Source organism: Spirosoma gilvum, from assembly GCF_054776815.1.
On sequence record NZ_BAAHBH010000024.1, the window covers coordinates 1 to 49,353 of the forward strand.

26 protein-coding genes and 1 pseudogene are annotated in these 49,353 nt (G+C 49.2%); 7 read left to right on the plus strand and 20 right to left on the minus strand.

Features of this window, described 5'->3' with window-relative positions; all coding sequences use genetic code 11:
• Nucleotides 1-404 precede the first annotated feature (404 nt).
• The 12 genes from ACYVFD_RS34900 to ACYVFD_RS34955 form a co-directional block, all read right to left on the minus strand.
• Nucleotides 405-2,828 (minus strand): ABC transporter permease, encoded by a 2,424-nt coding sequence (locus ACYVFD_RS34900; protein WP_461095253.1) that lies wholly within the window; start codon nucleotides 2,826-2,828, stop codon nucleotides 405-407.
• 541 nt (nucleotides 2,829-3,369) lie between these two features.
• Nucleotides 3,370-5,349, minus strand: a complete 1,980-nt coding sequence (locus ACYVFD_RS34905) for a hybrid sensor histidine kinase/response regulator transcription factor (RefSeq protein WP_461095254.1) — start codon at nucleotides 5,347-5,349, stop codon at nucleotides 3,370-3,372.
• Nucleotides 5,350-5,388: 39 nt separating this feature from the next.
• Nucleotides 5,389-5,757 carry a response regulator gene (locus ACYVFD_RS34910; RefSeq protein ID WP_461095255.1) on the minus strand — a complete coding sequence of 123 codons (369 nt, stop codon included), beginning with the start codon at nucleotides 5,755-5,757 and terminating at the stop codon, nucleotides 5,389-5,391.
• 4 nt (nucleotides 5,758-5,761) lie between these two features.
• On the minus strand, nucleotides 5,762-7,792 hold the full coding sequence (locus ACYVFD_RS34915) for a tetratricopeptide repeat-containing sensor histidine kinase (RefSeq protein ID WP_461095256.1): 2,031 nt from the start codon (nucleotides 7,790-7,792) through the stop codon (nucleotides 5,762-5,764).
• A 1-nt stretch (nucleotide 7,793) separates the two neighbouring features.
• A complete protein-coding gene (locus tag ACYVFD_RS34920) occupies nucleotides 7,794-9,758 on the minus strand; it encodes a tetratricopeptide repeat-containing sensor histidine kinase (RefSeq protein ID WP_461095257.1) in 1,965 nt (654 codons plus the stop codon).
• 16 nt (nucleotides 9,759-9,774) lie between these two features.
• The gene (locus ACYVFD_RS34925; RefSeq protein ID WP_461095258.1) at nucleotides 9,775-10,758 is read right to left on the minus strand and encodes a dioxygenase family protein; all 984 of its coding nucleotides are present in this window, start codon (nucleotides 10,756-10,758) and stop codon (nucleotides 9,775-9,777) included.
• Nucleotides 10,759-10,874: 116 nt separating this feature from the next.
• Nucleotides 10,875-12,896, minus strand: coding sequence for a tetratricopeptide repeat-containing sensor histidine kinase (locus ACYVFD_RS34930; protein ID WP_461095259.1), 2,022 nt, complete (start codon nucleotides 12,894-12,896; stop codon nucleotides 10,875-10,877).
• Nucleotides 12,893-14,842 carry a tetratricopeptide repeat-containing sensor histidine kinase gene (locus ACYVFD_RS34935; protein WP_461095260.1) on the minus strand — a complete coding sequence of 650 codons (1,950 nt, stop codon included), beginning with the start codon at nucleotides 14,840-14,842 and terminating at the stop codon, nucleotides 12,893-12,895. Before ACYVFD_RS34935 ends, ACYVFD_RS34930 begins: the two co-directional genes overlap by 4 nt.
• Nucleotides 14,839-16,899: a tetratricopeptide repeat-containing sensor histidine kinase gene (locus ACYVFD_RS34940; protein ID WP_461095261.1), complete on the minus strand. Its 2,061-nt coding sequence runs from the start codon at nucleotides 16,897-16,899 to the stop codon at nucleotides 14,839-14,841. The genes ACYVFD_RS34935 and ACYVFD_RS34940 overlap by 4 nt, the downstream gene beginning before the upstream one ends.
• Nucleotides 16,896-18,905 (minus strand): tetratricopeptide repeat protein, encoded by a 2,010-nt coding sequence (locus tag ACYVFD_RS34945; protein WP_461095262.1) that lies wholly within the window; start codon nucleotides 18,903-18,905, stop codon nucleotides 16,896-16,898. The genes ACYVFD_RS34940 and ACYVFD_RS34945 overlap by 4 nt, the downstream gene beginning before the upstream one ends.
• Nucleotides 18,902-21,196, minus strand: coding sequence for a sensor histidine kinase (locus tag ACYVFD_RS34950; RefSeq protein WP_461095263.1), 2,295 nt, complete (start codon nucleotides 21,194-21,196; stop codon nucleotides 18,902-18,904). The genes ACYVFD_RS34945 and ACYVFD_RS34950 overlap by 4 nt, the downstream gene beginning before the upstream one ends.
• Nucleotides 21,197-21,369: 173 nt before the next feature.
• A complete protein-coding gene (locus tag ACYVFD_RS34955; protein WP_461095264.1) occupies nucleotides 21,370-23,781 on the minus strand; it encodes an outer membrane beta-barrel protein in 2,412 nt (803 codons plus the stop codon).
• 674 nt (nucleotides 23,782-24,455) lie between these two features.
• Here ACYVFD_RS34955 and ACYVFD_RS34960 point away from each other — a divergent pair.
• From ACYVFD_RS34960 to ACYVFD_RS34975, 4 genes and pseudogenes are all read left to right on the plus strand, one after another.
• Complete coding sequence (locus ACYVFD_RS34960) at nucleotides 24,456-25,487, plus strand: FG-GAP repeat protein (RefSeq protein WP_461095265.1); 1,032 nt, start codon at nucleotides 24,456-24,458, stop codon at nucleotides 25,485-25,487.
• 15 nt (nucleotides 25,488-25,502) lie between these two features.
• Nucleotides 25,503-26,792 (plus strand): annotated as a pseudogene (locus ACYVFD_RS34965) (FG-GAP repeat protein); the annotation flags it as partial.
• Nucleotides 26,793-27,178: 386 nt separating this feature from the next.
• Nucleotides 27,179-31,336, plus strand: a complete 4,158-nt coding sequence (locus ACYVFD_RS34970; protein ID WP_461095266.1) for a hybrid sensor histidine kinase/response regulator transcription factor — start codon at nucleotides 27,179-27,181, stop codon at nucleotides 31,334-31,336.
• 174 nt (nucleotides 31,337-31,510) lie between these two features.
• Nucleotides 31,511-36,799, plus strand: coding sequence for a beta strand repeat-containing protein (locus ACYVFD_RS34975; RefSeq protein WP_461095267.1), 5,289 nt, complete (start codon nucleotides 31,511-31,513; stop codon nucleotides 36,797-36,799).
• Nucleotides 36,800-36,990: 191 nt separating this feature from the next.
• On the opposite strand, the gene ACYVFD_RS34980 is transcribed toward ACYVFD_RS34975, so the two are convergent.
• Complete coding sequence (locus ACYVFD_RS34980) at nucleotides 36,991-37,746, minus strand: LytR/AlgR family response regulator transcription factor (RefSeq protein WP_461095268.1); 756 nt, start codon at nucleotides 37,744-37,746, stop codon at nucleotides 36,991-36,993.
• A 160-nt stretch (nucleotides 37,747-37,906) separates the two neighbouring features.
• Between ACYVFD_RS34980 and ACYVFD_RS34985 the strand changes: the two genes are divergently transcribed.
• The 3 genes from ACYVFD_RS34985 to ACYVFD_RS34995 all read left to right on the plus strand — a co-directional run bounded on the left by ACYVFD_RS34985 (nucleotide 37,907) and on the right by ACYVFD_RS34995 (nucleotide 41,748).
• The gene (locus ACYVFD_RS34985; RefSeq protein ID WP_461095269.1) at nucleotides 37,907-38,551 is read left to right on the plus strand and encodes a hypothetical protein; all 645 of its coding nucleotides are present in this window, start codon (nucleotides 37,907-37,909) and stop codon (nucleotides 38,549-38,551) included.
• 145 nt (nucleotides 38,552-38,696) lie between these two features.
• Nucleotides 38,697-40,391: a gamma-glutamyltransferase gene (gene ggt, locus ACYVFD_RS34990; RefSeq protein ID WP_461095270.1), complete on the plus strand. Its 1,695-nt coding sequence runs from the start codon at nucleotides 38,697-38,699 to the stop codon at nucleotides 40,389-40,391.
• Between the two features lie 106 nt (nucleotides 40,392-40,497).
• Nucleotides 40,498-41,748, plus strand: coding sequence for a DUF819 family protein (locus ACYVFD_RS34995; protein ID WP_461095271.1), 1,251 nt, complete (start codon nucleotides 40,498-40,500; stop codon nucleotides 41,746-41,748).
• On the opposite strand, the gene ACYVFD_RS35000 is transcribed toward ACYVFD_RS34995, so the two are convergent.
• The 7 genes from ACYVFD_RS35000 to ACYVFD_RS35030 form a co-directional block, all read right to left on the minus strand.
• Complete coding sequence (locus tag ACYVFD_RS35000) at nucleotides 41,745-42,860, minus strand: hypothetical protein (protein ID WP_461095272.1); 1,116 nt, start codon at nucleotides 42,858-42,860, stop codon at nucleotides 41,745-41,747. The two genes, ACYVFD_RS34995 and ACYVFD_RS35000, sit on opposite strands and share 4 nt — an antisense overlap.
• Before the next feature lie 82 nt (nucleotides 42,861-42,942).
• On the minus strand, nucleotides 42,943-44,499 hold the full coding sequence (locus ACYVFD_RS35005) for a DHA2 family efflux MFS transporter permease subunit (RefSeq protein WP_461095273.1): 1,557 nt from the start codon (nucleotides 44,497-44,499) through the stop codon (nucleotides 42,943-42,945).
• 119 nt (nucleotides 44,500-44,618) lie between these two features.
• Complete coding sequence (locus tag ACYVFD_RS35010) at nucleotides 44,619-45,728, minus strand: HlyD family secretion protein (RefSeq protein ID WP_461095274.1); 1,110 nt, start codon at nucleotides 45,726-45,728, stop codon at nucleotides 44,619-44,621.
• A 122-nt stretch (nucleotides 45,729-45,850) separates the two neighbouring features.
• A complete protein-coding gene (locus ACYVFD_RS35015; RefSeq protein WP_461095275.1) occupies nucleotides 45,851-47,179 on the minus strand; it encodes a TolC family protein in 1,329 nt (442 codons plus the stop codon).
• Nucleotides 47,176-47,616 carry a MarR family winged helix-turn-helix transcriptional regulator gene (locus ACYVFD_RS35020; protein WP_461095276.1) on the minus strand — a complete coding sequence of 147 codons (441 nt, stop codon included), beginning with the start codon at nucleotides 47,614-47,616 and terminating at the stop codon, nucleotides 47,176-47,178. The genes ACYVFD_RS35015 and ACYVFD_RS35020 overlap by 4 nt, the downstream gene beginning before the upstream one ends.
• A gap of 318 nt (nucleotides 47,617-47,934) precedes the next feature.
• Nucleotides 47,935-48,375, minus strand: a complete 441-nt coding sequence (locus tag ACYVFD_RS35025) for a YybH family protein (protein ID WP_461095277.1) — start codon at nucleotides 48,373-48,375, stop codon at nucleotides 47,935-47,937.
• Between the two features lie 138 nt (nucleotides 48,376-48,513).
• Nucleotides 48,514-49,155 carry a restriction endonuclease gene (locus ACYVFD_RS35030; RefSeq protein ID WP_461095278.1) on the minus strand — a complete coding sequence of 214 codons (642 nt, stop codon included), beginning with the start codon at nucleotides 49,153-49,155 and terminating at the stop codon, nucleotides 48,514-48,516.
• Nucleotides 49,156-49,353 lie beyond the last annotated feature (198 nt).

A 49,353-nucleotide genomic window follows, 5' to 3' on the forward strand; every position in this document is an offset into this window, starting at 1 on the left:
CATAAGCCCCAGTGGGTTGTTGTTCGAGGAGGGCAACGGCGAGTAAGACCAATTCTTCAAACTCGCCCAGGTAGGTTCGACTCATGACAAGCAGGTTAAAAAGGCATATTTCTTTAGTACTTGTTGAACAAATAGAGTGCCAATTCTGTAACTAACTAATTATTAGCAGAATAGACTGGTGAGCATTACTTATATGTCCGAAACCGTACAAAAGCTGTCCGGTAATAAGTAAGCATGGAGTGTTTATATGACCTCCGATTTACACCCGGAAACACCCCCGCAAAAACGCCCTTATTTGAGACGTAAGGCATTCATTTATCTGCTGTATAAATAGGGCGTTTATCCGAAGAATGACTAAACGTATTAGCCAGCTAAACGAGGGACAACGTAAGAAACCCGAAAACTTATTCGCTCCGTAAGTTCTTAACGGGGTTCATCAACGCGGCTTTGACACTTTGAAAACTGACCGTTAGCAAGGCAATGCCAGTGGCTAACCCACCAGCCACTAAAAATGTCCACCACTTGATATCCGTTTTATAAGCGAAGTCCTGTAGCCACCAAGTCATCGCGTACCAGCCAAGCGGGGACGCTAGTAGAATAGCCAGACCAACTGGCTTAAGAAAAGCCTTCGATAACAGCATGACAACGCTTCCAACGCTGGCTCCCAGCACTTTTCGAATACCAATTTCCTTGATGCGATGTTTAGCGGTGAACATGGCCAAACCCAGAAGACCTAAACAGGCAATGCTAATCGCTAACAGCGCAAACCAACCTAGTAGAGTCGCTACCCGTTCATCTGATTCGTATTGTTGCTGAAAATGATCATCCAGAAAAAAGAACTCAAACGCATTGCCAGGAAAGGCTTCCTGATAGGTTTTTTGCAGCATCGCTATGGATTGCCGCACATGATTACTACCTAGCGCAATCGTCAGAAAGGCACTATTCCAGGGAATATGCTGAAAAACAATTGGGCGATTTGCCATTTTCAGCGATTGTTGATGGAAGTCATTCACGACGCCAATAATCTTTTTAGGTAGTACGTCGCCAATCTCCTGATTGATGGCCTGTTCGGCGGTTGCGAAGCCAAAAGCCTTTAACGCACTTTGGTTTATGATAACCGCGTCGTTATCCAGCACTAACTCTTTCGTAAAGTTTCGCCCTGCTAACAACCTGATGTTGTACGTTGGAATATAATCTTCGTCAACAGCCAGCATACTACACAATTTATAGTCGGCGGCAGGCTGATGGAACCGTTGTAATTCATATGCCCAGGAAATTTCCTGCCCCGGTACTTCGGATGAGGTCGTCACCTGCAGAATAGCTGTCTGCCCAACTAATCGATCCTTAAAAAAACGAATGTCATTAGTAAAGCTATCGGTTCGTAATACTTTGGGCGCTTTAATAATCAGCTTCTGGTCGATGTTCATCCCTAAATCCTGCTGCTGCATGAAATCCAGTTGCTGATCAATAACCAGAGTGGCAATGATCAGGAAAATCGAAGCGGTAAACTGAAACACGACTAAGGCTTTGCGGAACGATTCACCACCCGCTTGTTTCGGCAAATACCCTTTTAAAATAGCAATTGGCTTAAATGAGGAAAGGATAAAAGCGGGATAGAATCCGGAAAGGAAGAATCCCAGACAAACAATCGCCAAGGATACGATCCAAAAAAGGGGCTTCTGAAGCATGGTAGAGCCATTAGCAGCCTGACTCCAGTCAATAAAGATGATCCGTGCCAGTAAAAAAAGGCCGATGCCAATGATTACAGCCAGGAGATTGGTACCTACCGATTCAACAAAAAACTGTTGAATCAACTGTCGTTTTTCAGACCCCAGTGCTTTGCGGAGTCCTACCTCTTTGGCTCGTTCAATACCTCTCGCCGTGGATAGGTTGATATAATTCAGCCAGCCAATGGCCAGAATCAGCAAAGCAATGAGGATAAGTCCATAAACGAGTTCAATTTTTCCGTTTGCTTCAACTTCTGAAGCCGTTTGGGAATGAAGGTGAATAGCACGAAGGGGTTGTAAAACGAACCTTTGTTTGAGTTTGAATCTCTTGAGTTGCTTACCAATGTGCTTTTCGATAACACTGGATAGTCGGCCTTCTACTGCGGTTGGTGAGATACCCGGTTTCAGCAGCAGATACGTAATAAAATTGGTCCAGTACCAGCCTCCCGTGGCAAACTGTTGGTTTTTGAGCAGATTTTGAATGGAAAAAACAAAATCGAAATGGATATGACTATTCGTGGGAATATCAGCGAAAACGCCATCGACTACATAATCACCTCCCTGCCATTCTGTACTTAACCGAATCGTTTTGCCAATTGGATTTTGCCGACCAAAATACCGCAGTGCCATCCTTTCTGAAATCACAACGGATTCAGGTCGACGTAACACTCGATTGGCAGCTCCTTTCAGCAGTGGGAATGAGAATATAGTGAATAAAGAAGAATCGGCATAAAATGCTTTCTTCTGGTGATAGCTAACTAGTTCGCCGGTTGGTTTGCGGTAACTGATCATACCATCTGCCCGGTGTAACCGAACGAAATTCTCGACCTCAGGAAATCTTTCTTTTATGGCCGGCGCTTCGGCGTAGTAACTGGTTATACTACTATTGGTCAGAACGCCCTGTTTGTAATCGTCCAGTTGGATACGATAGATGTTAGCTCCACGGGTATGGAATTGATCATAGCTAAACTCCGCGAAAACATACTGAGAAATTATGAGAAAAGCCGCTATACTACTGGCTAATCCAGCAATCATGATGAACGAAATCGCTTTATACTTCAGCAGATTCCGCCAAGCAATTGTGATATAATTCCGTAACATAGCCAGCGTGAATTAATGGTCTGATAATGAGTTTGAGCTTTATCTGAATTGGTATGGGTTAAATATATAACTTATTTATTAGTTATAAAACTAAATAATTAGTTAATTTAATAAGGCTAGTATTTTGAACTACTTAAACCCAGATCATTTTGGATGGTATTATTACTGCGCCTGGCAATTGAAGGCTTTGAAAAACATATTGCACGTGTAGTTTAACATTCTCAGCAAACGCTCCTGTCTGAGAAGGTCAACCGTTCACGCGTCTGCTTCAAAGTTGGGGTGATTCGAGGGTGCCTATTCAACTGTGGCACGGCTGATATAAGCGTCTGATTATCAACCATGGGATTAGCCGTGTCACAGTTCTCCGAGTAGTCTCGGCGATTCAAGACGCATTAGTATGGGCGCCCAACCAGAATCTGTTAAAATCGTTAGGGTCAGCCTAATGGTTATGTCTCCGGCCCAAGTTTGGGAAAACTATTCTTCAAGCCGGTTTCCCCGCCCAACGAGGGGATCGATCAATTAAACGAAACTTCCAAAACACTTACTTTAAACTCCCACTATGCGCATAATCAGTAGGGGTATGCCCGTACACTTCTTTGAAGGCCGTGGCAAAGTTGGTTGGATGCTCAAAACCCACCAGGTAAGCCGTTTCAGAGACACCATGGCCTGCTTTTAGCAATTCTTTCGAACGGCTTAGCCTATACGTCCGGATCAGCCGGGCGGGGCTTACCCCTACCAGCGTACCCAGCTTGCGCGTCAGCGTACGTACACTCATAGCCACCTCTTCGGCCAGCGACTCCGCCCGGAAGGTCGATTCGTCCAGGTGCGCTTCGATAATCTCATAGAGCTTCTTTAGAAAAGTATCCTGCCCGGTCAGCCGTTCCGCCGACTTCACTTCCAGAGGAGCCGCCTTTTCGTTGGGATTATTCAACTGCCGCTGATAATAGTCCTGCAACTTCTGCTGTCGTCGCAGCAGGTTACGCAGCCGCAACTGCAATTCGGTCAAGTCGAAGGGCTTGGTCAGGTAGTCGTCGGCCCCTTCCCGCAAGCCTTCCTGGCGGTGTTGGACGGCGGACCGAGCGGTCAGCAGAATCACAGCGATATGGTCGGTTGCGATGTTAGTTTTCAGGGCATGGGTAAGCTGGTAGCCGTCCATTTCGGGCATCATCACATCCGATACCACAATATCGGGCAACTCGCGCAGGGCTATCTCCAGTCCCTGTTGGCCATTCGAGGCCGTCAGCACCCGGTATTGACTCGTCAGCGATTCGGCAATGAACGTTACCAGCTCAACATTGTCTTCTACCAACAAAATCAGGGGTTGGGTTAGATTTTCGTGCTCGTAGGAGACTACCGAAACAGCCTCCCAGGGCGGAAGGCTGGGTTGCGGTTGAATGGCCAGCTTAGTCCGATTGATACTTATTACCTTCTGAATGGGCAGTTCGACCGTGAAGGTTGTACCTTTACCGGGCTGGCTTTCAACAGATAACTGCCCTCCCAGCCGTCGTGTGAGTTCATAGGCCAGGGCCAGACCAATACCCGACCCTTCGTAAGCTCGGGTCATAGAGGCATCTACCTGGTAAAATCGATCAAAAATACGACTCTGGTGTTCGGTCGGTATGCCAATGCCTGTGTCGGCGACCGTCAGTAGTAACTGTTGCTGACCAACCATGCAGGCCACGTCTACTTTCCCGTTGGCGGGTGTAAACTTGATAGCGTTGGAGACCAGATTAGTCAGAATTTTCTGCCATTTATCGGCATCGAAGAGGATTTCCTGCTGGCGAACGTTACAGCTAAAATTCAGCTGAAGTTGTTTCTGGTCGGCCATGGCACCGAAGGAGTTGACCACTTCTTCCAGAAACGTGATAATGTCTCCCTGCGACTCATTCACCGGCAACTGGTCAGCTTCCAGTTTGGCCAGGTCAAGGAGCTGATTAATCAGCGTGAGCAGTTGGTAGGCGTTGCGCCGAACGGTGAGCAGGCTCCGGCGGGTCGACTCATCGAAGCGGGGGTTCTGCAACAAATGATCCACCGGGGCCAGAATCAATGAGAGCGGAGTTCGAAATTCATGGGTAATGTTGTCGAAAAAACGGGCTTTGAGTTCGGCTACAGCCTTGGCATGAATTGAGTCGCGCAATTGTCGCACATACTGGGCGGTTTTATCGATAGTCAGTTCCAGGTCCTGAAAGTCGACGGGTTTCATTACGAAATCGAAGGCGCCCCGGTTCATGGCTGTCCGGACATTGGTCAGGTCACCATAAGCCGACACCATCACAGCCCGGCTATTGGGGGCCAGTTCGGGAAGTTGGCTAAGTAGGGTAAGCCCATTGATATCAGGCATGTTTATATCTAACAGGAGCACGTCTATCTCCGGTTCATTGCTTAGCATGGCCAGGGCTTGCTGACCACTCAGCGCAAAGCGGAATGTATAATCGCCAGCCTGGATTTTTCGACGAAAACGCTGTTGCATCAGAGGTTGTAAACTGACTTCGTCATCAACGACCAGGATGGTAGTACTCATGAGATAAGGGAGTAGGAATGGGGTAATAAGTAGGCCAGGTTAGGCGTATTCAGTCAATTTCTGTTTCAGAAAGGCAAAATCAAGGGGTTTGGTCAGGAAATCGTCGGCACCAAACTGGGCGGCCAGCTGCCGGTTTTGGCTATCGCCATAAGCGGTAATCATAACAACGGCGGGTGGACGGTGGGGATGAATAAGTCGGATTCGACGCAGGAGTTCCAGCCCGCTCATGCCAGGCATGTTAATGTCGGACAGGATCAGAATAAGTTCAGAATCGGCCAGCTTCATCAGTGCTTCTTCGCCAGAATGGGCAAATGTTAATTGAATGAGCCCCTGGTTGATTTCGCGCCGGAAGCGTTGTTCAAAAAGGGGTTGAATCTGTAATTCATCGTCTACAACTAAGATATTCATGATTTTACTGAGTTATTGGTAAGGTAATACTAATTTCCGTAAACAGTCCATATTGACTTTCCACCCGCATCTCACCCCTATGTCCCTTTGTTACAATGTCATAGCTTAGGCTCAGCCCCAGGCCCGTACCCTCACCCGTGGGCTTGGTGGTGAAAAAGGGTTGGAAGATCTTCGATTGAAGGCTTTCAGGAATACCCGACCCGTTGTCCCGCACCCGAAGCTCTACTGACCGACGGCCCACCTCACATGCCACTTGCCGGGTGCTGACCCAAACCGTAGGCTGGTAGGCTTCGTCTTCACCCCAAGCTCCCTGCACCAGGCTCCCTGCCCGTTGGCTCACGGCATAGAAGGCGTTATTGTAGAGGTTCAGCAGCACCCGGCCTATATCCTGAGGAACGACTTCTACCAGTGGCAGGTCAGCGGCAAAGTCAGTGATTAGTTCGCAATGGAATTGGTTGTCTTTGGCTCGAATGCCGTGGTAGGCCAGCCGGAGGTATTCGTCAGCTAAGGCATTGAGATTGGTGGGTTGGCGTTCGCCACTGCTGGTGCGGGAGTGTTCGAGCATGGCCCTAACGATGTTTGAAGCTCGTTGGCCGTTGTGAGCGATGTGGTGCATGTTGGCCCGCAAATCGGTAGTAAGTTCTTTGGTAAGTTGAGTATTACCTTCCTCAACGCTCTGGTCAAGCTCTTCAGCGAGTTCGACGCTGACCTCGGCGAAGTTGTTGACAAAGTTCAAGGGGTTCTGAATTTCGTGGGCAATACCAGCCGTCAACTCTCCCAGAGAGGCCATTTTCTCCTTTTGGATGAGCTGGGTTTGAGTCGTTTTGAGCTCACTTAGTGTCCGTTGAATTTCTCCGTTCTTGTGTTGAAGCAGTTCATTCGCTTTGTGCTTTTGCTGATTATTACGGTATAAGATCAATGCAATGAGTAAGGCCCCTGTCAGACTAGCCAGTAGGGCGTAAAAGCGAACCCGGTTTTGGTAGTCTTTCTGCTCATTCACTAATGCCTGCTGACGTTGTTGTTCAGCTATGGTGGTTAATTGGAGTTGTTGAATTTTTTCAGGTCCGAATAAACTATTCGTTGCTGCCTGCCCTATCTCCAGATAATGCACAACACTATCTAACCGCCCTTGCTCTTTAAATAACTTAGCTAATAAGTTTGCCGCCGATGGGGTAATTGATTTGATTGCCTGCTGACTATTGATGAGTGCCAGCCGAGCGTAGTATAAGGTGGAGTCACTTTGATGAAGCGCATAAAATAACCGAGCCATCAAAATTTGAGTCTGGGCGCGCGTACGTAGATTGTTATCCAGTTCTGCCGTCCGTAGTGCCTGATGATAATAGGTTAGGGCGTCACGTTGGTGGCTAAGCAGTACCTCAAGTTGACCAAAATTTCTCAATACGCCTGCTTTTACAACAGCTAACGAGAATTGGTGTGATGACATCGATTGCTTAGGCTGCTGTTCGATTAATTGATACGCTTGCTGATTGGCATAGCGGGCTGAGTCCAATTGATTGACAGCAATATAATCCCTTGTCATATTGGTCCAAGTCCGGGCTACCCCTAATGTATCGCGAACCAATTCGTAGGCTATTTTTGCCTGTCTAAAATAGACGAGGGCTCTTTTGGCTTCACTCAATTGGAAATAAATTGACCCTATATTGCTCAAAATCAAGGCTTCCTCGGCTTGAAGCTTATGATGTTGAGCGAGCTCAAGCGCCTTAAATTCATTAGTTAAAGCCTGCGGAAAATCGCCCTGCATGAATTGACAATAACCAATCGCACTTAATGCCTGGGCTTCCCCTTTGAGAAAACTAATTTTTTGCGCTATCGTAAGGGCCTGTCGGGCCAACTGTATACTCCTACCTGGTGAGTGGATGACATAGGCATACGATAGCTCCGTTAGCGCCTTGACTCGGATTGTATCCGGCTGTGCATGGATTAGTATGCGATTGAGGCTATCAATCTGAGCGTTCTGCCCCAATGCCCAGGAACAGCATAAAACACCCATTAGCAGCGTGATACACTTTTTCATGTCAGTTTGATAAGGGCAGCGTGATAATAAATTCGGTAAACTCCTCTTCCACTGACGCCACCGCCAACGTTCCTCCATGCCCCTTGGTCACAATGTCATAACTCAAACTCAAGCCCAACCCTGTCCCCTCACCCGTGGGTTTAGTCGTGAAAAAAGGCTGGAAGATCTTCTCTTTGATGGTGTCAGGAATACCCACGCCATTGTCACGCACCCGAAGCTCTACCGCCCGACGACCCACCTCGCCTGCCACTTGTCGAGTGCTGACCCAGATCATGGGCTGATAGGCTTCGTCATCGTCTGTCATTACCAACTGTCCTTGAGCTTTCCGGCTCAAGGCGTAGAAGGCGTTATTGTAGAGGTTCAGCAGCACCCGGCTCAGGTCAGAAGCCACCACCTCTACCAGCGGCAAGTCAGCAGCAAAGTGGGTCTCAAGGTGGCAGGTAAAGCTGTTATCCTTCGTCCGCATGCCCTGATAAGCCAGCCGCAGGTATTCCTCAGCCAGAGCGTTGAGGCTGGTGGATTGCCGTTCGCCAGTACTACTTCGAGAATGCTCTAACATACCCCGAACAATGTTGCTGGCCCGTTGGCCGTTCTGAGTGATACGTTGCAGATTTTGAGCCAGGTCGTCGGCAAGGGCCAGTACATCATTAGTACGCCCAGCCTGAACTTCTTCTTTCAATTCCTCGACCAACTCCACGGATACGTCGGAGAAGTTGTTGACGAAGTTGAGCGGGTTCTGGATTTCGTGGGCGATACCCGCCGTCAGCTCACCCAGGCTGGCCATCTTCTCGCGTTGAATCAATTGTTGTTGGGTGGAGCGGAGGTTGGAAAGCGTTTGGGCTAATACCTGGTTAGCCTGTTGTTTTTGGCGGTTATTTCGGTAGAGGGTCAAAGCAACGCCCAAAAACACAACTAAGCCAGTCAATAACATGTATTGCTTCAACCGATTTTGGTAGGCTTCAGCCTGCCGTTGGCGCTCCTGTTCCACCAGAATTACTTTTTGTAAGGACTGAACGGTGGTAGCGCCAAACAAATCGTTATTGGTAGCCGTGGCAATTTTCAGGTAATGCAGCGCTTTAGCCGGGTCTTTCGGTTCATACAACTTCGCTAGTCGCTGAGAAGCCCCTAAAATCTCCCGTTTAAAGCCTAATGTTTGAGCGGCTGTTAGTGCCTGTTGGGCGTAATCAATGGCCGAATCGGGTTGGTGTAGCTGCTCAAAAAAGTTAGCCATGTTGTTATAGATGGCCGAGAGCCGTCGTAGGTTTGACGATTGTCGGAATATCCCAATGGCTTTTTTTTCATAGGCAAGCCCCGTCTGATGGTTCCCCAGATCAAACTGGAGGCTTCCCCATTCCAGAAAAAGAAATCCTTTATCCCCATCCGAACCGGTTGCCATGATTCGTGGAAAAACATGTTGCATAACAATCAGGGCGGTATCCAATCGTTTATTCAGTCGACAGGCCACGGAAATATTGAGCAGCGTTGACATCTCCTGCTTCCGATTGCCGACAGACGCAAAAAGGCTATTGGCTTTTCGGACATAAGTAATGCCTTTGGCATAGTCTTTCATGTCCAGATAGATTGTCCCGATCGTAAAAAAGCAGGCTGCCATTTCGCCCACTGCCCGTTGTTCTTCTGCTTTTTTCAGTGCGCTCATCTGCATGGCCAGCGCCTTAGGAAAATCACCCTGAATGCGTACTACCCGGCCTAAACGCTGTAACGATTTTGCTTCTCCATACGGAAACCGAATCCGTTGGGCCAACACTAATGCCTGACTCCCATACGAAAAGGCCGAATCAAGGTTAGAGTCGGTATTCAGTTCACACAGTTGGGCCAACAGCAACACCCGGCTAGTGTCTACATGCGTGTTCGCCAGCCGTTGCCGTAAACTATCAATCACCTGTTTTTGGCCGTAAACTGCCGGATAATGAAGACACAGCAGCAAGGCAATCAGCGCGGATTTCATTAGTGGCGTGTTCTGCTTAAGCCCGTGTTCCTGTCATCTCCTCGCCCTTTCGGCTGCGAAACGTGAGGCCACTGACCTTACCCATCGCGTCGCGGGTGAAAAACAATTCCCGGTCGTAGAATGCAGCCGCATCGAAGTGGTCTTTGGCTTTCCAGAAGAGTTCGGCTTTGGGCGCGTTCGTTGTGGTCAGATACAGTAATCCTCCTTCGCTGCTAACCGACACCGTGACTTTCTCGTACGGGCCGCCCAGGTAGTTTTTCAGCACCGATTCATACCCTTTGCCTTTCACATTCAATTCGTAGTTGCCCACATACTCGGCCAGTACTTTTTCGGGTACTGAGTTGGCTTGCACAGCCTCCAGGCCGATGGTAAACGTAATGGTTGGTGTGGTGGCAGTCCGGTCCAGTTTTCCGATTAGTTTCATCTGTTCCTCGTGCGTAAACGAGTTCAGAATACCGTCGGTCAGGTTGCGTTCTTCACCCTCAAAATAAAGCTGCGTGATGAGTTCGTGGTAACCCCGCTTCGACACTTTGTAGTGAATATGCCGGGTTCGGCGACCGTACAGACCGGGTATAATGGTTTTGAACTGATACTCGCCCTGGGCGTTGGTGATGGCCTGCCCCCAGCCCTGGAAGTTGGGGTCTGATTTGCCTTCGTCGTCGAACTCATGGCGGTACTTTCCGTGGTGGTTTGCCTGCCAGATTTCGACAATAGCTCCGGAAATGGGGTGGCAATTGGCGTCGAGTACTTTACCCTGAACGAGAATCACCTCACCCGTTGCTTTGCCCGGTTGTCCGGCCAGTTGCGTCAGGTCGATATCGTGATCGGCTTGCGTGCGAAATTTCATTGTTGGAAAAGGCCCGAGTTCCTGTCGGGGAGTAAGGCCGCAGGCGTCTTTGTCCGTTTCGATACCGGTAAAGGCCGTACCAACAGTTCCAGCGGCTAGTCCGAGGCTTAATTTGAGCCAGTTTCGGCGGTTGGGATTTGACGTAGTTTTCATGAGAGGTCTAGAAATAATTTTTCACTCAAACGTAAAGGTTAGCAGCAACAAGAACGTTTGATTTCTGGCCATTTTTGTTTGATTTTCAGCCTGATAAATGGATTATAGTCCACTCACTACCAAACAGATTGGGCTTTAATCGGTAACTCAATGACAAACTCGCTACCCTCGCCCGCTTCACTTTCCACCCTAAGCGTTCCTCCATGGCCCTTGGTGACAATATCATAGCTCAGTGACAAGCCCAGCCCCGTGCCCTCACCCGTAGGCTTGGTGGTGAAAAAAGGCTGGAAGATCTTCTCCCTGATGATGTCGGGAATGCCAGTACCGTTGTCCCGAACCCGGATTTGCACGTGCCCGTTAGCGTGAGCGGTGCTGACCCAGACCACAGGCTGGTAGGTTTCCTCCTCATCCCAGGCTCCCTGCACCAGGCTACCTGCCTGTTGGCTCACAGCGTAGAAGGCATTGTTGAATAGATTCAGCAACACCCGGCCTATATCCTGAGGAACGACTTCTACCAGTGGCAGGTCAGCGGCAAAGTCGGTGATAAGCTCACAATGGAATTGGTTGTCTTTAGCTCGGATGCCGTGGTAAGCCAGTCGCAGGTATTCCTCAGCCAGAGCGTTGAGGCTGGTGGGTTGGCGTTCGCCACTACTGGTGCGGCTGTGTTCGAGCATGGCCCGCACGATGTTAGAAGCCCGTTGGCCGTTGTGGGCGATGGTCTTCATGTTGGCTCGCAAATCTCGCAACAAGTCGGCTTCCACCCCTTCGTCTCTTTTGTCCGGTGCACCGGTCCGCCCCTGCTTCCATTCTTCCGCTAACTCCTCGGCCAACTCGACGGAGACTTCGGCGAAGTTATTGACGAAGTTGAGCGGGTTCTGAATCTCATGGGCGATGCCTGCCGTTAGCTCACCCAGGCTGGCCATTTTCTCTTTCTGGATGAGCTGGGTTTGGGTGGTGCGAAGCGTCTCCAGCGTTTGTTCAACTTTGGTTTTCTGCTCATTCAGCAGTTGATTGGCCCGGTACTTCTGGCGGTTGTTGCGGTAAAGGATGAAAGCAATGATAAGTAAGCCGACTACCCCCGCCAATAACGAATATAGGCGGAGTTGGTTTTGATAATCGACTTTAGCCTGTTCAACTTCACGTTGCCGGACCTGCTCCTGCGCAATCATTTCCTGAATTGCCTGGATGTTGCCTGCACCAAATAAACTCTCTTTAGCAGCTGCTGCCAATTTATAGTAGCGAAGCGATTCGCGAGCATCAGTAGGCTCGTATAACTCTGATAATAAAGCTGCTGCATCCAGAATACCACGTCCATAGGTAATACGTTGAGCATTAACCAGCGATATTTTGGCGAAATAGAGGCAGGAATCTCGTTGATGTAGCTCCCGATACACCGATGCACTCAGGAAATTCACAATAGCTAACGTTCGATATTCACCTAGAGGCTGAGCCAACTGACGAGCCATTTCCCAATACGTCAGGGCTTTCCTAAAGTTCTTTTGTTTAAAATAGATTATGCCAATGTTTCGGTAAATCAATGGATTAATTCTGAGTTTAGCTTGCTCACTAAGTGTGAGTGCCCGTTGAGCGTGGTACATCGCCGAGTCCAGGTTATTAGTTTCAGCCAGATTTAGAGCAAGGTTCATGTGCGATGATCTGATCCGGGAGTCAATGCCATACTTATAGCTAACCGCCAGCGATTTCTTAACATAGCTTATCGCCATAGGGTAATTCTGTAAACTGTAGTAAACCGTACCGATATGGGAGAAAATGTATTCTTTCTCGGCGTTTAATGAATTAGTATTAGCCATATCAAGAGCTTTGTAGGTCATTGCTAAGGCTTTGGGCAGATTGCCTAAATCTACCTCAACCCGCCCCAGATAACTCGTTGCCCGTATTTGGCCTTTAGGATAATTGATCTGGTTTGCCAACTTTAGAGCCCGCTCACCAAATAGCTTTGCGGAGTCAGGACTACGCGTCCGTATCGCTTCACACAATTGAGTCATCAACAATACCCGGCCTGTATCCTGCCGGGCAGAGGCTAATTGGCGCTTAAGTCTGTCGATTTGAAGTTCTTGAGCGGTAGCCGCATACAGTGGTAGCACCCATAACAGGAGTAATTGTATCAGGCGGTTCATAACGGTTCGGTAAAAGGTAAAGTGATAATAAATTCTGTATACGTATTCTCCTCACTCTCCACCATCAGTGTTCCTCCATGCCCCTTGGTGACAATGTCATAGCTCAAGCTCAACCCCAGCCCCGTACCCTCACCCGTGGGCTTGGTGGTGAAAAAGGGCTGGAAGATCTTTGCCCGAATATCTTCCGGTATCCCCGTACCGTTGTCCCGAACCCGAATCTCAATAGTAGTAGCACCACTAAGTCCCGCACTGACCCAAACCGTGGGCTGGTAATCGGCCGAGGCCGTTTTCCGCTTCTGGCCCACGGCGTAAAATGCATTGTTGAACAAGTTCAGCAGCACCCGGCTCAGATCGGAAGGCAAGACCGAAATCAGCGGCAGGTTTGGGGTAAAGTGGGCTTCTAAGCGGCAATTGAAGCTATTATCTTTAGATCTAACGCCCTGATAGACTAGCCGCAGGTACTCGTCACAGAGGTCGTTGAGATCGGTGGGTTGGCGCTCGCCAGTACTGGTCCGGCTGTGTTCCAACATACCCCTGACGATGTTACTAGCGCGTTGGCCATTCTGGGTAATGCGTTGGAGGTTCTGGCTTAGATCGTCGGCAATAATGCCAACCTCCTGATAGTCTCCCTTGGCTAAGGCTTCTTTCTGTTCTGCCACCAGTTCGACCGACACGTCCGAAAAATTATTGACAAAGTTGAGCGGGTTCTGAATTTCGTGGGCAATGCCCGCCGTCAACTCACCCAGGGAGGCCATTTTCTCTCGTTGGATAAGTTGGGTCTGGGTGGTGCGCAGTTCGCTGAGTGTTTGTTGAAGGACTCGGTTTGCACGATGCTTTTGACGGCTGTAACGGTAGAGGATAGACGCGATCAGGACGACAACTGCCAATCCCGCCAAGAGGGAGTAGCGCTGCACCTGGTTTTGATAAGCCACCTGCCGGGCTTCAAATTGCCGCTGACGCTCCTGTTCTTCTAATACTACCCGTTGTAGGGACTGCACTTTGGCTGCTCCAAACATAGACTCATTGGTAGCCATGGCAATGCTGAGATAGTACAGAGCCTTGGCGGAATCCCTGCTTTTATACAGGCTGTATAAAAGCCTCGAAGAATATAAGATAGCCCGTTTAAACCCTAACGCCTGGGCAGAAGCCAGCGACTTTTGGGCATAATAAATCGCGGAATCAGGCTGATTTTTTTTAATAAAAATATCCGCCATGCCATTCAGCACAGCGCATAGCCTACGTTTATTACCTGAAATACTGTAGAGCTTAATAGCCTTACGTTCATTCGTTAAGGCTTCCAGATAGTTACCTAACTCATAGTCAATGAAGCCTTTTTCTGAAAAAATAAAGGCTTTATCTATTCGAAAATTCGTTGAATTCACTCGGCCATAAATAGGCTCAAAGACCATTAAGGCAGAATCTATCTGTTTATTTTGCCGATAAGCTACTCCAAGATTCAACACTGATCTAATTTCCTCAGGCTCATCCCGCAGTTCATTGAAGCTCCTTTGAGCCTGTTTCAGGAAATGGATAGCTTTAATAAAATCCTGTAAGTCAATGTAGATAATACCTCTTAAAAACAAGCCTGTTGCTTTACCACGAGGTGACTGTAGTGAATCTGCCAGATGAGATGCCTGCGTAGTATATTCCAAGGCAGTTGGCAAGTCACCTTGATTCCGCAAAACCCGACCAATTAATATCAACGCGTTCATTTCGCCGGATGCGAAATTTATTCGCCTGGCCAAATTCAGAGCTTGCTGCCCGTACCGAAGTGCTTCGGTAAAGGATGAATTTTGGTTCAAATCGCCTAACTGCACCCATACCTTTACGCGAGAGGTATCCGGAATAGAATGGGTTAAGCGTTGCTTGAGACTATCGATTTCGGGAGTTTGAGCATTCGTAGTTGAAGCAACAAACAGCATTAGAACAAATAGCGTATAGTTCATAGTCTGACAGGTGAAGTAAGAGGTAGACTAACGACAAATTCTGTAAACGTACTCTCTTGACTCTCCACCCTCATCTCCCCGCCATGCCCTTTAGTGACTATGTCATAGCTTATGCTCAGCCCCAGTCCCGTACCCTCACCCGTGGGCTTGGTGGTGAAAAATGGCTGGAAAATCTTCTCTTTTATCGAAGCTGGAATACCCATACCATTGTCGCGCACCCGGATTTGCACATGCCCCTTAACCTGAGTGGTGCTGACCCAAACCATGGGCTCATAGATCTCTTCCTTGCCTTTTATTACCAGCTGCCCTTTGGCTTTCTGGCTCACGGCATAAAAGGCGTTGTTGTACAGGTTCAAAAGTACCCGGCTCAGGTCGCCAGCCACCACCGAAACCAGCGGCAGGGCAGGATCAAAATGGGTTTCCAGGGTCACGTTTAAGGTACTGTCTTTGGCTCTCACCCCCTGATAGGCCAGCCGCAGGTATTCGTCACAGAGGGCGTTGAGATCGGTGAGTTGGCGCTCGCCGGTGCTGCTGCGGCTATGTTCGAGCATGGCCCTGACGATGTTAGAAGCTCGCTGGCCGTTGTGGGCGATAGTCTTCATGTTGGCCCGCAGGTCGGTGGCTAGTTCCAGCGCAGTAGCCTGATCATCGGTTTGTACACTGTGCTCCAGTTCCTCGGCCAGTTCGACGGATACCTCAGCGAAGTTGTTGACGAAGTTGAGGGGGTTCTGAATCTCGTGGGCGATGCCCGCGGTTAATTCGCCCAGGGAGGCCATTTTTTCTTTCTGAATGAGTTGGGTTTGTGTGGTGCGCAGGTCGGCGAGAGTTTGTTCCAAGCCTGTATTGGCTTCCTCAAGTTGTGCTCGCTGTCGGCTGATTTCGGTCTTTTGCTGGTACAGAAGCCTGTTTATTTTTTGCTGCTGCCGGTTATTGCGCAAGAGAATAAAAGCGATAAGAAGAACAACCAAAAGACCAGCTATCAACGCATATTGACGAATTTGGGCCTGGTACATTTTTTGGGCTTCATCCAGTTCACGTTGGCGTTTTTCTTCGTTGGCCACAATTATCTGCATCGCTTGAATGCTACCCGCCCCAAACAGTTTTTCCTTAGCCTTCAGCATCAGTTCCTGATAAGCAAACGCCTGTCTGTAGTTCTGCTGTTGCTGGTAGGCAGCAGCCAGCAGCCCGCTGGCATTGAAGACATGAATGTAAAAAGGACCGGCCTGTGCCTGAGCTAGTGCTTTCTGGGCATACATAATAACCGATTCGGGCTGATTTGCGTGAGTGTATAAGCTGGCAATCCGAAAAAAGCTAAAAGCACCATTTCGATGATCGTTAATCTGAAGTGCCGACTGAACACTTTGCTGATAATAGGCTAAGGCTTTGGCTGAATGCCCTGTTTTTTCCTCCAGAAAACCCAGGTTTCTCAGGATACCAGAAAGTGACCTGTCTAACTTTAACCTAATTATATTTCCATAAGCTACCTGTAGGAACTTCTTGGCCGAATCCAACTGGTTGGCGTATAAATAGGCAGCAGCAAGATTCTGTTGCTGGATAGTCATGAAGGGCTCATTATGGATCGCTTCGGCGATCTTAAGACTTTCCCAGTTATACTGTATCGCTTTAGGGTAATCTCTTAAGTCTGTATAAACATTGGCGATTCGCTGGATGCATAGAGCCTCTTCCAGCCGGTAATGATATTGCCGAGTTATGCTGAGACCTTTAAGGGTTAACGCCAGGGCTTTAGGCAAATCGCCCGTTTCTCGGAAGACATATCCTTCTTCGGCCAGGGCCAGGGCTTCGCCCCGACGAAAGCCAAGCTGACGCGCTAATACAAGTGCCTGCCGGGCATAAGGCCTGGCAGAGTCGGGTCGAGTCCAGCGTAATTGTGCACACAACTCCACCAACACTAGTACTCGGCTGGTGTCCTGCTGAGGGTTAGCCAAACGTTGCCGGAGGCTGTCAACCGAGTACGTTAGTCCATACTGCGCATACTGGGCAGTAGCCACAGCGGTAGAAAAGGCCAAGAATAAAAACAAAAGGGGTAATCGCTTCATAAACCATTAATGATGGGAAAGATGACAACAAACTCGGTGTAGGCATTTTCCAAACTATTCACTCGCATCTCTCCCCCATGCCCCTTGGTCACAATATCATAGCTCAGGCTGAGGCCCAGTCCTGTACCCTCCCCCGTGGGTTTGGTCGTGAAAAAAGGCTGAAAGATCTTACTTTGGATGCTCTCAGGAATACCGGGGCCATTGTCCCGAACTCGGATTTCTGCGCCACCCGCCACCAGCCGAGTGCCCACCCAAACCGTGGGCTGGAACATCTCCTCGCCGTGAGTTGTCACTAATTGGCGTTTCTGTTTCTGGCCAACCGCATAGAAGGCGTTATTATACAGATTCAACAATACCCGACCCATGTCTTGTGGAACGACTTCTACTGGCAGTAAGTCGGTGGTAAAATCAGTGATGAGCTCACAGGTAAACTCATTATCCTTAGCCCGAATACCATGATAAGCCAGCCGCAGGTACTCGTCGCATAAGGCGTTAAGGTCGGTGGGTTGCCGTTCGCCACTGCTGGTGCGGGAGTGTTCGAGCATGGCCCTGACGATGTTGCTGGCCCGTTGACCGTTGTGGACGATGGTCTGCATGTTGGCCCGCAAGTCATGCAGCAGTTCGGCTTCCACGTCCTCGTTCCTTTTGTCCGGTGCGCCGGTCCGACCCTTCTTCCATTCTTCCGCTAACTCATCGGCCAACTCGACGGAGACCTCGGCGAAGTTATTAACGAAGTTGAGGGGGTTCTGAATCTCGTGGGCGATGCCAGCGGTCAGTTCACCCAGGCTGGCCATTTTCTCCTTTTGAATCAGTTGGGTTTGAGTGGCTTTCAGCGTTTCCAGCGTTTGTTCGACTTTAGTCTTCTGCTCATTCAACAGTTGATTGGCTTTGTGCTTCTGACGGTTGTTGCGGTAGAGGATGAAAGCGATCAGTAATACGACTCCAAGAATAGCCGATAGTGTAAGCTGCCTGAGTGTAGACCGATTGGCCTCCCGTTCGAGTTCAATGGTTTGAAGACGTTGCTGCTCGTTAACCAGAATGCGCTGGAGGCCAATAACCCTATCAGCACCATAAAGTTCTTCATTGAGTGCTTTGGCAATTCTGTAATATGTTAAGGCTTCTTGGCTGTTACGTGCATCTAAAAGTTCAGCTAATAAACTGCTGTTCTTCAGGGCCACTTGTTTCGCACCCACCTGTTGCGCATTTTGTAGTGCTGCTCTGGCATATAAAATAGCGGAATCAGGCTGGTTCAGTTTCCTGAAAAATCGAGCTAATTCGCTGTAAGACGAAGCTAAAAGCCTGTAGTCTTTTTCGAGATTGTTAATGGTAATACTTCGGTGAAGACTGTTGATAGCTTGCTGGTAATTCCCCTGATCAAATTGTATACCCCCTATCCCGATATGAATAAAGTGCGTATATAGAGGTCCTACTCTCTCTGGTCGCCTATAAGCTTTCTGCACATAGTACCAGGCCGAATCTAATTGGTGCTCATATTGGTAGACCCTTGCCAGGTTCACTTCAAGTGTTTGTGCGAATTTTCCTTTCTCTGCTTCATTAGTGATCTTTAGAGCCTGTTTAAAATAATTAATAGCCTTTTTGTTATCGCCCAGGTCTAGATAAACGTTGCCAATGTCATTTAAACTTCTGACGATTCCACGGGCATAAGTTAACTCCTGGGCAATTCGTAACGCTTGAAAGGCTTCTATCAACGATTGGGGGTAATTGCCTGCAATCCAGTATGACTGGGCTATTCGTTCCAGTGCTCCGGATTCTTCTTTGCGGTTTTGGATTTGTCGGGCCAAATTCAAGGCTTTATGAGCGTAAAATTGGGCTGAGTCGAAGCTGATGGCATCATATCCAAACGATAATTGCCACATTTTCTGAATCCGGTCGGTGTCGTGCCGAGCTTCTACCAGCTTCTGCCGTAAGCTGTCGATATTTAATTGCTGAGCATAACTGCTTCTCCAAACCAGAAGTAGCACGAGGACTAAATAAGCTCTTTTCATCGTGTCGCTGTTTTAATTGGCAAGTCAACCACAAAATCAGTTCCTTCCCCCTCCACACTTTCCACCCGCATCTCGCCCCCATGCCCTTTGGTCACAATATCATAGCTCAGGCTTAAGCCCAGTCCCGTGCCCTCGCCTGTGGGCTTGGTCGTGAAAAAGGGCTGAAAAATCTTCGATTGGATACTTTCAGGAATGCCTGGACCGTTGTCGCGTACTCGTAGCTCCACTGCCTGACGACCAAGCCTTGCAGTTACCAGCCGGGTGCTAACCCAGATAGTGGGCTGGTAGGGATCTTCTTCAGCCGTGGTTACCAAGTGCTGATTGGCTTTCTGGCTCACGGCATAGAAGGCATTGTTATACAGATTCAACAGCACCCGGCCCATGTCCTGAGGTACGACTTCCACTGGAGGCAAGTCGGCGGCCAAGTCGGTGATGAGTTCACAAATGAAGCGGTCCGGCGAGCCGGTGTGGTCTTTAGCCCGGATGCCGTGGTAAGCCAGCCGCAGGTACTCCTCGGCTAGGACGTTGAGATCGGTGGATTGCTGTTCGCCACTGCTAGTGCGGCTGTGTTCGAGCATGGCCCGCACGATGTTACTAGCCCGTTGGCCGTTGTGGGCGATGGTGTGCATGTTGGCCCGAAGATCACGCAACAAGTCGGCTTCCTCCCCTTCGTCTCTTTTGTCCGGTGCGCCGGTCCGACCCTGCTTCCATTCCTGCTCTAACTCATCGGCCAGTTCGACGGAGACCTCGGCGAAGTTATTGACGAAGTTGAGGGGGTTCTGAATCTCATGGGCGATGCCAGCGGTTAGTTCGCCCAGGCTGGCCATTTTCTCTTTCTGGATGAGCTGGGTTTGGGTGGCTTTCAGTGTGTCGAGCGATTGCTTCAACTCGGCGGTTCGTTCCTGGACGCGCTGTTCGAGGATTTCATTTTGTTGCGCCATCAGTTGATTGCGCTCCATTTCCTTTTCTAACTCTTTTTGCAAAACCTGCTTGCGTAATTCGCTGAATCGCTGAAGCAGTACCCAACTGAAGTAGAAGACAATCGCGTATAGGCAAACCATCTCAATGGTGGGCCAGGCTGTCGCCAATGGTGTATAAAAGGCTGGTAGCGGTGTATTAAATAACCTATTTAAATGATCTAAGATAGTCAACATTGACCAGCACACTACCCAGGTACCAAAGAACAGCAAGAGTACTACAGCCCCATACCGGCTTCTTTTCTGCGGACTTCTGATAAAGAGAGCTATGGTAACCAGTAGCAGGCAATAAATGACGACAGCCGATTCACCCGCCAAAGGATTCGTGTAATAGGCCCATTGGATTGGAGCAAAATAGCGTATTCCCCAAAAATAGATTACCCAGGTACTAAGAGCTGTACTATTACCAATGCGTAACACCCGGTTCCAGCGAGGGAAATGGGTACCCACCTGAAACAAATGCTGAATGAACAGCACTAAAAAAAAGGGAATAAACCCATAAAATAAGGGGCTTACTATACGGTATGTTTGGGGAGATTCCCGAAAAAATAAATGAAACAAGTGCTGGCTTGCATCGAAACGGGCCAATCCCAACGTCAACACATAAATCGCGAAGTATACGTATACCCGCTCCCGAACGATGGAAAAGAAGAGGAGATTCAGCAGAGCCACCCAAACCATAACGCCGAGGTAAAAGGCCAAACCAATGACTTCGGAGTAAGCCTTTTCACTATTTTTTTCCAGCGTATCTGCTACAAACGGAACGGAAAAAAGGCTAAGACTTATGCGAGATGCGTTTACGCCTGCAATTGTCTTTTGGTAAATGAGTAACTCATCCCGCACGGGGAGCGTAATCAATACGAAATCGCTCCCATTCTGCATCTGCTTTCGATACCCATCGCGCTGGCTCCAGGGAACTAGTAACCCACTTTTAAGATGGCTATGGCGGCCTCCTGGTCCAAAAAAATATAAATCCGTACGTAACCCACCCGGAAACCGAAGGGCTACTTGTATCGGGCGGTTCAGGGTATTTTTTAGCCTGAATCGAATCCAGTACATTCGGGTTAGATTAGTTGATTGCCGACTCTCAGCCGTAAACGAGCGGAATTGTCCGGTAAGCGGTGATTGTTGGACGGTGGTGATGGTTGCCTGCTCTGATGTATCATCCAGCCACTGCCAGCAGCTATCGGGCAGAGTTAAGGTGCTGATGGTGTCGGTTACGATTGGATACGCTGGTGGTAGGCTATGCTGGGCAAACAACGCTGAATAAGCTCCGAGTAGCAACAGTACCCCAAGGCGTAAGCGTGTTTTCATAGTTCGGTAGGTTCAGGAAACTCTTCAAAATAGGCCCTCAAGTAAGCCATTTGCCTTGACTTACCCGTTTGATTTTCGGACAAAAACGTATGAAAATCAGACACCTCCTGCTCCAGATAATCAGTTGACCGGGAGGTGTCTGAATGGGTAAGTTGGCTGACGCGTATTCTGGATTAATTTACCCGCTGGCGGTCTTCAGCAGAGCCCATCACGCGGGTGTTGTTTACCTTCACCTGCTGGTTGCCGAAACTCCGGGTGTAGGTCAGCCGAAGCAGTCGGTTGTTATTGCCCCGACCTCCAAAATGAGCCGTATAGCCCTGAGTAGCGTTTGTTACATCATACACCAGGTAATTACTCCAGAACACATCTTCGGCAGTTAAGCGCAGTGAGCCCTGATTGTGGGGGAGTTGTTTTTTTACGCCCAGGTTCAACACGCCAAACGGCCGACGAACCATAACTCCCATCAGACTACTGCTCTGATAAAAACCCGACAACTCCGCCGAAAAGCCTTTGCCCAACTGAAAGGTTTCCGAGTGCGTGATGCGACTAAAGACTTGCTGTTGCTGCTGGACGTTACCATCCTGCGTAAACTGGGTTGCCTGACGAACCCCCAACAGGCTGCTCTGTAGTTGCCACCACGACGTCAGGGTGAGCGGGAAACTAAAGCTGAGCGACAGATTCTGGCCCCAATCCAGATTCTCGGGCCGGGAGATTTGCCGATTTTCGTTGACCAGCACCGTAAGGTTAAAGACGATGGGATGCGTAAAGCGGGTGTACTCGGCTGTCAGCAGGAAATTTTTCAGGAAGCGGTAGGTCGCCTGCACATTGGTAGACAACACGGGTAATAATCGTTCATTGCCACTCCCCGACGAGCTGGGATCGACATAATACAGAAACGGGGCCAGTTGCGTAAACGATGGTCGGCTGATGCGCTGACTAAACGCCAATTGGATACTGCGGGAGGGTGATAGCGTATGCGCCCAGAAAACCGTCGGAAACCAGTTGCCATAGTTTCGGTACACCAAGGATTGCCCGTCAATGTTCCGCAGGTCGGTTTGGGTATGTTCGTAGCGAAGGCCAGCCTGCACGCGGTCTTTGGGGGTGAGTTGCCCGTTCAGATTGAGATAACCGGCCAGGATGGTTTCATCCATCAGCACATGCTGACTCAGGGCGGTGTCTGGTATCCAATTCTGGCCCTGCTGCTGTTCAAAGCGAATGTTATTATCAAAATGGGCAAACGTGCCTTTTGCCCCGGCGGTTAGTGTCAACGTTTTATGGAGGTTTCGGCTGTAGTCGGCTTTAGCGACCCATAGTCGAATCGGTGTCTGCTTGGTATTTCGCACCAACACATCTTCACTACGGCCTTCCTGCCGATACGTTGTGTTGAACTGGTATTGGTGTGGATCAGTATTGAAAAAATGAATCAGGTCTACGTCGGCACTTAATTCCCCCTTCGGAAGCAACTGGCGCAGGTTCATATTGCCGGTATACGTCCAGGTATTATTCAGTTCGTCGTCGCGAATGGCCACGCTGGTGAATGGAACACCCTGTTGGGTTGTCTGGGCGGTATTCAGGGCAATCTGGTCCGAATGGTAGTTTTGTACCGTAATCAGGCTACTTAGCGTGGTGCGCGGGTACATCTGCCACTCCATACCCGCCTGCCCACTGTGAATCCAGTCGCGCTGATCCCGACGAATGGTCAGGTCGGTGCGTACCGGGATGGGTATTGTCAATTGACGATACGAATCATAGAGTCGGATCAAGTGGTTCATCTGCGCCGAATAATCGCCGAAGAGGCTCAGCTTAGCGGTTTTGTGGTTTATATTTCCCGACCCACCCACGCGTCCCCACTGACCATAACCGAAATTAGCTGACCACGAGCCGTTGGTACCCAGGCTGGTATTACGTTTGGTGACAATATTGATTAGCCCGGCATTGCCTTCGGCATCGTATTGAGCCGGGGGTGAGGTAATCAGTTCGACCTTGTCGATGTTGCCTGCATTCATGCTGCCCAGAAGTTGCATCAGATTGGTCATCGGAATGCGCGAGAGTTTGCCATTGACCATCACCATCACGCCCTGTTTACCGTTCATGGCCAGCACATTATTATTCCGGTCGACCGTAACACCCGGTGAACGTTCGAGCACATCCAGGGCGGTACTGCCCGCGGCCATGATACTACTTTGCACGTTGACAACCATGCGGTCGATCAGTTGCTCAAACAAAGGCTTTTGCGCCACAACTGCCACCTCGTTCAGTTGCTGGCTGGCCTGATCCAGCGACAATATAGGTACCGTAACCGCCGAGGTTGTTACCGTAAAGAGCGCACTACTAGCCGACCGATACCCTACCATGGAGCCACGAACCCGGTACTGCCCCGGCAAAACCTTATCAAAGCGATATTGGCCTTGTTCGGAAGTCAATGCACCTTTAACAAAACTGGAATCCGGGGTCTTCAGCAAGGCTATGCTGGCGAAAGGAAGTGGCTTTCCGTTGGGATCTGTTAGTACCCCCGTTAAGGAAGTTTGGGCTTGCGCATAGTTAAACATGCTTATAGCCATCAGGAATTTTATCATTTTTTTCATGACCGTAACGTTCTGAAAGAAAGGCGTTTGGTGAGTCGCTACATGAGTAGCAGGTCATGACAAAGGTGGAGCATCAACACGGGTTAAGCCTTTGACTTTAGGCCATTTACGTCTGGTTTTACATCAGAGATGCTATGCATTTTGGCCAAATCCATTTGCTTTTCGGACACTATCTTCAGCAGACCCCTGGAGCATCTTGAGATGTTCCATCACAGTGAACCTGCTACTTTTTTCGGACTGCTAAGGAGGCCCGGCCCGATCGAGGAGTGTCATACAGTTCTGACCACAATCATCCCCGTTTTAACTCTACCCGTATTTACACACATCTAAATTAGGCTACTACTACTCGACACTAAAGAGATTATTGATACCTAAAGTAACCGTCCAATGGATTTCTTTTACCCTTCACCAAACCCAATCTTACATTTGATCATACTCTCAACCCCTTACCCATCGGTTGGACTGTAGCAGCCGTAAATCATGCTTTGGTTAGCTCCCGTGTACACATTGAGGGCGTTTCCACGCTAATCAGGTAGGCTCTGTACCGGCCAATGAGGGCGGCTTGAGTTGCCCTGCTCAATTAAGGGCTAGTCTTAGCACGGTCTGCCTCACGACGGCTTTGAGGCTCCAGGGGCAAGGTTGAGCCAGGATTGAAAACCATTACTTACTCATGTATGAAACATTTTTCCTTTACCCAGCTGCTCCGCTCATCCCTTCTACTTTGGAGCCTGCTGTTGACAGCCATCAGTCTGCCCGCCACCGCTCAAAGCTGGGATCAGATAAGTGAATTGGTGGCATCTGACCCATCTTCCCGCGATGCTTTTGGTAACAGTGTCTCCATTTCGGGCAATTATGCCATTATAGGAAACATGCAGAAAAACAACTCCATGGGGGCGGCTTATATATTTACTCGTACGGGCTCTACCTGGACCCAGCAGGCTAAGCTCACCCCATCTGATGCGGCAACTTTCGACCGATTTGGCATCAGTGTCTCCATTTCAGGAGATTATGCTATTGTAGGGGCCGATCTGAAAAACAATACGGGTGCGGCCTACGTGTTTGTGCGCACAGGCACCACCTGGACTCAACAAGCCATGCTCACTGCGTCGGACACGGAAACTAGCGACCAGTTTGGCACCAGCGTCTCCATTTCAGGGAATTATGCCGTCGTGGGGGCCGATCAGAAAAACAATGGTATGGGTGCGGCCTATACGTTTTCTCGAACAGGGACTACTTGGACCCAACAAACTAAACTCACTGCACTCGATGGGGTGACTGACGACAACTTTGGCGCTAGCGTCTCCATTTCAGGGGATTACACCATCGTAGGAGCCGATCAGAAAAACAATGGTACAGGGGCCGCTTATGTATTTACCCGGTCGGGTACTACCTGGACCCAGCAAGCCAAACTTACTGCATCTAATGCGGATGCTAACGAAAACTTTGGTGCTAGCGTCTCCATTTCAGGGGCTTATGTCATTGTGGGAGCTCCGTCTGGTAACACCTTTACGGGCGCGGCTTATACGTTTTCTCGAACAGGTATTACTTGGACCCAGCAAACTAAACTAACCGCCTTCGACGGAGCTAGTCTAGACCAGTTTGGCAACAGCGTGGCGATTTCAGGGGATTATGCCCTGGTAGGGGCAAGTGATCATAACTTCTCTACGGGGGCTGCTTATGGTTTTTTTCGAACAGGTGCTACCTAGAATTCACAAGCTAAACTCACCGCATCTGATGGGAGCGGTAGTAATTTCTTTGGTAGGAGCGTCTCGATTTCAGGCGATGACGCCCTGGTGGGAGCTACTGGTAAAAGCCCAAGTGGTGCCGCCTATGTGTTTGGTCAGTGTAGTGCCACCCTTACAAGCCAGCCCGTGGCTAACTCAGCGGTGTGCGTAGGTACCAGCATCACCGTTTCGGCCAGTACATCAGGTAACGTCGGTAGCTACCAGTGGTATAAAGGCACCACTCCAATAGTGAGTCAAACGGCGGCCACCCTGTCAATTCCCTCGGCGACCACCGCCAATGCGGGTACCTACTCAGTGGTGGTGATAGGGAGTACATGCAGCCTTACCAGTACCGCCTTTAGCCTGACGGTCAATGCCCCACCCACGGCCACCATTTTGACTCCTTCGAGCACCACCCTCACCTGTACCACCCCCTCGTTAGCCCTCACCGCCACGGGGGGCAGCTCCTACCGCTGGGAAAATACCACCACCACTGCGACCCGAACGGTGAATGCCAGCGGGACTTACTCGGTCACCGTCACCGGAGCCAATGGCTGTTCAGCCATAGCCACCAAATCCATTGTGAGCAACACCGCCCTCAGTATTGGGACCGGAGCGTCCTTGCCGGAGGCCAATGTCGGGGTGGTGGTGAGTCTGACCGCAACAGGGGCCACCACCTACCAGTGGAGCGGCCCCAGCTCAGCCTCCCTCAGTTCTCCCGCTACCGGATCGGCCATCTCGGCCAGCCTGACCACGGCGGGTGTGCAAACCTTTACGGTGGTGGGCAGCAGCGGGGTTTGTAGCCAGAGTGCTCTGGTGAGTGTAACGGCCCTGGCTGGCCCTGACCTGTCGCCGACGCTGAGTCTACCCAATAGTAATTTCTCCACTGGCGAGCAAAAAGGACTCCTGATGCAGGTCCAGGAGGTGAATGGTGCGGTTTCGAGTGGGGCCATTGTCATCACCGTTACGGTACCTACCGGCTACAGTGTCAGCTTCGACAACACGCTGACCAGTTTCACCGTCTCTGGAGGAGGTTCCAGTCCGGTAGACAATACCAAGTGGCACCAAACCAGCACGGTGGCCGGTCAGCAGGTCAGTGTGACCATCAATGGGGGTCAATCGATTGGGGCTGGCACGACGATGAGTTTAGGTTTTGCCATTACTCGCACCAGTGCTAATTCGGGCAGTAGTTCCAACATCACCGTGAACGTGACCGATGATAGTGGTCAGACCTATGATGTGAACCGGCTCAACAATGTCTACGCTCGAATTATAACGGGTTTGTAAGGGGCTGGATTGGTTATTGAGCCAGGTATCCAGGCGTTAGCGGTCTCATTAGCCACTCCTGTCTGAGACGAACTCGAGAGTTAGGCACAGAAGTCATCCGACAAAAACAGGCCTGTTTTGCCGAACTACTACAACCCATTGCCCAGCAGATGGCCCGTAGTAGTTCGGCAAGCCGGGTGACGCCCGATGATCGTTAAAATTCGGAACAAAAGAGTTCACTTAAAGCTAGTCCTACCCCAATAGGTAAACAACAAATTCACAAAACCTAAGTAAAAGTAGCTACATCCACCAACCAGCAACGCTTTACTTTTCTATTGACAGATAAGCATTTAATTGTTTGAGATACTGGTTTATTTTTTGCCAATTTTAGAGGAAATTTGCCCAGTATGCGTTTCCTCTTTTTTTGTCAAATTCTAGTATTATTACTTAAATCGGGCGGGCTGTTGGCCCAAACGAAAGGCTGGCAGGAACTCACTATTTCTGATGGCTTATCACAGGGAATGATCTTTGATATCCAACAGGACAAAAAGGGCTTCATCTGGGTGGCTACCAAAGACGGACTGAACCGCTACGACGGCCATAATTTTAAAGTCTTTACGCACGACCCTTACAACGCATCCACACTTTCCGAAAACGTGTGTACGGCCCTGCTTATCGACAGACATCAGCGTATTTGGGTCGGTACGAAAAGCAAGGGCCTTGATCTGCTCAATCCTGAAACCGGACGATTTTATCACATCACAATCAACGACGAAGCGATAGACAAGGCCAGTAGCTTCGCCATTACCCAACTGGTCGAAGACCCAGATGGTAACATTTGGATCGGTACCGAGAACGACCGACTGGTCAAGGTAAGTTTACCAGATTCCCTTCAGAACGGATTCCCCGATCAGGCCGATTTTACCCATCTTGTTAAACGCACGTCGGTTCCACTTCAGGATGTCAACCAAGGTACTGCCCCTCGTTGGTTTGCCTTTGTTCAGCGACAACAATTGCTGGCATATACCTGGAAAAATCTCTATGCTGTCAATTGGAAGAAACCGGTCTCTCCCCGAAAACTTGACTTTTTTAAGGCCGATATCTCGTTGATCATGACTGCCTATGCCGATACAAGCCAGAACTACTGGTTTGTTATTATTCAGAATAGGCTCATTAGCTGGCACAACGGCAAATTGCATTCGGCTTATCTGTCGACCGATGGTTCCATTCGGGTTCATCTAAAAGCCCTTGACCAACAACGCATAGCCGTTCTGACAACCGATCACCTTTGGATCATGTCGCCCGACGAACTGTTCCGACAGGATAGCCTGACCCGTAAAAATGCGTATGTAGACTTACCCCCTAATACGTTTGGGGTGTCCAGTTTGTTTGAGGATCAAACCGGTAATATCTGGATTGGAACGATGGGGTATGGTCTGCGAAAATTCAACCCTCGAATCCGCCAGTTCCATTCGTATTTACCCAATCGGTCGTTATCGCATATTAGTATCGACAAAAAAGGCCGCACTTATTTTCAGTTCTACGACGGATTTGAACAATTTGATCGGTCTGGGCAGCGGACCTATCCGTTTATTCAGCCTGCGCCGTTCTGGACCGAAAAACCGGAATGGTTTATATTACCAGATCGCCAGGGTTTTTTCTGGACATTTAATAGCAGAAATAAACGAAATGATATTAATGCCGATAACAATTCGCAACGGCTCCTGAAATACTCCACCGACTGGAAACTGCTTCGTACGTATGTTTTGCCACCCGGTTGCCGACTTGGCGCAATTGGCAATCAAACGCTGGAAGACCCGGCCGGTAACCTGTGGATTGGCACCGTCAATGGCAAACTGTTGCGATTTAACCCACAGAGCGAACAGTTTCAGGTTTTCGACTATACCGCCCTTTTTCCCAGAATTGGTGCCCAGATCGAGGTCTATAGCCTGTTGCTCGAACCGGACAGCACCCTTTGGATCGGTACGGATCAAGGTCTGGTTCGCGTACGATCGTTAGCCAGTAAACCGACATTCACCCTGTTTCGAAACCTCCTACAGAACCCAAAAAGCTTAAGCGATGACTTTGTACTGAGCCTTTGCCTCGACCCTAACCAGCCTCAGCGCTATTTGTGGGTGGGTACGAAAGGCGGGGGGCTCGACCGGCTCGACAAACAGATGGGGCAATTCGATCACGTGACCGAAAAACAGGGGCTCCCCAATAAAGTGGTGTATGGTATTCTGGCCGATAACGCCCACCATCTGTGGATGAGTACCAACCGCGGGATTGCGCAATTCAACCCCAAAACCGGCAAATTCCGTACCTATACCAAGAATGAAGGCTTGCAGGACGATGAGTTCAATAATCAATCGTATGCCAAATTAACCACGGGAGAACTGCTGTTTGGGGGCATCAATGGCGTAAGTATCTTTCAGCCTTCAGAGATTGTAACGGGCAATCAGCAAACGCCTAAAGTGGCCATTGTTGGCTTAAAGATCAACAACAAACCCGTAGAGATCGACGGGCCGGAAGGCATTCTGGCCGTGGGTATTGAATTTACCAACGAACTGAATTTACGATATGATCAGAACCTGGTAACGCTGGAGTTTGGGGTCATGGATCTCACGAATCCGAAAAGCAATCGGTATCGGTACTGGCTCGATGGAATCGATCAGGATTGGGTCGATGCGGGCACCAACCGGTTTGCCAACTACGCTCAGCTTCCACCGGGAAGCTATCACCTGAAGATGATGGGCTCAGTAGATGGCGAACATTGGAGCAGGCCAATTGAGTTGCGTATTCGGGTACAGCCGCCTTTCTACCGGACGTGGTGGGCATACCTGGTCTATTTGGGAATGCTCTCCCTGCTGATCTGGCTATTTATCCGACTTCAGGCACAGCGACTGGTCTTACAGCAGCAGGTAGCCTTTAAACAACAGGAAGCCAGCCGACTGGCCGAATTGGACGCGATCAAAACGCAGTTTTTCACCAACATTTCGCATGAGTTCCGTACCCCACTCACGCTGATACTGGGCCCACTCGCCGATTTAAAAAAACGGTTTCCCGGCGACATGATGCTCACCCTGATGGAGCGCAACAGCAATCGGCTTATGGCTCTTATCAATCAATTGCTGGACCTGAGCAAGCTCGAAGCCGGTGAACTACACCCTGAAATGGCGCCCGGTGATATAGCTGCTTTTTTGCGAACCCTGGCCAGTTCGTTTACTTCGTTGGCCATCAGCCGCACCATCCAATTTACGTTTGAGCAGAGCCTGGCAACTTACTGGACTCGTTTTGACCGGGATAAGGTCGAGAAGATTGTGAACAACCTACTATCTAATGCCTTCAAGTTCACCCCAGAAAGACAATCCGTTCGTATGCGTGTGGAATATGAAACGAAGGCTGTCGTGGGAACGATGACCCTACAGGTCGAGGATTCGGGTATTGGCATTCCGGCGGCTAATCTGCCAAAGATTTTCGACCGGTTCTATCAGGTTGAAGGCGAAATCAACCGCGTCGGCGGACCGCGCACGTACGAAGGCACAGGTATTGGTTTGGCTTTGGTTTATGAATTGGTGAACGTGCTTGACGGAACCATTGATGTTTCCAGCACCGAAGGTGTCGGTACCACCTTTACGGTTAAGCTGCCTCTGGAATTAGTTAACCAAACTGGAACCGAGCCGACTTACACCGACGTAACATCCGCCGACCTGGCTGTAACTCCGCCCCCAGCGATACAGGCCACGAAAGACCCCAGACCACTTTCTTCGAACAGCATACCCCCTGCCACCACCAGCACTGACAACGTGCTGCTGATCATCGACGACAACGACGATATTCGGGCATACCTACGCGCCGTGTTCGAGCGGGAGTACCAGATTGTTGAAGCCGAAGATGGTCAGCAAGGCCTGGAACGAGCCACTGAACTAACGCCCAGCCTGGTCATCTGCGACCTGATGATGCCCCGGCTGGACGGCTTCGGTTTTTGCCGCGCCCTCAAAACGCAGGAAGCCACCAGCCACATTCCGGTAGTGATGCTCACAGCTAAGGCGACCGTTCAGGATCGAATGGAGGGCTTTGAACTCGGAGCCGACGAGTACCTGGCCAAACCCTTCAACGCCGATGAGATTCGGGTGCGGGTCCGCAACCTGCTCGACAAACAGGAACGCCTGCGCCAGTATTTCGGCAAGCAACCCGTCTCGACATCGATTGTATCAGTGGCAACAGACGCGACCCCGGTGCTCTCGCGCGAAGCCATTTTCCTGCAAAAAGTACGGCAGGTGGTTGAGAGTCACTATGCGGATAGCACCTTCGGAACCGATGAATTAAGCCAGGCCATGAACCTGAGTTCCTCCCAGCTCCTTCGCAAGTTGAAAGCCCTGACCGGCCTGACGGCCGTTGAGTTTTTACGGCAGTACCGCCTGGAGCGAGCCGCTACGTTACTGGCAGGCCGGGCTGGTACGGTCTCCGAAATAGCGTATCAGGTGGGGTTTGAGAGCCTGTCGTATTTCACCCGCACGTTTCAGGAGCGGTATGGTGTATCCCCCTCGGACTATGCCTCTTAGCCGGGCTCTACTCGGCAAATCATCGCTTTAAGCCCCATAACGGGGCTTTTTTTATGCCCGTGCTGAAAACGAGCAAAAGAATGCTGGAAATGGGTTAAAGGCGAATGGAGCAAGGAAGGCAATTTTGAGCCATCTAATTCGCTCAAAGGCAACCCGCCCTTCCTCTTTTTTTCTATGAAAAATCGTTTTACGTTTTACCTGTTTCTGATTGGGCTAGTTTGCCTGTTATCCCGTGCTGCTATTGCGCAAACAACCCGCTACGTTTCTACTACGGGCACCAATTCCGATCCGGCCAGTGCAACTTCCTGGGCTACGGCCACTACCGATTTACAGGGAGCGATCAACTCCCTGACGGCAACGGGTGGAGAGGTCTGGGTGGCGGCTGGTCTTTATAAACCCACCAGTACCACCGCTCGGACTATTAGTTTCGCAATGGCTAATAACGTGAGTATATATGGTGGCTTTGAAGGAAACGAGTCCAGTATTGCCAGTCGGCCAGTTACTAACCCGGTTACGGGTAATCCATCAAGCAGTACGCTCAGTGGAGAAATCGGTGACCTGGCCAGTTTAACAGATAACAGCCACCACGTCATCAGTAACCCGAAGGGGTTAACCACTACGGCAGTGCTGGACGGCTTTGTCATCACGAGCGGTTATGCGAATGGGAACAGTCCTGATAACTTTGGTGGTGGGGTATTAAATGATGGTACTGGCACAGGGCAGTATTGCAACCCCAGCTTTCGTAATTGCCTGTTTCAGAGTAACGCTGGAACGTATGGAGCAGCAATGAATAATTCTGGTAACAACGGTGGCGACAGTAGTCCCATTTTGACCAACTGCATATTTCAAAGCAATACAGCTGCCGTCGGCGGAGCCATACTGAACGATGCAAACAATGGCAACAGTAGTCCTGTAGTAAACAACTGCCTATTTAAAAGCAACATAGCTAATGTTGGTGGTGCAGTTTATAATAGTGGAATTACTGGTGGCAGCAGTAGTCCTACCTTAAACAACTGTGTATTTCTGAGCAATTCGGCAAAATTATACGGCGGAGCCATCATTAATTTAACCAATGCTAGTGGCAATTCTAGTCCTAAGCTGACGAACTGTTTGTTTCAAAGTAATACTGCTGTCAATACAGGTGGGGTCATGTACAACCAGGCTGGAACGAATTGTACCTGTAATCCTACCTTGACGAACTGTGCTTTTCTAAGCAATGTTGCCAGCTTAAGTGGTGGTGCCTTCCACAACTATGTCGGCACTGGCACAAGTAATATTGTTCTGACAAACTGCTCATTTCAAAGTAATTCTGCCACCAATAGCGGGGGACTAGCATACAGCGAAGTTGGTACCGGCCTATACAGTTTTAGTTTAATCAACTGCGTATTGTGGAATAACGGTGGCAGCAACACGTTTAATAATTCCAATGGTACCGTTTCTCTTGCTTATAGCCTCTTTGACCCCTCTTCTTTACTATCAAATATAGATACTAGTAGCCCCGGCAACCTAACCGCCACGGTCTCGCCCTTTGCCAGTACGACCAGCCTTCAACTCAATGCCTGTGCTCCGGCCATCAACACGGGCAATAACTCGGCAACTGGCCTGACGGGCATCACCACCGACCTGGCCGGAAACCCACGCATTCTTGGTGGCAAGATTGACATGGGGGCCTATGAGTTTCAGGGAACACCTACTTCCATAACGCTTACGAATCCCAGTACTGCCACAGCGTTGGTTAGCACAACCTTTAGTCAGGCCTTTTCGGTGTCGGGGGGCAGTGACCCCTATAGTTTCACCCTGCTCACGGGGAGTCTGCCTGCTGGTTTGAGCCTTGCCTCAACGGGTGTGTTGTCGGGCACACCTACCCAAAACGGCACGTTTACAATGGTGGTGCAGGGAACTGACGCGGCAGGTTGTGTCAATGCTGGTTCAACCTATACGCTGACGGTAAACACAGCTATCCCCACCCTCACCGGCTTTGCGCCTACCCTGGCCACGGTTTGCACAGGGCAGATAACCACTTTTACCGCCACCATCGGCAATGTGACGGGAGCGTATGACTACACGCTCACCAATGGCACCAGCACCACCAGCGGCACCAGCAGCAATTCGACCTTTAACCAGAGCTGGACGGCGGGGGGCTATGGCGCCCAATCGTTTTCGCTGATTATTTCATCGAATGGGTCAGTCACCACCGCCAGCACCACCCTAACGGTAGGGTCGGTCATCAGCAACGCGGCTATAAATTACTGGGGAGGTTGCATCAGTTCCGACTGGCAAACGGCCAGCAACTGGAGCAAAGGAACGGTTCCCGTTGCTACCGACGATGTGGTGTTGCTGGCTACTGCTCCCAACCAGCCTGTGCTGAACGGGACAGGTTTGGCTAACTCGGTTGAAGCACCTGCCAACACAACATTGACCATAGGGAGTAGCGGGACCCTGAGCATCAACGGGTCCAGAGCTATTGTAGGGAATTTAAGGACAGCGTTTCACAATGAGGGTACAGTGGCGAACAGCGGAGTGCTCGTACTTACCAATATTGCCAGTGTCATTTATTCTGGTGTTTACAACAAGGGTACTTTTACGAATAGGTTGGGGGGCAGCATCAATATTGATAATTCTTCTTCTGAAGGATTACATAATACGGTTGGTACCTTCTCCAATGCTGGCATCATTTCAATTGGCAAGTCAACAACCAATGCGAGTGGTATTTGGAATGAGTCTACTTTTGACAATGTGGCTAGTGGCCAGATACTTATAGATCGAAGTAAAAGTTACGCCTTAAACAACTATTCTGGGACATTCACAAATTCAGCGACCATAACAATAGGGTCGTCGGCGACGATAGGCTCTTATGGACTCTTTAATGGGGCTACCTTCAGCAATAATTCTGGTGGCCTGATCACTATAGACCGAAGTGCGTCTTATGGAATAAACAATTCATCTGGGTCATTCACGAATTCAGCGACGATTACAGTTGGAACCTCCGCGACGTCAGGCCAATATGGTATTTCCAATAGTGCTATTTTAACGAACACGACGGGAGGCCTAATCACTATTGACAATGCCCTATTTATGGGCCTGTATAATACAGGTGTTGTTACGAACTCTTCGACCATCGCTATTGGCGCAACAGCCTCCACTGGAGCGTATGGGCTCCGAAATAGTGCCACTTTCACCAATGAAGTGGGTGGAGAAATAACCATTGCGCGAAGCACAACCACTGCTTTACAAAATGATTCGAACGGTTCCTTCACTAATTCTTCAACCGTTACGATTGGCAGTCTGTTTGCTGCGGGTACACGTGGTCTTTACAACCTAGGCGTTTTCAATAACGGCGCGACCGGACTGATCCGCATTGATCGTAGCTCTATTGCTGGCTTATACAATACGGGTACGTTCAACAACTCGGCACCAATTGTTGTTGGCCAATCGGCAGCGGTGGGCCAATATGGTATTCAGAACCAGGGTACGTTCAACAACATAGACGAGGCCCGGATTATTATCGATCGGAGCTCCATAGCCGGTCTATACAATACCTATATATTTAGTAATTCGGCCGTGATTACTATTGGTGCTTCGGCCAATGTGGGGCAGTATGGCCTTCAAAATCTTTTCGGCACCTTTACTAACACAGGGGGGGGGCAGATCAACATTGACCGTAGTTCTTCTGGGGGGTTGATACATGCGGGAACTTTTACCAACTCAGCTACCATTACCATCGGCGCGAATGCCGCAGTAGGAGATATTGCGCTCGGGGTTGCGGGTAGTAATGGTATCGGAACGTTCAGTAATAATGCTGGTGGACTCATCACGCTGGCCGGTTCTTCTATAGTTGGTTTAGATAATTATCTGAGTACGTTTATCAATGCAGGTACTATCCGAGCCGGGCACCTGGCCAGCGTTGGGCAATATGGTGTCCGAAATCGAGGCTTCTTTACGAACACAACAGGAGGCTCTATTCATGTGGATGGAGCTACAGGCACTGGTCTGCTAAATGAGCTCGGTGCGTTCACCAATTCATCGACCATCCTGATCGGGAGCGTTTCGGCGGTTGGGGCAACCGGCGTTTCCAACGGCACCGCCACGTTTAACAATTCGGGTTGCGCTGCCCTGCTCAAGGTGATGTCTGATGCGGTGATCACCAACTCAGTCAGTGGCACGTTCACCAATACGGGTACCATCATCGAGAATGCGAGCGGCAACAGCACTATATCCAGCAATGCAGGACTTGTTCTGAATCAGAACGGAGGAACGTTCAACACGGGTTCGGGCCCCAATCAGCCGCTGAGTAGTACTGCTACATCACAAACGAGTTGCAGCCCGGCCGATGGCGCTTTGACATTTAGCGGATTACAGGCCAATACAACTTATTCCTTTAGCTATACGGTAAACGGAAACGCCACCCAGGTTTCTCCTGATCCAACCAGTAATGCCAATGGCGAACTTACGCTGACCAATCTAAGCGGAGGAGTTTACAGTATTAACCTGAGTGGTAATTGTGTTGCGCAGACATTGCCGCTGACGGCCACCATTGCCAGTAATATCGCACCACCTTCGCTGACGATCAGTTCCAGCAACGCCACGCTAAGCTGTGCCAGCCCGACCGTAAGTTTATCGGCCATTGGCAACGGAACCGTCAAATGGTCGACGGGGGAACTATCCTCAGTTATCAATGTCACGTCGGGAGGCACTTACTCGGTGACGTTAACAGCAGGGAATGGCTGTTCATCGACAACATCGACGTCAATTAGTAACAATACCACCCTGGTTATTTCCGCTGGTGCTTCCCTGCCGCAAGCCAACCTGGGGGTGGTAATTAGCCTGACAGCGTCGGGAGCGTCTAGCTACCAGTGGAGTAACCCCGCGACGGCTCAGCTGACCACACCGGCCACGGGTTCAGCCATCTCGGTCAGTCTGACCACCGCTGGTGTGCAGACTTTTACGGTAGTTGGTACGACTGGGGCTTGCAGCCAGTCGGCACTGGTGAGTGTGACGGCTTTGGCAGGGCCTGACCTATCGGCCATCATGAGCCTACCGGATGGAAATTTTCAGGCCAGAGAAAGTAAAGGCCTGCTGATGCAGCTTCAGGAGGTGAATGGAGCCACGGCCAGTGGGTCGATTATGATCACCATCACGGTGCCCGTGGGCTATAGTGTTAGCTTTGATAACAGTCTGACCAGTATCAATGTCTCAGGTGGAAGCAATAACCCAGTGGCAGTGCAGAATACTAAGTGGCAGATCAGTAGCAGTTTGGCAGGTCAGCAGCTAAGCCTGGCCCTCAATGGGGGCGAGAGTGTGGCGGCCAGCAGTACAATAAATCTGGGCTTCAGCATCACTCGGACGACGGCCAATGCGGGCAGTGTTTCCAACATCACGGTGAACGTTGCGGACGACGGCAGGGGGCAGTATGATGTGAATCGACTCAATAATGTTTACGCCCGAATCATAACCGGCTTATGAGAGGGCTAGGTTGATCAGCAGTAACGAAAGGGTTTATTGAGAACAAACAGCCAGGCGCCAGCCATCTCAGTAAACCCTTACTTTTTGAAAACATGTACGTTATGACTGCAAATCCCGGTTGAAATCGACCATTTCCGTTCGCAGCAAGAAACCTTTAATGAAAACCTGATTGTGGATTATCTTTTACCAACTCAGTTCAGCCCTCCCAATTGCTCGCTCACATAGCGCTTATAGACCCGACCGATGCGTAGTTCTTTCGAACCAATCCAGAAGGCATCCGCTTCCCGTCGGTCAACCTGCATCAGATGCACAATACATGATCGGCTGATACGAATGAACTGATGCTTTGGCAATCGTTCTTCGGCTTCTTTCATCGTCAGCCGTGTTATGTAGACTTTTCGCTTCGTAATAATTTTCAGGTAGTTTTCCAGACTTTCGATATACTGAATTTCGCTATAAGGAATAGCCTGACGAATTCCATCGACCATACACGAAAAATACCCGGACTCACGGGTAGCTACCGGTGAAGGAGACAATGGCTGAATCGTTTCGCCGGGACGCTGACGGAGGTGACGATACAGAACGAACACGCCCAAACCCGTAACCGTGTACACCCAAAAATTAACCAGAAAAGGGAGTGAACGAGTAATGTTAAACTCGGTGTGTAACACAAAATTCATGTTGAACGACCCCAACGCCATCAGCAACAGAAGTAGTCCAACATATAGCATCTTTTTCCCATTCAGGAACAGTCGTTCAAACAAAATCCGGTTGTGAAAAACGATCCAGCCGTAAAGCAACAAGAGGTATAAATAGGGCGATAGCTTTGAAAAACCCTCGCGCTGATCGATTGCATACCAGTCGGAAAGGTAATGAGCGGCCAATAGGGCACTTAGCCCAAGTACGTTACGAACGATAACATGATCCAGCAGGTGCGAACGTTGCATAAGGCAATTTACGCGCTGAATGTCGGACAGCCAGCAATTACGTGACAAACGGCTTTCGTCACAGGGGGAATCACTTTGTCACTATTCCATTTCCCCTGCGAATTTTCCCAAGCAATTTTAGAGTGGCTTCGCCCATGTATAAACCCCGAAGCCAACTTCCATGCAAACGTTTCATACGCTCAATATTTTTACGCACATCGGCTTTGGTACCCTTGCCCTGCTTCTCGGTTTAGCCGCTCTTCTTTATCAAACTAGCGCTCAACGCCATGTACGCTTCGGACGCTACTTTCTGTATTGCCTGAGCATCGTGGTCGGCACAGCGGCTATCGGTATTGTCTTCTTCCGTTCCAATCCATTTTTACTGATGCTAACCTTGTTGGGGGGCTATGTCGGTTATTCCGGCTACCGCTCCGTTCGGCTCCGGGAACGAAAAAGCGCCACCACAGACGTCCTGATTACAATCGTTGTATTAGTGTCGGGGGGTGCGTATGCAGGTTCGATGCAACTAGCGGGAGGTAACTGGTCGCCCTCGGTTGTGTATTCGACCTTATCGGCGCTGGCCCTTGTCGGAGGCTATGATCTACTCAAGCATTTCTGGCTTTACGAGCGTCTCAAAAGCTGGTGGCTCTACGAACATATTTATAAAATGCTGTCGGCTTATAGCGCTATTCTCTCCGCATTTGCCGGTACGGTGTTGCCCAATTATAAACCCTACAGCCAGATTTTACCTTCGGTGCTTTGCGTCTGGGCCATTGTTTACTTTATCTGGCAACGAGCACGTAATCGACGAAGGATCTCTTTCTGACAGGATTTACAGGATAAAACAGGATTTCTCTAGGCTAAGAATCCTGTTTTATCCTGTAAATCCTGTCAGAAAACAACATATTGGTTATCTTGTACCACAGTTCAACACACTGTGGTACAATTATTTTCGAACTCCGTACAACCTCATGAAACAACTCTTCCTCGTCTGTTTTCTGCTCAGTATTACCACGTCGATGGTCGCTCAGGACCGGCTTATGGGTAAGTCTTTTGCTAACCGGTCGGTCGTGATGGCGCAACACGGAATGGCCTGTACCTCTCACCCGCTATCTACCCAGGCAGCTATCGACATTCTTCGGTCGGGTGGTAATGCCATTGATGCGGCTATTGCGGCCAATGCCATGGAAGGAGTCGTCGAACCTCATGTTAATGGAATCGGAGGTGATCTGTTTGCCATTGTGTGGGATGCCAAAACGAAAAAGCTGTATGGCCTGAACGCGTCCGGTCGGTCGCCGTATAGTCTCACCCTGGCCGAATTGAAGAAACGCGGGCTCACACATATCCCTTCCGACGGTCCACTGCCCGTATCGACGCCGGGTTGCGTCGATGGCTGGTTCGAACTGCACAAGCGGTTTGGCAAAACGCCCATGCCGAAGATTTTGTCGCATGCCATTCGATACGCCCGCGAAGGCTATCCTGTCCACGACGAAGCGGCCTTCTATTGGGCTTCCATGATCAGTCGTTTCAGCAAATACCCAAACGTCAAGGAAACCTACGCACCAAACGGAGCCGCTCCGAAACGAGGAGATATTTTTAAGAATCCGGCTTTGGCCAACACCCTGGAAAAGATTGCAAAAGGTGGACGCGATGCTTTTTACAAAGGCGAAATTGCCCAGACCATCGATGCCTTTATGAAACGCGTCGGTGGCTACCTCAGTGCTAAAGATCTGGCCGATCACACGTCTGAATGGGTGGAGCCCGTTTCGACTAATTACCGGGGTTACGATGTATGGGAGTTGCCGCCCAATAGTCAGGGGATTTGTACATTACAGATGCTGAACATTCTGGAGGGTTACGATTTCTCGAAGATTCCCTGGGGTAGCCCAGAGCATGTTCACCTGTTTGTCGAAGCGAAGAAGCTGGCCTTTGAAGACCGGGCTAAATATTATGCTGACCCTGCGTTTGCACAGATTCCGGTAAAAGAACTTATCAGTAAAGACTATGCCGCCGAGCGCCGGAAGTTGATCGACCCAAATCGGGCTGCCAGTCGTGTTGATGCCGGTAATCCCGCACTACGCCAGGGCGATACCATCTACCTGACCGTGGCCGACGAAGAAGGCAACATGGTCTCGCTGATTCAGAGCAACTACCGGGGCTTTGGGTCGGGTATGGTAGCGGATGGGCTAGGCTTTCAGTTTCAGGATAGAGGAGAGTTATACAGCCTTATTGACGGGCAGAACAATACCTATGCTCCCCACAAACGACCATTTCAGACTATTATTCCCGCATTCGTGACCAAAGATGGGCAACCGTTTATGAGCTTTGGCGTGATGGGTGGTAGTTTTCAGCCGCTGGGCCATACCGAAGTCCTGATGAACATGATCGATTACGGCATGAACCCACAGGAAGCGGGCGATGCTCCCCGTATCGACCACGGCGGTTCCTCAGAACCTACCGGCGAAAAAATGGTCGACTCCGGGCTGATCACACTGGAATCCGGCTATCCTTACGAAACCATCCGCGACCTGATGCGTAAAGGCCATAAAGTAGGCTATGGTCTGGGCGGCTATGGTGGCTATCAGGCCATTATGTACGACGCCAAAAATAAAGTCTACCACGGCGCAACCGAATCCCGTAAAGACGGTCAGGCAGCGGGATTTTAAAAACGATGGATAATGAAAAATGAACAATGGGTAATGCATTTTAAAGACTGGCCTTTACCACACGATACATTTTACATTATTCATTGTTCAGTATCAATTACCTCCCATGCCAACACCGCTGATTACCAACGACGCCATTATTCTGGGGATTTTCCTGGTGCTGCTGACGTTTATTTTCCAGACGTCACAATCCAGCCACCCTTTCTGGCAACGGGCGTACACGTACATTCCCTCCCTCCTGCTCTGCTACATCTTCCCGGCGGGCATGAACAGTCTGGGCATTATCTCGGGCGAACAGTCAAGCCTGTATAAAGTGTCGACCAATTACCTATTGCCAGCGGCTCTAGTGCTACTGACCTCCACCGCCGATCTACGGGCCATTGCCCGACTGGGACAGAAAGCGCTGATCACATTTCTGTCAGGTACAGTTGGCATTATTCTGGGAGCGCCTATTGCCTTCGCCCTGGTCATGTGGTTACTACCCGGTTTTCGCGAGCAAGCGATTGCGCATGAATATTGGAAAGGTCTGGTGACTATTTCGGGAAGCTGGATTGGTGGTAGTAGCAGTCAGTTGGCCCTGAAAGAGATTTATGGATGCAGCGAAGAGCTTTTCGCCATTATCCTTGTCGTCGATGCGGTGGTCTCGACAAGCTGGACAGCCTGCCTGATTTACGGAGCCGCCTACCGCGACAAGATCGATGCCTGGCTCCATGCCGATACACGTTCCATTGAGGAAGTCAGGTTACGGATTCTGGCCTACAAAGAAGAACCGGATCGACCCGCTAACCTGCTGGATTTAAGTACGATACTGGCACTTGGCTTTGGCGGTGGGGCACTGGCACATGCGCTGGCTTACGGCATCTCAACATCTCTACAGCCCTATAAAGCCGCACTAGCCACCTACGGTCTGGACCCGTTCACATCCAATTTTCTGTGGGTCGTCATTTTGTCGACGTCGCTGGGGATAGCCTTGTCATTCACGCGCTTGCGTAAACTCAAAAAACTCGGCACGACCGATCTGGCAACACTGTTCGTCTATTTCCTAATCATGACCATCGGGATGCGACTCGACCTGTCTAATCTGGGTGGCAATCTGGGCTTATTTCTGGTAGCCGTTATCTGGATGATTATCCATGTATTGGTCATGCTAATCACGGCGCGGCTTATTCGGGCACCTTACTTTTTTGTGGCCGTCGGTAGTCAGGCCAACATTGGGGGCGTATCGACGGCCCCGGCAGTGGCATCAGTCTTCCACCCCGCTCTGGCACCAGTGGGCGTATTGCTGGCAGTTTTAAGCCATGTGCTGGGCACTTACGGCGGACTGATCACTGCCTGGCTGATGCGCTTGATCGACTAATCTGGATACTGTTTTCGTTCTATTATGGTTTCAATACCTGCTTTAATTAACGTCCGTCGTACTATTCGGCCTTTTGCATCATAATAGTTCGACTCCTGAGTTGTATCTTGGTTGAAAAAAAGTCTATACACAGGCTTACCCGAATGCTTATTCACCATACCTATTGACTGGATATTTCCATCACTCCCAGGTAATATATCATATTTTAAGGAGGTTATATCTGTTCCAAGAATCATCTCATAGTTCGGTCTTCCATCTCGATGATAGCTTTTCATATACAGGTGTTGCCCGCCAATCCCATAAACATGAAAGCCCAAAAGCTGAGGCCGACTATAAATCTGCCTGACCGAATCCAAGGGAATATTCTTGAGCAAACTTGTCATTCTCAACCTGGCCGAATCAGTTTCTATTTCATACCAATGCCAGCTCGAATCTATTGGAACACCATTGCTATAGCTATCCTTGCTTTCTAAATTACCATCGGCATACCACCAGGTAGCGGCCCCCTCTTTTAGTCCATTTTTATAAAACTCTTTCCCCCATAATACCCCATTCAGATGCCAGACAAGTCGTTCCCCTTCTAGCTTTCCATTTTTATAAAATTCTGTATAGCCTTTCAGTCCACTTGGATAATACTCTTCAATTAACCCTTCCTTTACTTGAACAGGTTTCCCTGTTAATTGCCGGATATAATTTAGAAATTCATCCGTATCGTGATATCGAAAGTCTTTGATTCCCGCATTATCTTTATATCTAGAGGAATAGTCACAGGCGAATACGGTTGCATACCCTTTGAATTCTTTCGTAAAAATGATCCATTCCTGACCCGGCCGAAGTCCGATATCACAAGAGCTCCGATACCCGTCCAATAGAAATTTATCAGGCAGTTGGCCTTTGAACGCTTCAATTACATCGACAGTAAACTGTGCGCCAGTATATTTCTGCCCATTAAGATCTAAACTAATCGGCTCAAACGACTTTACTTTAACTAAAGCAACATAGTTATATTCCTGTAACTTCTCCACATCTAGTGGCTTTAATCGATTACAGAAACAAGCCATTAGCTGCTGGCTAATTAGTAGGTAAAAGGAAAGTAGAAGTAACCGTTTCATACCCCTAATATAAAAAAACATCGGACAGTCAGTTGACTGTCCGATGTCCGAACAACAAATGAACAAAACACAACTAAAAATCTTATTCCATTACCATCTCGGTATGAGCCGATGCCTGAATTTTCTTACCAATGAAGAGGAGCAGCAACGGTACACAAACCAGGAAGAAAGCCCCAATAATCAGGAAAGAATCCGCGTAGGTCATGACCAGCGCCTGCCGCATTACCGTTCCCTGCATCATGCCGTATGCTTTCCCCGTAGCAGTCATCAATGCATCGCCTTTAGACAGAAACAGGTTCGTAAACTGGCGAATGCGCTCGGCTGATAGGGGATTATACATTGAAATATTATCTGATAACCGGGATGCATGCAACACGGTTCGTGTCGATATGTAGGTGGTCATGATAGCTGTACCAAACGTACCACCCAACTGACGAATCATGCCCGTCAGAGCCGAACCCTGGGGAATTTCGATGTTCTTCAAATCGGCCAGGGTAATGGTTGTCAGCGGAATAAAGATCATACCCATACCAATACCCCGGATAATCAGTGGCCAGAAGAAATAATCCGGTCCGGCAGCTAGGCTGATAGCCGACAGGTCGAAACAGAAGCCAAAGAACAGCAGGAACCCAATGGCCGCATACCAGATCGGTGAAATGTAATTTTTACTGAGCAATCCCCCCACAACAGGCATCATCAACCCTGTCATGATTGATCCCGGCATGAGCAGCAGCCCCGTTTGGCTGGCCGTAAACCCTAAGATCGTCTGACAGAATACCGGAATGATGAACACCGACGCGAACAGACCGAAACCCAGAATAAAGTTAAAGAGTGTACCCACTGCAAATCGTCGCTGTCGTAACAAGCTCAGGTCCAGAATCGGCATCTTCACCGCCAACTGACGCCAGATAAATCCGATCAAACCGATACCAGCCGCAATGGACATGACAACGATAAACTCCGAGGTGAACCAGTCTTCTTCCTGGCCTTTTTCCAGTACGATCTGCAAGCCACCGATTCCCATCGTGAGAAGTATAAGCGCCAGCCAGTCCATACTACCCGCCTGCACTTTTTCGGCGGGTTCCTTGATATACGCATAGGTCAGAAACGTTGCCAGGATACCGAAGGGAATATTGATATAAAACACCCAGTTCCACGACAGATTATCGGTGATGTAGCCACCCAGTGTTGGGCCAATCGACGGACCAATGATAACGCCCATTCCAAAAATAGCGTTGGCAATACCAAGCTGTTCTTTTGGAAAAGTCTGAATCAGAATGGATTGAGCCGTTGTTAGCAGTCCTCCTCCCCCAATCCCCTGCACGACCCGGAAAAATACCAATTCCCAAACGTTGGTCGATAGTCCGCAGAAAATAGACGCAATGGTGAAGAGGACGATGGATGCTGCAAAGTAATTTCGACGGCCCAGCTTTGCAGTTAACCAACCCGACATGGTGATCATCACGGCACTGGCGGCTGCGTATCCCGTTACGACCCAGCTAATGTCGCCCAGCGACGCGCCGAGGTTCCCCATCATCTGGTTCAGGGTCACGTTCACAATCGACGAGTCGATGGTTTGCAGCAGGGCCGCTGTCGTCACCGTCAGTACGACGACCCATTTATCAAATCCTAAATTCATAACAGTAGAGATAAATGGATAATGAATAATGTAAAATGAATAATTCAGGTTACGGACTAAGAAGCTCTAAGCAAGACCTATTATGCATTTTACATCATACATTGTCCATTATGAATCATTTATTTCTGTAAATCAACCGCTACGGTGACGCTCATACCCGGACGGATTTTGGCGTACAAGGGGCTATTCTTCTCCAATTCGATACGAACCGGAATCCGTTGCACTACTTTTACATAGTTACCCGTAGCATTGTCGGGAGGAAGCAGCGAGAATTTAGCGCCCGTAGCACCGGCAAATGAACCGACATGACCTACGAGTTTTTCACCACCAAATGCATCGACATCGATATCGACCGTCTGGCCGGGCTGCATTTGCGTTAACTGCGTCTCTTTGAAGTTGGCCGTTACCCACAGATTTGAGTTACCAACTACCGAACAAACAGCCTGTCCAGCCTGAACCAACTGACCAATCTGCACCGCCCGTTTTGATACCACACCTGAAGCAGGTGCTTTGATGACCGTGTACGACAATTGCAGCTTGGCCATTTCCACATCAGCCTGACGTTGTTTGATAGCCGCCTGAGCCACCGTAATCTGCCCTTCCGTAGCCCGACGCTGTGAACTGGTCACGCCCGTTTGTGTACCGGCAGCCGCCACCTGCGACTGGGCCGTTTGTAACTGAGCCTGAGCCGCCTGTAGTTGAGCCTGAGCCGCATCGCGCTCAGCCTGAACGGCATCGAACTGTTGTTGTGGTACGGTTTTTTCGGCCAGCAATCGACTGTATCGTTCAAAATCCTGATTCGCCTTACGAGCCCGAGCCTGGGCCGCCGTTACGTTGGCCTGCGCCGTAGCCACCTGATTGCGAGCCGTTTGCACACTGGCTTCGGAGCTTTGAATCGTGGCCGATGCCACCGCCACCTGCGAACGCGACACCCCGGCAGCCGCTAGTGAACTTTGCAAAGCCGCTTCGGCCTGTTCCAGCCGGATACGGTAATCAGCATCGTCCAGCACAAACAGGGTATCTCCTTCTTTTACAGGCTGGTTATCCTTGAATCGAATTTCTTTCACATAGCCACTGGCTTTAGGAATAACCGGGTTTACGTCGCCATCGATCTGCGCATCGTCGGTGGTTTCGTGGCGTTGCAGGTAGCGAAACTCGCTGTACCCAAAAAAGAGGGCAATAGCCAGAACGATGACACCACCTACTCGGAATAATGTTTTCTTATCCATGATTGTAATTTAACTAGTCAGTTTTTGAGTCATTTAATTGTCATTCGGTGGTCATTACTAGTCATTAATTGTGTTCGCGACGAATCACAACTATATGACAATCAATGGCCATTGAAGGACCGTTACAGATTAGAACTCGTCGCTTTCAACAGACGCTGATAGGCCAGTTGTGCGTCGACGGTTGCATTGATGACGTTGAGTTGAGCCTGAAGCAGGAAACTATTCGCTTCCAGCAGGTCAGTTGAGCCAACCAGTCCATTGCGGAAGCGCGATTCGGTCAGGCGGTAGTTTTCCTGCGCCTGCCCGACAGCGGTACGAATTACATTTTGCTGTTCAAGCGCCAGCTGGTAGTTGTTGTAGGCCGTAACGACTTCCGAACGGATCTGATCGGTTTGTTGCTGGCTTTGCAAACTAGCCTGATCGATAGCCGTTTGGGCACTGTGCAGTTTCCCTTTCATGTTATAGATCGAACCGATATTGTAGGTTATTCCAGCTCCTACATTCCACGCGCTGATAAATGAATTGGCTTCGGGAAATAACCGAGCGGTTGGGTTGATGTAATTATAACCCAGTGATACGCCTAAGTGCGGATACATGCTACTTTTGGTGTTCCGCAGCAATTCCTGACTCGACTGGACACGCAATGCATTGGCCTGTACCTCCGGACGGGTTTGAACAGCCCGATCCAAAAACGAACTAAGCGATTCAGTAACAACCGCCGGATTAGTCAACAGCGTATCGATGGCAATCTGCTGATTTTCAGGCAAGCCTATCAGGAGGTTGAAATTATAGAGGGCTGTCTGACGAGCTTTTTCTACCTGCAAACGGCTTAGATTCAGGTTATTTTTCTGAAGTTGGATTTTCAGCACTTCATTGGCCGTTACAACACCTTCTTTCTGAAGATTCTGCGCATCGCGTTCTTTCTCTTCAAACTGCCGGATATTCTGCTCAATAACCCCAACCGACCGCGCCAGTTTGACGATATTGTAATACGCATCCGTTACCGTATAAACCAGTTCAGAGCGGTTACGCTGAGCATCTAACTGACTGGCTTTTGCCAATAACTCGGCCGATTTCTCTGCCGATTTTTCGGCAAAACCACCAAACACTTCTTTGCTGATCGTAGCCCCACCCATGGTTGCATTGAAGGCTCCGGCCGGAATACCGAACAACGCTTTGCCATCATCGCCCTTCCCGAACGAAAACGGTCCGGTCAGGCTATAACGAGAATAAGCAAGCGATGCATTAGCCGTTGGCAGGCTGCGGTCTTTCGCTTCCTGCAACCGGGCTTCGGCCGCCTGCGTACGCGAATCCGCCAGTTTAATGCCCTTATTGTTCTGGAGGGCCAGTTGAACGGCCTGGTTGAGCGGCATGATGGTCGGCACCTGTTGGGCGGCTACCCAGCCCAGACTTAGTACCCACAGACCTGCTCCTATTATGTATTTTTTCATTTTACTGATTGATTTCTAATTTTTTCCAGTAGTGTATTCATAATGCTTACCTCTTCGTCGGTCAAGTGACTAACGATCGATTCAAAATTCCTAAACTCTCTGGCTACCGTTTCTACAAATCGATATGATTCTTCCGTAAGCCGCAGATTAACGCGCCGACGATTTTGCGGATCAACTTCACGTATAATTAAATTTTTCGCTACTAATCGATCTGTTAAGCGAGTCATATCGGAATTGATATCCGTCATTTTTTCCTTCAACTCACCTGCCGTCAAACTGTTAGGATAAGCCTCCGACAGACGGCGTAAGGTGATGTACTGTTGAACTGACAAATCGAACGGAGCTAACTTTTGTCCAAAATAGTTGAAGATGTAGCTATCCGTTTGATGCAGATTCTTTATTAGTCGGTGGTATTCGTTAACCAATTGCTCTTTCATATCTTAATGGCCGTGTCAAATGTATAACCAATATTCGTTTAAACAAATTTCGTTTAAACGTTATAATTTTATCTACGATTAGTTGGTTAGAAACCTAGAAGGGACATTATCTTATTTTAGTTCAACAAAATCTGTTTATTAGAATAATACAATAATGAGTTATATATAAGCAGACAGGTACTGAGACTATTTGGAGGAACGTAGTGATTTATTTTTTAATGATATTTTAACCGAAATACTGCCTGACAGATACGACAAAGCCCTTCACACCAAGGTGCAAAGGGCTTTGTTTAGGATTGACTATTGCTTATCTACTTTCTACTTAGAGGCTGGCATACTAGTATTGCCAATATCGCGATGGAGTTTCCATCGTCCGTTTTCCTGCTTCCAGATGACAATGTATTTGCCCATATCCAATTGAGTATCGTTAGCGCCGTAGGACACATATCGTCCTTCCTCAATCACAACGCTCCCCTCCTGTGTAGCTGCCACGGTTTCCAGTTTTACCCGCTTTAAACCAGCGTCGTAAGCACCTTTCCAAAATGCATTGATTGCCGATGTGCCCTGCACAATATCACTGTTGGCAAATAACAATTGCCCGTTGGTAGTGTATAAATCACCTATGTTGGCCGCTCCTTTAGCAAACATATCCATAAATCTCTGATTAGCAGCCATAATGGGCGCTTTCATGTCTTTCTGCGCGAAAGTCGATAGACTTTTTAACACAAGCAGTATAGATAAAAGAACAGCATTGCGCATGGTGGTAACTGTTGGTTATAGTGTGTAAATATCAATAAATTTCACTTATCACTTTCTCCAATAACATCCACTTTAGCTAACGGTAATGATGCGGAATGCTGAAAATACAAATCATGGCAATCAGATAGAATTATTCAGTTATTCACCAAAATAGTCATTATCCATTCGTTTAACTTCATAGGTTTGCTGAACTGTTACGCCCAGGTTATAATCTATCATTAATTGGGCTAATTGTTCTCCATCAATTAAAACGATTTTAGTCTCATTACGAGGTACATAATCGGCTGCCTCTCTTGAAAAACTGGATGTAGTGATAAAGACACCTTTTTTAGCGCCCTGCCCGGCTAACGCACCAACAAACTTGTGCAGTTCAGGCCTTCCGACGACATTACCCGGTGCCCATTTTTTAGCCTGAATGTAAATAATATCAAGTCCCAATTTATCTTCTTTAATTGTCCCGTCAATACCTTCGTCCCCGCTTTTACCAATGGCTTTGCCAGCGTCTTTTATTGAACCCCCATAACCCATTTTTACCAAAAGCTCGACCACAAGGCGTTCAAAAAAGGCAGGAGTTAAGGCAACGACTTTGTTTAATAGATCCTGCGCCAGCGTTTTACGAATGCTCTGGTAAGACATTTCAAGTGTTTCTTCGGGTGTCTGCGAAGCGTTTTCATCATTTAATATAACCGTTTGACTCACTCCGTTTTCGCTACGCTTAGTCGTTTGAAATTCGATATATTCTGGATACTGCCTTAAAAAGGCCATATTAATCTTGGGCAAATTTTGTATCAGTACAGAGTGTCCTCTTTCAGTAATTACAAAATAAGAACGCCGTGGTGATTCGAGTAACCTGAGGTGGTCCGATTTAGCGGCACACTGAATTTGTCAGATTTGTATAATACTCCTGTTCAAATTGTTCAGGGCTTCGGTAGCCCAGCGACGAATGCTTTCTCTCCCTATTATAATAGACTTCAAGGT

Coding starts and splice junctions, on each gene's coding strand:
- ACYVFD_RS34900 (WP_461095253.1), bottom strand. CDS start 2,828: ATGTTACGGAATTATATCACAATTGCTTGGCGGAATCTGCTGAAGTAT.
- ACYVFD_RS34905 (WP_461095254.1), bottom strand. CDS start 5,349: ATGAGTACTACCATCCTGGTCGTTGATGACGAAGTCAGTTTACAACCT.
- ACYVFD_RS34910 (WP_461095255.1), bottom strand. CDS start 5,757: ATGAATATCTTAGTTGTAGACGATGAATTACAGATTCAACCCCTTTTT.
- ACYVFD_RS34915 (WP_461095256.1), bottom strand. CDS start 7,792: ATGAAAAAGTGTATCACGCTGCTAATGGGTGTTTTATGCTGTTCCTGG.
- ACYVFD_RS34920 (WP_461095257.1), bottom strand. CDS start 9,758: ATGAAATCCGCGCTGATTGCCTTGCTGCTGTGTCTTCATTATCCGGCA.
- ACYVFD_RS34925 (WP_461095258.1), bottom strand. CDS start 10,758: ATGAAAACTACGTCAAATCCCAACCGCCGAAACTGGCTCAAATTAAGC.
- ACYVFD_RS34930 (WP_461095259.1), bottom strand. CDS start 12,896: ATGAACCGCCTGATACAATTACTCCTGTTATGGGTGCTACCACTGTAT.
- ACYVFD_RS34935 (WP_461095260.1), bottom strand. CDS start 14,842: ATGAACTATACGCTATTTGTTCTAATGCTGTTTGTTGCTTCAACTACG.
- ACYVFD_RS34940 (WP_461095261.1), bottom strand. CDS start 16,899: ATGAAGCGATTACCCCTTTTGTTTTTATTCTTGGCCTTTTCTACCGCT.
- ACYVFD_RS34945 (WP_461095262.1), bottom strand. CDS start 18,905: ATGAAAAGAGCTTATTTAGTCCTCGTGCTACTTCTGGTTTGGAGAAGC.
- ACYVFD_RS34950 (WP_461095263.1), bottom strand. CDS start 21,196: ATGAAAACACGCTTACGCCTTGGGGTACTGTTGCTACTCGGAGCTTAT.
- ACYVFD_RS34955 (WP_461095264.1), bottom strand. CDS start 23,781: ATGAAAAAAATGATAAAATTCCTGATGGCTATAAGCATGTTTAACTAT.
- ACYVFD_RS34960 (WP_461095265.1), top strand. CDS start 24,456: ATGAAACATTTTTCCTTTACCCAGCTGCTCCGCTCATCCCTTCTACTT.
- ACYVFD_RS34970 (WP_461095266.1), top strand. CDS start 27,179: ATGCGTTTCCTCTTTTTTTGTCAAATTCTAGTATTATTACTTAAATCG.
- ACYVFD_RS34975 (WP_461095267.1), top strand. CDS start 31,511: ATGAAAAATCGTTTTACGTTTTACCTGTTTCTGATTGGGCTAGTTTGC.
- ACYVFD_RS34980 (WP_461095268.1), bottom strand. CDS start 37,746: ATGCAACGTTCGCACCTGCTGGATCATGTTATCGTTCGTAACGTACTT.
- ACYVFD_RS34985 (WP_461095269.1), top strand. CDS start 37,907: ATGCAAACGTTTCATACGCTCAATATTTTTACGCACATCGGCTTTGGT.
- ggt (WP_461095270.1), top strand. CDS start 38,697: ATGAAACAACTCTTCCTCGTCTGTTTTCTGCTCAGTATTACCACGTCG.
- ACYVFD_RS34995 (WP_461095271.1), top strand. CDS start 40,498: ATGCCAACACCGCTGATTACCAACGACGCCATTATTCTGGGGATTTTC.
- ACYVFD_RS35000 (WP_461095272.1), bottom strand. CDS start 42,860: ATGAAACGGTTACTTCTACTTTCCTTTTACCTACTAATTAGCCAGCAG.
- ACYVFD_RS35005 (WP_461095273.1), bottom strand. CDS start 44,499: ATGAATTTAGGATTTGATAAATGGGTCGTCGTACTGACGGTGACGACA.
- ACYVFD_RS35010 (WP_461095274.1), bottom strand. CDS start 45,728: ATGGATAAGAAAACATTATTCCGAGTAGGTGGTGTCATCGTTCTGGCT.
- ACYVFD_RS35015 (WP_461095275.1), bottom strand. CDS start 47,179: ATGAAAAAATACATAATAGGAGCAGGTCTGTGGGTACTAAGTCTGGGC.
- ACYVFD_RS35020 (WP_461095276.1), bottom strand. CDS start 47,616: ATGAAAGAGCAATTGGTTAACGAATACCACCGACTAATAAAGAATCTG.
- ACYVFD_RS35025 (WP_461095277.1), bottom strand. CDS start 48,375: ATGCGCAATGCTGTTCTTTTATCTATACTGCTTGTGTTAAAAAGTCTA.